Consider the following 55144-nt stretch of genomic DNA (forward strand, 5'->3'; position numbering starts at 1 on the left):
GGCTGCTCGGCGAGGCGGGCGCGGCAGGCCTTCAGAAAGTCCTGCCAGCTCTGTCCCTTCAGCTCGTTGGCGGCCTTGACGGCTTGATATTGCGCGCCGCATTCCTTCAAAACATTCGCCTGCGCTTTCGCTTCACCCGCGGCGACGGCGAGGCCGAGTGCGAGGGCGCCGGCCGCTGCGTAAGAGACGAGACGGATCGACATCAAATTTCTCCTTGGTGAGCGCCGTCGCCGATGAAGAGTCGTCGGCGCAAACGGCTCCCGACGGCCGCACTGCGAGCACGGCCTGTGCCAATTGTCTTGCATCGACGCATGGGCCGCAAGCTCGCCGCGACCGCAATGAGAATGTTATGAAACGCTCTTTCGGCAAAGATGGCGCGCATAGGGCGCGAGGGAAGGGGCGATGGCCGCTGAAAGAGAAAATCCACGCGCGTGGCGCGACGCTGCGGCGCTTCGCCATGCAGATGGCGTTTTGCGTTGTCCCTGGGCCGGTTACGATCCGCTCTATGTCGCCTATCACGACGACGAATGGGGCCGGCCGGAGCGCGATTCGCGCGCTCTGTATGAAAAGCTGATCCTCGATGGCTTCCAGGCGGGCCTCTCCTGGATTTCCATTCTGCGCCGTAGAGAAGGCTTTCGCGCCGCTTTCGAGGGCTTCGATCCGCAGGCGATCGCGCGCTTCAACGCCGCGCGCGTCGAAACTTTGATGCAAAATCAGGCAATCATCCGAAATCGCGCCAAGATCGAAGGCGCCATCGCCTCCGCGCGCGCCTATTTGGAGATAGAGGAGCGCCTGGGCTTTTCCGATTATCTCTGGGATTTCGTCGATGGCGTTCCGATCGTCAACCGCCCGCGCACGACGGCCGACGTGCCGACGCAGACCGAAATATCGCGCCGCCTCGCCAAGGATTTGAAGTCGCGCGGCTTCGCCTTCTGCGGCCCGACCATCGTCTACGCCTTCATGCAGGCGGTCGGCATGGTCGACGACCATCTGGCGGAGTGCCACAGATGCGCGGCGTGAAGGCGGGCAAGGCGGAGGTCGCCCCCCGCGCCTGGCAGCGTATGCTCTCCGGCCGGCGGCTCGATCTGCTCGATCCTTCGCCGCTCGATGTGGAAATCGAGGATATCGCCCACGGCCTCGCCCGCGTCGCCCGCTGGAACGGTCAGACGCGCGGCCCACATATATTTTCGGTCGCCCAGCACAGCCTGCTCGTCGAGGAGATCGCCTGCGCGCTGTCGCCCGGGCTCGGGCGCGAGGGGCGGCTGTTCATGCTGCTCCATGACGCGCCGGAATATGTGATCGGCGACATGATCTCCCCCTTCAAAGCCGTCATCGGCGACACATACAAGAGCGTGGAGAAACGCATTCTGACGGCGATCCTGCTGCGCTTCTCATTGCCGGCGGAGCCGGACGCCGCGCTGATGCGCCTTTCCAAAAGGGCGGATCGCGCCTCGGCTTTTTTCGAGGCGATCGGATTGGCCGGCTTTACACGCGCGGAAGCCGAGCGCATCTTCGGCCGGCCGGCGCTCGGCCCCGATGCTTTCCTGCAAGCGTTGGAGCCGATTTCGGTCGAGACCGCGCAGCAGCGTTTTCTGGCGCGCTTCGCCGCGATCGAGCGAGGCGAGGCGCGCAGTGTCGAGGGTGAGGCGTCGAAGTGACACAGAGAAGGTGAGAGATGGCGCACCTCTATGTCTGTTCGCTCACGAAGGTCGTCGACACGGTGCGCGCCAGCGGCGCGCGCTCGCTCATCACCATTCTCACCGCCGGCGCCTCGCTGGCGCGGCCGAGCGAAATCGTTCCCGAGCGCCATTTGCGCCTCGCCGTCTCCGACATAGAGGCGGATCAGGAGGGCCATGTGCTCGCCAATTGCGCGCATATTCAGAGCCTGCTCGATTTCGCCGGCGCATGGGACCGGCGCGAGCCGCTGGTCATTCATTGCTATGCCGGCGTCAGCCGCTCGCCGGCCGCGGCCTTCATTCTCGCCTGCGCGCTCGCGCCGCAGCGGGCCGAGACGGAACTCGCGCGCGAATTGCGCCGCGCCTCGCCCACCGCCACGCCCAATCGCCGTCTCGTCGCTCTGGCCGATCGCCTTCTCTCGCGCGAGGGGCGCATGACGGCGGCGATCGCCGAGATCGGCCGCGGCGCCGATTGCTACGAGGGGGCGCCCTTCGCGCTCGAGCTCGCCTGACGCACGGGAGATGATGAGCTTCGAACATCTGCGCGCGATGGAGGGACCGCTGCCGGTGGGGATCGGCCTCACCGCCGCGATCGTCGCGGCGCTGGAGGACGAGCCGCTCATTCTCACGGTCGTCGCCACAGGCGAGGACGCCCGCGCCGCTCTGCCCTCCGGCCCTTTCGATCCGGTGCGTCACCGCACTTTCGAAATCGGCCTGCGCGCCTGGGTCGCCGAGCAGACCGGCGTGACGCTCGGCTATGTCGAGCAACTCTATACTTTCGGCGATCGCGGCCGCCACGCCCGCGCCGGCGACCGCGATCCGCATGTGGTCTCGGTCGGCTATCTCGCCTTGACCCGCATCGCCGAGGGTGCAAGCGAAATTCGCGGCTTTCGCAGCTGGTATGAATTCTTCCCCTGGGAGGATTGGCGCGGCGGGCGTCCCGAGCTGATGGAGAAAGCCATTTTGCCGGGCCTCTCGGCCTGGGTGGAGGAGGCGCCGGATGCGCTCTCCTCTTCCGGCCTGCGGCGGCGGGACCGCGTCAATCTCCTGTTCCGGCCGCAGGGCCGTGGTCTCGACGAGGAGAATGCGCTCGAACGTTATGAGCTGCTCTATGAGGCCGGACTCGTCGAGGAGGCCTGGCGCGACGGCCGCGAGGCGGCGCTGAGGCGCGGCGTGAAGCCGCCGCCGCTCGGCGCGCCCATGCAGCACGATCATCGGCGCATTCTCGCCACCGCAATGGGCCGGCTGCGCGCCAAGATGAAATATCGCCCGGTAATCTTCGAGCTGATGCCGTCGGCCTTCACCCTCACCGAGCTGCAACGGACAGTAGAGGCGATCGCCGGCCGCCATTTGCACAAGCAGAATTTCCGCCGTCTCGTGGAAACCTCCGCCGCCGTCGAGCCGACCGGGGAGATGTCGCTGAAGACGGGCGGCCGCCCCGCGGCGCTTTTTCATTTTCGCCGCAATGTCTTGCAAGAACGTCCTGCGCCCGGCCTCAGGGTCGGCATAAGAGGATGATCCGGCGGTTAAGAGACTATTCACCCTGTCATGGTGAATTTTCTCTTGTCGGACGTCTGTAGAGCGTAGGGGTGTTGTTTGGGTTATCTGTCGCCGCCGCCTGCTCCAGCGCCGGTCGTCGTCTACAAGGATGTGGGCGGTCTCGTCTCGGAGTATCAGGCGCAAACGGAAATCTATCGCCGCGAGGGTCGCGAGGTTCGTCTGCACGAATGCCGGTCGGCCTGCACAATGGCGCTCAGCCTTCCGAATGTCTGTGTCTATCCGGATTCGCAGGTCAAATTCCATTTGGCCTATAATGCGATCGACCATCAGACCGACGCGGGCGTCTCCGCCGAGCTCTTCAATTACTATCCCGCGGCGGTGCGCGAGCGGCTCGGCTATCTCACCCGCCAATATCGGGTTCTCTCCGGCAGAGAGCTGATTTCGCTCGGTATTCGCAATTGCAACGGCGGCGGCCAGACGATGATCGCCGCCGCCGGCCGCAGCCGCCGCGGCGCGCAGACCATCGCCTCGGCGACGCCGGCCTCCGATCCGCTCGGCGATCTCGCGCAAAAGGTGCGCGGCGCGGTGTCGCAGGCTTTCGCCGATCCCACATCGCCGCCGCAGGGGCCGATCCGCCTCGCCCTCGCCGAGCGCGATCGGCTCGCCGCGACCGGCTCCGTCGACGCCATGCCGACGGCCTCCATCCGCTCCAATGGCGCCGCGCCGCTCGAGGCGCCCGAGCCGCCCCGCCGCCCGCCATCGGCCGCCTTCACCAGCGGCGACGCACAAAAAACGCCCGAACCGGCTCCGGAGGCGCTCGCCGCGCCGGCGCCGCTCATCCCCGGCGGCTACCCGATTCTGGCTACGGGCGCTTTCGTCCCGCCGCTCGTCGGCGGCGCAGCACATTGACTTTTAACGGAAGCTCGACATTGTGTCGCAAAGGCGGCCGGGCAATTTTTCGCCATTTTGTCGAAATAGCGTCCTCGATCTCACGGTCGAGACCGATTCGCCCGTGTCGAAGGGAGGCCGCGTCCAGCCGCGCCGAGGCGTGGGCGGGACATGGCGAAGGTGGGACGAAGCTGCGATCGATCCGTGGATCGGTCGCCCATGCGTTCGGCGCTCGCGTCTCGCAATTCAATTCGTCGGGCTGTCTCGCCCGCCGACCAGCGGAAAGAAGAGAGTTTTGGACGATCGGCGGGAAGGCGCGCCTCTCCTCTCACGACGGTCTATCGCGCGGCTCATGAGCGCCGCGGCGGCGCTGATCGCGGCGCTGGCTCCGTCCTTCACCGAAGACGCGGTCGCCAATGGCGACACGCGCACGCTCTATCTCTTCCACAGCCACACCAAAGAGCAGATCGCCGCGACCTATCTGGTCAATGGCCGCTATGATTCGGCGGTTCTCGAGCAGCTGAACTGGTTCCTGCGCGACTGGCGCCGCGACGAGCCCACCAAAATGGACCCGCGCCTCTTCGATGTCGTATGGGAGGCCTATCGGCAGGCCGGGGCGACCGAGCCGGTCCATGTCGTTTCCGCCTATCGCTCGCCGGAGACCAACTCCATGCTGCGCCGCCGCTCCCGCGCCGTGGCGAAACATTCGCAGCACATGCTCGGCAAGGCGATGGACACCACCATGCCGGGCATGTCCATGGAGCAGATCCGCGAGATCGGAATGCGGATGCAGCGCGGCGGCGTCGGCTATTATCCGACCGCCGGCACGCCTTTCGTGCATCTCGACGTCGGCGGCGTCCGCTCCTGGCCGCGTATGAGCTATGACCAGCTCGCGCGCCTGTTCCCGGACGGCAAGACCGTGCATCTGCCGACCAACAACCAGCCGCTCGCGCGCTATGAGGAGGCCAAGGCCGAGATCGAGGCGCGCGGCAACGGCGCCTATGTGCCGGCCGTCCAGCGCCAGAGCAAGGGTCTTTTCGCCATGCTGTTCGGCGGCGGCGAGGAGGACGAGGACAGCGGCGTCGCCACGGCTCCGCCGCCGACGGCGCGCAAGCAATGGGCGTCGCTGGCGCCGCGCCGCTCCGCCGGCGCCTCCGAGGAGGAGGAGAGCCTCGAGGCCGCGGCGCCGAGCCGTCGCGAGCCGGAGCGCATCGTCGCGGCCGAGCGCAATTTGCCGCGCGGCGAGACGCAGCTGAGCGCCGGCCCGGCCGATCCGCCCGCCGTCTCGCGCGCCGCCGAGCGGCAAAAGCCGGCGACGACGGCCTCGCTCGCGATATCCGCCGAGGAAGCGCGGATCGAGGCGAAGCTCGACGCGGCCCTCGCCGCACCCCTGCCGCCGCGGCGTCCGATGTTCCTGGCCCTCGCCGGCGCGCCCCTGCCGCCGTCGCGTCCGAGCGAATTCGCCGCTCTGGCGAGTGTCGCAGCCGCGCCGCCGGCCCGCCGCGCCGTGGGCGCCATCGCCAGCCTCGTCGATCTCGGCCCCGCCAGCCTGCGCGGCGGCGTCATCGAGGAGGCGCGTAGCGCCCCGCCGCCGCCGGCCGCGCATCCGGCGCCGTCGTCTGCTCCGACGTCTTCGACTTTCAAGTCTTCGGCTCCTCTCGAGCCTTCGCCTTCCAAGCCGGAGCCGCTGCTCGCCTATGCGCCGTCCGCCGCGCGATCGCTTCCTTATGGAAGCGAATTCGCCGGCTCCGAACTGCGCCTTCCCGCCGCCAGACCGGCCCCGATCGCCAAGCCCGCGGCGGCGAAAGTGGAGCTGGTGCCAGCGCGGCTGGACCGCTCCAATTTCCGTGCGCTGACGACCGCGGTCTCGGCGAGCCGGCTGCCGGGCGGCACGGCGCTCGGAGCCACTTTTGCCGCGCCGCGTTCGGCCGCCCGCGCCGATGCGGGATTGTTCGCGCCCTCGGCATCGAGCGGACAGGCGCAGGCTTTCGCCGGCCAAACGGCGATTCTGCCGACGGACCGCTTCGTTTCGACGCGCTGAGCCGCCGCTCGCTTTCGTGGAGCGGAGGAGGGTCGGCGCAGACCGCTGAATCAGTCCTTTATCTCGGTCTGAATGGTGAAGATGTCATAAGGGGGCGTCGCCTCCCCATTGGCGTAGGGCTCGGCCTCGCCGACCGCGCCATCGGGCGCGACCGAGCGGCGGACGACGCCGGCGACCGGCCCGCCATAGACCTGGATCGCGATCGAAACCTCCTCGGCCAGCGCATTGGCGAGGGCGGCGGAGGGGCCGGTCTTGGAGAGCCGCGCTTCGACCGCGCCTTTCTCCAATGCGTGCGCGTCTTCGGCCCCGCCGGGCAGGCGCCGCGCCACCGCGCCGCGCAAGACGCCGGCGATTTCCCAGACCCCCGGTTGCTCCAGCGACAGGCCGGCGCCGCCGGCGAGCACGGAGGCGACGACGGCGAAGCGCTCCTCGCCATCACTGTAGAGCTGGAATTGCCGCCCGCGCCCCGGCAGAGCCTCGGCGAAAACCGCCGGCAGGCAATCGTCGCTGGCGACGAGGCGGGTCATCAGATCGCGGCCGATGAGAAGAATCTCCCGCTCGCTGTCGGCGAGCTCGACCATCGACTGAATATCCCAGATGAATCGTTTGAGCGCCGGCGGAACCGGCCCTCTCTCGGTCGCGTTTGTGGTCATGCTCGTAAAAATGCAAGCGTCGCGCCATGGCCGCGCGACAGGCTGGCGCCGCAATTGATGGAGTCTGACGTCGCGAGGCCTTCGGAGACGGAGCGGGGCGGTGATCAAAGACTATATTCCGGAGCTGAGCGAGGTGCGCATGGTGCGTCGCGCGCCGGAACGGCCTTTCGCGCTCAATGGCGCCGACGCCCGCTATGTCGAAGCCTGCCTGCGCGATTTCGAGGCGGCTTTCGGCCTCGACGCCTATCCGGGCGTTCCGTTCGAGCAAATTCCGGGGCGCGCGCTGATCGGCGACTTGATCGACTGGTGGCGCGGCATGGACCCGGAGGGCGAGGCGCAGCAGAACGCGCATTCCCGCTTGCCCGGTGCGATCCGCCTGCTCGATACGGTGTCGGCGTTGATGGAGGAGCTGTCCCAGCGTCGCGCCGGGGAGAGCTGAGCGCGCGACGTTCAATTCTGTCGGTTAGCGGACAATTCTGGACGACTGCGCGCGCCGGCGACAGCCGGACGGGGTGGGGTTCAACGGCAAGACTCGGGCGGTCACCCCCTCCCGCTCGCCTTCGGCGATCGACCTCCCCCCTCGAGGGGGAGGTGCGAGCGGCCCTTTCTACTCAGGCTTCTACAGTTTTATTCGGCGGCTTGCGGCGCCGGCTGCAGAGCGTCGCGCAGCAACAGCGCGATATGGCGGGCCTTGCGGCCGCTGCCATGCTCGATCTGGTGGCGGCACGAAAAACCATTGGCGATCAGCGGAGCGTCGGGCGCGGCGTCGCGCATCGCCGGCAGCAGCGACAGTTCCGCCATTTTCATCGAGGTCTCGTAATGCTCGGCCTCAAGCCCGAAGCTGCCGGCCATGCCGCAGCAACTCGTCTCGACGATGTCGAAGGTAAAGCCCGGAATCCAGCCGAGCACTTTCTTCGTCGCCTTCATCACGCCGAAGGCCTTCTGATGGCAATGGCCATGCACGACCGCCTTGGGCAGATCGAGCGGCTTCAACGAAAGGCGCAGGCCCTTGTTCTGATATTCGCGGGCCAGAAACTCCTCGAGCAGATAGAGCTGCTTGCCGAGATCGCCGACCTCCGGCCCGAGCCCGAGACTATAGAGCTCGTCGCGCAGCGACAGAAGGCAGGAGGGCTCGAGGCCGATGATCGGCGTTTTGGCGGCGATCTCGTCGCGGAAGGCGGCGAGCACGCGCTCCGCCTCGCCACGGGCCTTTTTCACCATTCCGGTGGTGAGATAAGTGCGGCCGCAGCAGAGCGGACGGTCCGGCTCGGCATCGGTCGCCGCCGGCTCGGCGATGCGTACGCTATAGCCGGCATGTTCCAGCACCTCGACGGCGGCCTCGGCGACATGCGGGTCGAAGTGATGGCAGAAAGTATCGACGAAGAGGATCACCTCGCCGCGCGCGCCGGCGGTCGCCGCCGCCGGGGCCAAGCGGACGAACGCCGCGGGGGCCGGCTCGGGAAGGGGACGGCGGGCGGTGACACCGATCCATTTCTCCGCGAGCTGGGACAGAAGGCGCGAGCGATTGCGCAGGCGAATGGCGAAGCGCAGCAGAGCGCGATGGCGGCCCGTCCATTCCGGCACGCCGCCGAAGAGGCGCAGGCGCTTGGGCACGCCGACGATCTCGTGACGCTGGGCGAGATATTCGGTCTTGATCAGCGTCATATCGACGGCGCTGGGACATTCCTTCTTGCAGGCCTTGCAGGAGACGCAGAGATCCATCGCCTCGTCGAGGCGCGGATCGGCGAAAGCGCGCTCGTCGCTGCCGTCATTGAGCGCGGCCTTGAAGGCGGCGACGCGCGCCTCGGTGGAATGCTTGACTTCGCCGGTGACGCGATAGCTCGGGCACATGACGCCCTTGGCGGTCTTCTGACAATCGCGGCTGTGCATACACACGGCCACCGCCTTGGCGTAATTGCCGCCGGTGGCCGGAATGCCGGAATAGGCGTCGCCGATTCCATAGGTGTCGTAAGCCGACCAGTCGAGAAATGTCTTCATGCCGCCCGTTTCCTCGGGCGGCATGGAAGCAATATTTGCGCCGTCAGACGGCGGCTTGCGCCTCTTCCGCCGGAGCGGCGGCCAACTGCTCGGCGGGCAGCTCTTGCTGCTGCTCTTGCTCCTGCGCCGCGGGCTTGCGGCCATAGGTGACGATCCAGAGCCCGGCGCGGATCTGCTCGATCGCCTCATAGCCGGCGCGCGTGAAATAGGTCTCCAGCTCCTGCGGCGTCGAGGTCTTGCTGATCTGCGCCGGCCGTTCGAAGGGCGGCACAGCGCAATGTTCCTCGAAGAATTTCCAGCCGAGATCGGAGGTGATGTCCACATTGTCGACGAGCATACGTCCGCCCGGCCGCAGAATGCGGAAGCCTTCCTTGATGTAGCTGTAGCGATCCCATTCCTCGAGATGCATGAAGACGACCGTGCTGTAGACGACGTCGACCGAAGCGTCCGGAACATTGGCGAGGTCGAAACCGCTGGTCGGGATCGTGCGCACATTGTCGAAAGCGGCGAGGCGCTGGCGAATATGGCCGAGCATATTCTCGGCGACGTCGACGCCGATCCATTCCTTGCAGATCGGCGCGAGCGCGGCGCCGACGCGGCCGACGCCGGCGCCGATCTCCAGCACCACATCGTCCGGGCCTATGCCGACATAGGACTGCAGCATCTCGCGCGTGCCCTCGCCCATCTGGCGATAGATCTCTTCGTCCGTATAGCCGCTGACCGCCATTTTGGCGTCGTCCTGCGAGACCGAGACGGAATTCCAGATCGTCTTGTATTGGCTGCGATTGAGCTTGACGTGCTCGACGGGCAGCGGCTCGTTCTTCAACCCGACCAGGGAGCGGAGCGCGCGCGTGAGGCGTTTGCCGAGGGGGAGCTGCTTGGTCTTGTCCTGAATGCTCATGCCATTCCTCTATACGAGTCGCGTCCTCTACGAGAGGCGCGCCATTCCTCTGTGACGCGACGCCCGCTGGCGGCGCCCTTGTCGGGGTCGGGCGGCGGATGAAAGAGCAGGGCCCCGCCGCGCCGCGAGACGTCGTCAGCCTTCGGCGGGACGCCGTCTGGCGAAGACAGAAAATGTCGGAAGCGTGTTGCCCGCGGTTCCAATGATGTCGTCCAGCACGGTGATCTCTTCATAGCCGAGCGCGCGGAGCGCAGCGAGAACATCGTTCCTGTGCATCCAATTCGGGAAATCCATCGATCCTCCGCAAAAGGCCACGCTCCGATCGCCATAGCCGCGCGCATAGAGCCGCATGTCGAGACCTTCGAAACGCTGCGTCGCGCTCGGGGCGAGCCTGTCGTCGTCGACGATCACGGTCCAAAGATAGATCGCGTCGGCGCGCTCCGACATGGCGCGCAGCAGCCGCAGCGGATCGCGCATGTGGTAGAGCACGCCGCTCGCGACGATGAGATCATAGCGCGTCTCGGTCTGCTCGAGCCATTGCACGAAATCGCCGAGATAGAAGCGCGCATTGGGAAAATCGAGGATTTCCCGCGCCACCAGACATTTGAGGAAGGCGAGCCGGTTCGCCTCCACGGCGTCGACATGGGCGCCGGCTTTCGCGAGCATATAGGTGTGCGAGGCCTCCAGCGGGCCGAGCTCGAGCACCGTACGGCCGGAAAGATCGCCGAAACGTTCCATGGCCCAAGTGATGCGCGGATCGTCGAAGGTCGGCAGCTTTCCGGCGGAAAGGCCATATTCGACCGGAAAATGGCAGCTCCAACCCGGAATTGCGTCGACGGCGTTCTGGAACGACGGCGCGCGCGTCTCATCCCCTGAAAACAGATCTGTGACCGGAGCCTCCTCGGAGCGGGGGCGCGGTCTGAACCAATTTCGTCCTATCAATGCGAAAACCTCGCCTTTCGAATCCTGGCCGCGCCGGAGCCCCTAGCACATATTCGGCGCCGGCGCTCGTCCGTGCGCCGTCGCGCCCCGGGGCGCCGTTCTTCCGGCGCTGCGTCTTGCAGCGCGGCTTGCGCCCGCGCCCGGCTCCCCCCATGTTGACGGCGACTTTCCGCCCCCCTCGGAGCCCTCATGCTGCAAGCCGCTCTGGACGCCGCCCGTCAAATCTTCTCGCCGCCGTTCCGCAATGTCCTGTTCAAGAGCCTCGGCCTGACTTTCGTCCTGCTGGTGCTCGCCTGGACCGGGCTGGACAAGGTCGCGCTCTCTTTCCTCACCGTCGACAATTACTGGTTGCGAACGATCGTCACTTTCGCGACCGGCGCGGGGCTCGTCTTCGGGCTCGCCTTTCTCATCGCGCCGATTTCCATTCTCGTGGCGGGATTTTTCCTCGACGATCTCGCCGATGTGGTGGAGGAGGAAATCGATCCGCTCGGGCCGCGCGGGCGTCCGCTCCCGCCCGGCCAGGCGATGATCATGGCGCTGCGCTTCGCGTTGGTCTCGGCGGGCGTAAATCTCGTCGCCCTGCTGCTGCTGCTCGTGCCGGGCGTCAACGCCATCGTCTTCGTGCTGGCCAACGCCTATTTGTTCGGGCGGGAGTATTTCGCCTTCGCCGCGACGCGCTATTGCTCGCTGGAGGAAGCCCGCGAGCTGACGCGCCGCCATGCGACGACTTTGTTTCTGGCGGGATTGTTCATCGCCGGCTTCGTCGCCGTGCCGGGGCTCAACCTGTTCACGCCTCTGTTCGGCGTGGCCTTCATGGTGCGGATGCACAAGACGCTCGCCGCCCGCGCAATGGCGCGGGCGCGCTGAGCGCCTTTGGTCCGGGCGCGTTTTTAAAAAGCCGAGCGGCGTCCGCTTCGGCTCGAAAACGCGCTTTGCCGCTCAAGCCAGCCGCTGCGCCTGATATTGGCCGGTCTTGCGATAGCGATAGAGATAGGACGGAACGATCGCCTCGATCGCCGTCGGGGCGATCCCCAGGCCCTCGAGCGTCAGCCCGGCGGCCTCGGCCTGCGCGGAGACGACATTGTCGTGCCGCAGCAGCTCCACCTGATCGACGGTCGTCGTCAGCAGGCTGGGGAAAAGGCCGAGCGAGAGGCTGTGCAGCGTCTGCGTGACGCGCGCGATCATCGCTCCGGTCGCGAAGGACAGCGGCAGGATTTTGACGTCGCGCTCGGTGATCTTCAGCGCATATTCGACGATGGCGCGGAAGGTCTTCACCTCCGGCCCGCCGAGCTCATAGGTCGCGCCGGCCTGGGCGCGGCCGTCCACGGCCAGCGCCACCGCCTGCGCCACGTCGCCGACATAGACGGGCTGGAAGCGCGTCGCCTCGCCGATGACGGGCTCGACCGGCAGATAGCGCGCCAGAGCGCCGAATCGGTTGAAGAACTGATCTTCCGGGCCGAAGACGACGGAAGGACGCAGAATCACCGCGCCGGGGAAGGCGGCGCGAATCGCCTCCTCGCCCTCCGCCTTGGTACGGGCGTAGACGGAGCTGGAATTCTTGTCCGCGCCTATGGCCGAGACATGGACGAGATGCTTCGCGCCCGCCGCGACGGCGGCCTCGGCGATGGTCTTCGCGCCTTGCGCGTGCAGAGCGGAGAATTTCTGCTTGCCGCCCTCGGCCAGCACGCCGACCAGATTGACGACGGCCTCGGCCCCGCGCACGGCGGCGGCGACGGAGGCGGGATTGCGCAGATTGGACTGCACCGGGAAAATCTGCCCGACTTTGCCGAGAGGCTGCAGGAAAAAGGCGAGGTCCGGCCGCCGGCAGGCGACGCGCACGCGCCAGCCGTCCCGCGCCAGGGCCGCCACCACATGGCGCCCGATGAATCCCGACCCGCCGAACACCGTCACGATCCGCCCGGCATCCTTCACATCTGCGCTCATTCTTCGCCCCACGCCGATTCTCTCGGAGCGCTCGAAAATATCGCTCCGTTTCGGGCGGATGCTCTAGCGCGATTTGGGCGGAAAGGAAATGCGCCGCGCGAGCGTGACCGAAGCATGACGAGCGCCATTGACAAGCAGAGCGTCCGCCTCGTAAGAGAGCCGCGTTGCCCAGGTGGCGGAATTGGTAGACGCGCTGGTTTCAGGTACCAGTGGTGAAAGCCGTGGAGGTTCGAGTCCTCTCCTGGGCACCAAATCGAGACATCGGCATTGGCCGATGTCCGAGTTCGGCGCCTCCCCCGTGAAGAGCGCTGTTTCATTCCCATAATCGAGATCGATAATCGGCGCGCTTGCAAGAGAGGCGTCGCGGGCTCAGAACCGGACGGCGCCGCGCGGCCTGCTTCGCGGGCGGGCCTTTCCGGGGACATATCATGCGACGCGCTCTCTCTGCCTTTCTCGCGCTGCTGGCTCTCGCGCTTCTCTACGCCGGCTACGCCTTTCTCTCGCTGCGCCAGCTCGAGGCCGGCGTGAGAGCGGGCGACGCTGCGGCCATTTCGGACCATGTCGATTTCCCCGCCGTGCGCGCCTCGATCAAGGAGCAGCTGGGAACCGTCGTGATGTCGCGTGCGCTGGGGGAGACCGACAAGAGCCGCAACGCCGGCGCGCGGCTGGGCGCCGGCCTGCTGGCGGCGCTCGGTCCCGCGCTCATCGACACGGCGGTGGACCGATTCGTCTCGCCGTCCACCATCGGCGCCCTGCTGGCGCGGCGCGCCTCCGCGCCCCAGCCCGGTCCGGAGCCCGAAGGCGGCGCCGAAGCCGGCCGGATGAAGGAGCTCGATCTGAGGCGCTTCGCCGATCGTTTCGAGCTCGTGTCGCCGACGCGGTTTCTCATCACCCACAAGGATGGCGTCGCCATCGTCTTCGCTCTCACCGATTGGACGTGGAAGGTCGCCGATATTCGCATTCCGCCGGATAGTCTGAAAAAGATCATGCGTCCGGATGCGGGCGAGCGCCCGTGATCTCTCCATGAAAGGCTCTCCTCGCCTTTCCATCGCGAGCTTGCGCGCCGGTCTCGTTTCGGCGGGTCGCATTCCCGATTGACGCGGGCGGGCGTCGCGTTAAGAGCTTTCTTCATGACGAAGACGCACAAGGGCGCCGCGCTGCTCGGGCAGAAGACGGCGCTGCCCAATTCGCCGGACGAGGCCGAGCTCGACCTCGTGGCCAATCCGCATCCGGGTGAGACCTATCTCGTCCGCTTCGTCGCGCCGGAATTCACCTCGCTCTGCCCAGTGACCGGTCAGCCGGATTTCGCGCATATCGTCATCGATTACGCGCCGATGGAATGGCTCGTCGAATCGAAATCGCTGAAGCTCTATCTCGGCAGCTATCGCAATCACGGCGCCTTCCACGAGGATTGCACCATCCGCATCGCCAAGGATCTGGCGGCGGCGATGACGCCGCGCTGGCTGCGCATCGGCGGCTATTGGTATCCGCGCGGCGGCATTCCGATCGACGTCTTCTGGCAGACGGGCGAGCCGCCTGCGGGACTCTGGCTGCCGGATCAGGGCGTGCCGCCCTATCGCGGGCGGGGCTGATCGCTCTATCGCAGCGCCTTCGCCAGCCGATCGAAGGCTAAAAGCTCCTCGAGCAGCGCCGGCAGATCGCGCAGCGGGATCATATTCGGCCCGTCGGAGACGGCGCTGTCGGGATCGGGATGCGTCTCGATGAAGAGACCGGCGACGCCCACCGCCACAGCCGCCCGCGCCAGCACGGGGACGAAGCGTCGCTCGCCGCCGGAGGCCGCGCCGAGCCCGCCCGGCTGCTGCACGGAATGGGTGGCGTCGAAAATGACCGGAACGCCGGTCGTCTCGGCGAGAATGGGCAGCGCGCGCATGTCGGAGACGAGGGCGTTATAGCCGAAGCTGGTTCCGCGCTCGGTCGCCAGCGCGCCGGCGGCGCCCTCGGCGCGCAGCTTGTCTATGGCGTGGCGCATGTCCCAGGGCGCGAGAAACTGGCCCTTCTTCACATTGACGACGCGCCCTGTGCGCGCCGCCGCCGCGAGGAGATCGGTCTGGCGGCAGAGGAAGGCGGGGATTTGCAGAATATCCGCCACTTCGGCGACAGGCGCGCATTGCGCGGCCTCATGGACGTCGGTGAGGATGGGAAGGCCGAAGCGTTCCTTGATCTCGGCGAAGATCGGCAGAGAGGCGGAAAGGCCGAGGCCGCGCCCCGAGGCGCCCGAGCTGCGATTGGCCTTGTCGAAGGAGGCTTTGAAGACGACGCCGATTTGCAGCCGAGCGGCCAGCTCGGCCAGAGCCTGCGCAATTTCGAGGCCCTGCGCGCGGCTCTCCAGCGCGCAGGGGCCGGCGATGAGGGCGAGCGGCAGATGATTGCCGAAGGTCACGCGGCGCAAAGGCGCGCCGACCGTGACTGTGAAGAAATCCGCCGCCGCTTTGCTCATTCGCGGGAGCTTATCACTCGCGCCCGCGGGATCGAAGCGCGTCGCGTCATTCGGCGCTGGAGAGTGCGGCGAGAGTCGCCCATGTCTGCGCGATCGTGACCTCGTAAGGCGTCGTCGGCCGACCGATCAGCGCCCTGAGCTGGAGGCCATTGTCGAACAGCGCGCCCTTCGCCGCGCCGGCGTCGGAATCGGCCAGCAGAGCGGCGAATCCGTCCGGCAGGCCGGCGCGGACGAGAGCGGCGGCGAAATCGGCCTCGGGCAGGTTCTGATAGTCGATCTTCCGCCCCGCGGCCTCGCCGATCGCGGCGGCGAATTGCCCGAGCGTATAGGCGTCGTCTCCGGCCAGTTCATAGACGCGGCCGGCGTGATCTTCGCCCGTCAGCACGGCGGCCGCGGCCTCGGCGTAATCGGCGCGGGCGGCGGAGGCGATCCGGCCCTCGCCGGCGCAGCCGATGAAGACGCCATGCGCCAGCGCCGGGGCGATGGAGGCGGCGTAATTCTCCGTATACCAGCCGTTGCGCAGCAGCACGAAAGGCGTTCCCGAGGCGCGCAAGATCGCCTCCGTCTCGCGATGCTCCTGCGCCAGCGCCAGCGGCGAGACATCGGCGCGCAGCAGGCTCGTATAGGCGATGAGCCCGACGCCGACTCGCGTCGCCGCCTCTATGACATTGCGATGCTGAGCCGTTCGCTGGCCGATCTCGCTCGAGGAGATCAGCAGCAGCCGATCGACGCCCGCGAAGGCCGGGGCCAGCGTCTCCGGGCGGGAATAATCGGCGATGCGCAGCTCCACGCCGAGGGCGGCGAGATCGCGGGCGGCGTCGCTGTCGGTCCGGCGCACGCCGGCGACGATGCGCGTCGCCGGAACGCTTCGCAGCAGTGCGCCTATGACGAGCCGGCCGAGCTGGCCGGTCGCGCCGGTGACGAAAATGCGCGGCTGAGCAGGGGAAGTCATAACAGCGTTCCTTTCGGGTTCGTTTCTGATACAAGGTCTCTAACCAAGACCGAAGAGCCCGTGAAGGAGGCAGTTTTTTGGGACCAGGCGACGCCGAGGGAACCATCGCCAATGCGCGGGAGGAGCTCGCGCGCAAATTCGACGCATGGCGAGAGGTGGCGCTGGATGCGAGCCGCTGTCCGGTGCGCGATGTGCTGGATCGCGTCGGCGACAAATGGACGACGCTGATTTTGATGGCGCTGGCCGGCGGGCCGCAGCGCTTCGGCGCGCTCAGCCGCGCGGCGCCCGATATTTCCAAGCGCATGTTGACGCAGACGCTGCGCACTCTGGAGCGGGACGGGCTGGTCGCGCGCCGCGTGTATCCCACCAAGCCGCCGAGCGTGGATTATCGGCTGACGCCGCTCGGCGTCGCCATGATGGAGCCGCTCGCCGCGCTCATTCGCTGGGCGGAGCAGAGCCATTCGGCGATCGTCGCGGCGCGGCGGCGTTTCGACGAAGGTCCGGCCGAAGAGAGCGCGGCGTGAGCCGGGCGCGCGTCAGCCCGGCTCTTGGGCCTCGGTCGGGGTCACTTTCAGCACGGTGATGCGATTGCGCATCTTGCGCAGCACCTCGAAGCGGAAGCCGTGGAAGTTGAACACCTGCCCAGCCTCGGGAATGGCCGCGGCCTCATGGATGACGAGGCCGGCGATCGTCGTCGCCTCCTCGTCGGGCAGGCTCCACTCCATCACGCGATTGAGATCGCGTAGCGGCACTGCGCCGTCGACGAGCACCGAGCCGTCCGGCTGCTGCCGCACGCCCTGCATTGCGAGATCATGCTCGTCGCGAATGTCGCCGACGATCTCCTCGAGAATGTCCTCGAGCGTGACGAGGCCCATCACCTCGCCATATTCGTCGACGACCAGCGCGAAATGCGTCTTGCGCTTCAAAAACGCTTCGAGCTGATCCTCGAGCGTCGTCGATTCCGGCACGAACCAGGGCTCGAGCGCTATGTCGTCTATATCGAGCTGGGAGAAGTCCGCTTTCGCCGCATCGAGCGCGCGCAGCAGGTCCTTGGAATGGATGACGCCGATGAAATTATCCGGCCGGTCGCGCCACAAGGGCATACGCGTGAAAGGCGAGGCGAGCACTTCGCGCACGATCTGCTCGGGCGGAAGATCGGCGTCGATGGTGCGCATTTTGGTGCGATGGATCATCACATCGGCGACATGCAGCACCTGAAGATCGAGCACGCCGCCGAACATGTCGCGCCAATTGCGCTCGACGGTTCCCTCTTCGTGCATGATGTCGACGGCGCTCTTGAGCTCGTCATAGGGCGAGAGCAGCGTGCGGCCATGGCCGATCTCGACGCCGACGAGCTTCAGCACGCCGCGCACGAAGGCCTCCACCGCAAAGAGCAGCGGGCCGAAGACGGCGACGAAGACGCTGATGACGCGCGCGACGCGCAGCGACAGCCGATCGGGATGGTTGATCGCCACGGTCTTGGGCAGCACTTCGGCGAAGACCAGCAGCAGCGCCGTCATGATGATGGTGGCGTAGACGGCGCCGCTCTCGCCGGTGAGATAGACGAGCACGCTGGTGGTGAAGGCCGAGCCGCCGATATTGACCAGAGTGGAGCCGAGAAGCAGCGCCGCGATCATGCGGTTGCGCTGGCGCAGCAGACGATTGACCAGCGCCGCGCGGTGGTCGCCCTCCTTCTCCAGCGCGTGCATATGCGCATGGGACGCCGCTGTCAGCGCCGTCTCGGAGGCCGAGAAGAAGGCCGAGAGAAGCACGCACAGCAATACGACTAGTGTCGCGACCCAGATGTCGACATTCTCCAGGCCCGCTTCCGCTCCGCCGTGCATGACGCCCCTATTCGCGCGCGATTTCGTCTTTGAGGAAACTGCGCAGTTGGTCCACGTCTATGCCCTTCTCGACGAAGGAGCGTCCGATGCCGCGCGCGAGAATGAAGGTGAGCGCGCCTTTCTCGACCTTCTTGTCCTGGAACATGGCGTCGAGCATGGCGTCGGCGTCGTCGCGCCAGCCGGAAATATCGCGAATGCGGGTCGGCAGGCCGACGCGGGTCAGATGGCGGCCGACGCGTTCGGCGTCCTGCTGGCTGCAGAGGCCGAGCCGCGCCGAGAAGCGGAAGGCGCAGACGAGGCCGATGGCGACGCCCTCGCCATGGACGAGGCGCTCGCCGTCGTAATGCACGAGCCGCTCCAGCGCATGGCCGAAAGTATGGCCGAGATTGAGCAGCGCGCGGTCGCCCTGCTCGGTCTCGTCGCGGGCGACGATCTTGGCCTTGGAGCGGCAGCTCACCGAGATCGCCTCCACGCGCGCGGCGCGGTCGGCGAAGACGGCGGAAGCGTTGTTCTCCAGCCATTCGAAGAAGAAGGCGTCGTCGATGAGTCCGTATTTGACCACTTCGGCGTAGCCGGCGCGGAACTCGCGCAGCGGCAGCGTCGCCAGGGCGTCGACATCGGCCAGCACCAGCGCGGGCTGATAGAAGGCGCCGACGAGATTCTTGCCTTGCGGCGTGTTGATGCCGGTCTTGCCGCCGACGGAGGAGTCGACCTGCGCCAGCAGCGTGGTCGGAACCTGCACGAAGCGGGAGCCGCGCCGCACGCTCGCCGCCGCGAAGCCGGCGAGGTCGCCGACAACGCCGCCGCCGAGCGCCAGCACCACATCGCGCCGTTCGATGCGCGCCTCGAGAATCTCCTCACAGACGCGCTGGAAGACCGGGAAGGATTTGGACGCCTCGCCCGGCTCGACGACGATGGAGACAGTGCGAATGCCGCTTTTCTCGAGGCTCTGGCGCAGCACGGGCAATTGCAGCCGGGCGACATTGGCGTCGGTGACGACGGCGCAGGCCGCGCCCGGCGCGATGCGGGCGAGATGCTCGCCCGCCTGCTCCAGCAGCCCGGCGCCGATGATGATGTCATAGGCGCGGCCGCCGAGCCCCACTTCGACAGTCTGCGGCTCGACGGGGGCGGGCGGCGTTCGTGACGTCATGAATCGATCGAATCCTCGTGTAGTCGCGCTCTCCGGCGCGCCATGCGCCCATGCCAGCAGCGCCGCGATCGTCTCTTCGACCATCACCTCATGCGCCACATCGCGGGAGAGCACGGCGATGTCGGCCTGACGATAGACGGGATAGCGCTCGTCCATCAGCCGGCGCAATACGGCGGCGGGGTCGCTGGTCTGCAACAGCGGCCGGTCGCCCTTGCGGCGCACGCGGCGCAGCAGAACGTCGTGAGCGGCGTCGAACCACAGCGAGACGCCGCGCTCCTTCACGCGGTTGCGCGTGGTCTCGTCCATGAAGGCGCCGCCGCCGGTCGCCAGCACGCAGGGCTCGCCGGCGAGCAGCCGGGCGATGACGCGGCGCTCGCAGTCGCGGAAATGCGCCTCGCCATATTTGGCGAAAATATCGGGGATCGACATTCCCGCCGCGGCGGCGACGATCTCGGCGTCGGCGTCCTTGAACGGCAGGCCGAGGCGCTGCGCCAGACGCTGGCCGATGGAGGTCTTGCCGGAGCCCATCATGCCAACCAGCACGAGCGAGCGGCCGAGCAGTGCGCCGCGAATGGCGCGCGCGCTGTCAGCGGGCGGAGTCTGTCCGCCCGGCCGCGCCGCATGGCCGCCGATCGCCTGCACTTTGCTCATGAGGAGTAATCTACACCGCGCCGCCAGGAAATTCAGCCCCCATTTGCTCATGGGGGCAGCAGCGGCTCGAGAAAACGGCGGATGAAACCGAGCATTCGCGGCTCGGCGAGCTCGGCGCGCCGCGCGACCATGCGCACGCCAGCCAGCTCCGGCTTTTTCTGCGAGGCGATATAGGAGCTTACGCGCGTTTCCAGCTCTGCGGCGGACAGCGGCGATTGCGCGATTCTCATGCAGGCGACGCGCGGCCCGGCGTAGACGATGGTCCAGTCGGGCGAAAGCCGCGCCTCCTGCGGCGCAATGCCTGTTTCTTCCTCGAGCTCGCGCAGCAGATTGGCCTCGAGATCGACCATGCCGTCGCGCAGATCGCTCGGATCCGGCGTGCCGGCGGGAAAATAGATCGCGCCGGCGGCGGAATGATCCGCCCCCATCTCGCCGAGCAGAAAGGCGCCGTCGGCCGAGCGCAGCGCCGGCATGGAGAAGCAATTGTAGACGCCGGCGTCCGGAAAGCCGAAATCCCGCCAGGCGAGGAAACGCGAGAAGCGCGTCTCGAAGAATTTGACGCCGAGCGCCGTCTCGCCGCGCGAGACGCTGTGCGCGAGCAGCACGGGGCCGTCATAGAGCGCCGGCACGGCGGCGCGGCGCTCGGCCCAATGCGCGTCGATCTCCGCGCCGCGCAGCCGGTCGAAGGCCCAGTCATGCGGCTCGAGGACGCAATGCAGGGCCGAGACGCCGACGATCTCGACTTCGCCGCTCATAGATCCAGATCTCCGCGCTGCACTTCCACCGCATGGCCCGCCACTGTGACGGCGACGAGCGCGCCCGCCTCGATTCGCGAGCCGAGGATGATGCGGGAGGGGCGGCCCATGGCGTAGCCCTGCTCGATGACGAATTCATGCTCGCCGTCCTCGGGCGCCTCGAAGGCGTGGGCGACTCCGGCGAAGGCCGCCGCCGCCGCGCCGGTCGCCGGGTCCTCGCCTATGCCGACGCCATTGGCGAACATTCGGGCCGCGACCGCGCTCGCCGGCTCTACTGTCTCACTCGTGTAGAGATAGGCGCCGATGCGCTCGCCCAGCAGCGCGGCGAAGGCGGCTGGGTCCGGCCGCGCGCGATCCAGCGCCGCGCGCGAGCGGATCGGAACGAAGACGAGCTCCACGCCCGCGGAGAAGGTCGACGGCGCGTGACGGCCGAAACCGATCTCCTCGCTTTCGAGGCCGAGCGCTTTGGCGAGCGGCGCCGGCTCCGGCGACCATGCGCCGCGAACCGGCAGGCGCGGCGCCGTGAAGCGCGCGAGAATGGCGCGCGAGGCGTCCCTCACCACATCGCAGCGGACGAGGCCGATCTCCTCCTCGAGCGCGATGACGATTCCATTGCGCGTCAGCATCTCGGGCGCGCGCTGCGTCGCCAGCAATATCGCCGCGCCGATCGTCGGATGGCCGGCGAAGGGCAATTCGCGCAGCGGCGTGAAGATGCGCAGCCGCGCGGTATTGATGGAATCGCGTGGCTCCAGAACGAAGACCGTCTCGCTCAGATTGAACTCGCAGGCGATGGTCTGCATCGTCGCGCTGTCGAGCCCGTCCGCGCCGAGCACGACGGCGAGCGGATTGCCGGCAAAGCGCGTGTTCGTGAACACGTCGAGCGTGGAGAAGCGCAATCGCATGGTGCTGACGCAGGCTCGCTCAAGGCCAGGGCGGATCGCCCTGAATGGAGAGGATGGTGATCGAATCGCGGAACTCGATCAATTCGACGATGAGGCCATTCTCGAAGCGTATGAAATCGGCGAGATCGACGCGGCCCTCGAGGCCTGTGCCGCGACGCCGCCGGAGTCGATGATGACATCGTCGATCTGCTGCTCAGATTGAGCGAAATCGATATTGATCGCGCGCAATATATTCAGCAGCGCGTCGACGCCGAAATGGCGGCCGGCATAGGGGATGCGGGATTTGTCGCCGACGAATTCGCAGACGACGTCCTGCGCGCAGAAATCCCGGACGACGGCGAAATCGCCGTTTTCGGCGGGCTGCCGCGCAAGCAGCTCGACGCGGCGCCGGATTTCGTCGCGATCGAGCCCGGGCGGAGGGCGAGAGAAAAAATCTTCGCTATTCGTCATGCAACGCCTCGATCCGCGATTATCGGGCCGCGATTATCGGGGCCGAGGATCGTCCCGCTCGATCAGCGCCTCGGCGGCGGAGCGTCCCCAGCTGTGATAGTCGAGATATTCGAACATCTCGACCACCTTCCCGTTCCGCCAGTACAGGAAATGCGCCATGTCCAGCGTCGCCGTGCGGCCGGAGTTGCGATGGCGCCAGGAGTTGCGCCATCGCACCGATGATTTCGGCCCATCGACGAGGATCGCCAGCACCTCGCCGCCGAGCGGCTCGTAATTGACGTCGGTCAGCCGAATATTCTCCTTGAACGCGTCGCGGCCGTGGAGAACGCCCGGAAGAAACAGGCCTTCCTTGGTGCCGTGATAGCGCACGACGACATCGCGTGCGAAGTAGCGCATCATCTCGTCGATCCGGCCCGACATGCGCAGGCGCGTGATCTCGAAGACGTTGCGTCTCAATTCGCGACGATGCTCTTCGTCAGGCTCGTCGATTTTCGGCTGCATCGCGCTTCCCCGTCATGAGGGCGGCCGTCTCTCCGCGCCTCTTTCGACGATGCGTTCGATCCGAGCTGGGCGTCGTGATCGTCTCCTTTAGAAAAAAGGATCAGTTGCGGTCCTTGTCGACCAGCCGGTTCTTGCCGATCCAGGGCATCATGCCGCGCAGGCGTCCGCCGACTTCCTCGATCGGATGAGCGGCGTTGCGGGCGCGGGTGGCCTTGAAGGACGTCTGGCTGACCTTGTTCTCGAGCATCCAGTCGCGGGTGAACTTGCCGGACTGAATATCTTCGAGCACGCGCTTCATCTCGGCCTTGGTGTCCTTGGTGATGATGCGCGGACCGGTGACATATTCGCCATATTCGGCCGTGTTGGAGACCGAATAATTCATATTGGCGATGCCGCCCTCATAGATGAGGTCGACGATCAGCTTCACCTCGTGCAGGCACTCGAAATAGGCCATTTCCGGCGCATAGCCGGCCTCGACCAGCGTCTCGAAGCCATTGCGGATCAGCTCGACGAGGCCGCCGCAGAGCACGACCTGCTCGCCGAAGAGATCGGTCTCGCATTCCTCGCGGAAGGTGGTCTCGATGATGCCGGCGCGGCCGCCGCCGATCGCCGAGGCGTAGGAGAGGCCGAGCTCGAGCGCATTGCCGGAGGCGTTCTGATGCACGGCGATAAGGCAGGGGACGCCGCCGCCCTTCAGATATTCGCCGCGAACCGTGTGGCCGGGGCCCTTGGGCGCGACCATGATGATGTCGAGATCGGCGCGCGGCTCGATGAGATTGAAGTGGATGTTGAGGCCATGGGCGAAGAACAGCGCCGCGCCGGATTTGAGATTCGGCGCGAGCTCGGCGGCGTAGATCTCGCCCTGCAGCTCGTCCGGCGTCAGCATCATGACGACATCGGCCCATTTGGCCGCCTCGGCGACTTCCATCACCTTGACGCCGGCGCCCTCGGCCTTCTTGGCGGAGGCGGAGCCCTTGCGCAGCGCGACCGCGACCTCGCCGACGCCCGAATCCTTGAGGTTCAGGACATGGGCGTGGCCCTGGCTGCCATAGCCCACCACAGCGACCTTCTTGCCCTTGATCAGATTGATGTCGGCATCCCGATCGTAATAGACGCGCATATTCTCGCTTTCCCCCACAGGACGACAGACGCCGTCGTTCGGCTTCAAGAGTTCCTCGACCGCCGGGCGGTCCCGGAGGCCTGTCTTTCCAGCTTGATTTTACATTGTTTTTCCGTCGGCTCGGGAAGACGGTCGAGGCGACGGGCAATTCCGCGGGACCTTTCTACGCGCCCATGGCGTGAAGGTCAAAATCTCGAGGATCGCCCGATCAGATCGGGTCCGGCCCGCGGGAGATCGCCGCGACGCCGGTGCGCGAGACCTCGACGAGCCCGATCGGGCGCATCAGATCGACGAATTCATCGATTTTATTCGGCTTTCCGGTCAGCTCGAAGATGAAGCTCTCGGTCGTGGCGTCGACGACGCGGGCGCGGAAGGCCTCGGCCAGCTGCAGGGCGGCGTTGCGCTCCTCGCCCTTGCCGCGCACCTTGACCATGGCCAGCTCGCGCTCCAGCGAGCGGGCGGAGACGGTGAGATCGGTGACTTTATGAACCGGCACCAGCCGCTCGAGCTGATGCTGAATCTGCTCGATCGTCTCCGGCGTGCCGGAGGTGACGACGGTGATGCGCGAGAGATGCTCGCCATGGGCGACCTCCGCCACCGTCAGGCTCTCGATATTATAGCCACGGCCCGAGAACAGGCCGACGACGCGCGCCAGCACGCCCGGCTCATTGTCGACCAGCACGGCGAGCGTATGCGTCTCCACATTGGAGCGCGACGTCGGCGAGGAATAGGGCGAGGGCGGGGAGAGGGGAGCGTTCATGGGTTTGTTTCCAGCGAGTAGCGAATAGCGAGCAGTCGAAAGCGAAGCAGCTCCATCCGCCGCTCGCTATGCGCGCTCGCGTCACACCAGCATCTTGCCCTTTTCGTCGATGATCGAGCCGAGCTCGATTCCGGCGTCGTCGGAGAGATCGGCGAGCAGCATGTCGTTATGCGCCTTGCCCGAGGGGATCATCGGGAAGCAATTCTCGCCCTTCTCGACGAGGCAGTCGAAGATCACCGGCCCGTCATAGTCGATCATCTCCTGGATCGCGCGATCGAGATCGGCGGGGTCGGAGCAGCGAATGCCCTTGGCGCCGAAGGCCTCGGCGAGCTTCACGAAATCGGGCAGCGCCTCCGAATAGGAGTGCGAGTAGCGCCCGCCGTGCAGCAGTTCCTGCCACTGGCGCACCATGCCCATATATTCATTGTTGAGGATGAACACCTTGACCGGCAGGCGATATTGGATCGCCGTCGACATTTCCTGAATGTTCATCAGAATGGACGCCTCGCCGGCGATGTCGACGACCAGCGATTTGGGATGCGCGAGCTGCGCGCCGATCGCCGCCGGCAGGCCATAGCCCATGGTGCCGAGCCCGCCGGAGGTCATCCAGCGATTGGGCTCGTCGAAATGATAATGCTGCGCGGCCCACATCTGATGCTGGCCGACCTCGGTGGTGATGTAAGGATCGCGATCCTTGGTCAGCGCATAGAGACGCTGCACGGCGTATTGCGGCTTGATGACCTTGTCCGAGTTGCGGAAGGCCAGCGACTTGCGGTCGCGCCATTCGTCGATCTTCTTCCACCAGGCGTCGAGCGGCTGCTTCTCGGCATGCATCGCCTCGGCGCGCCAGATGCGCACCATGCTCTCCAGCACATGGCCGCAATCGCCGACGATGGGCAGATCGACCTTCACATTCTTATTGATCGAGGAGCGATCGATATCGATGTGGATTTTCTTCGAGCCGGGCGAGAAGGCGTCGAGCCTGCCGGTGATGCGATCGTCGAAACGCGAGCCGACGGCGATCATCAGATCGCAATCGTGCATGGCGTTATTGGCCTCGAAAGTGCCGTGCATGCCGAGCATTCCGAGCCAGCTCGGCCCGGAGCCCGGATAGGCGCCGAGGCCCATCAGCGTGGAGGTGATCGGGAAGCCGGTGAGCGACACCAATTCGCGCAGCAGCGTCGAGGCGGCCGGGCCGGAATTGATGACGCCGCCGCCCGTGTAGAAGATCGGCCGTTTGGCGGCGGCCATCATCTTCACCGCGCGGCGAATGGCGTCGGTGTCGGCGTCGAGCTTGGGCTGATAGGTCTTGTGATGCACATTGCGCGGGCCGGTATAGGTCCCGGACGCGAATTGCACATCTTTCGGAATGTCGATGACCACCGGCCCCGGCCGCCCGCTGGAGGCGACATAGAAAGCCTCGTGCAGGATGCGCGGCAGATCGGCGATATTCTTCACCAGATAATTATGCTTGGTGCAGTGGCGCGTGATGCCGACCGTGTCGCATTCCTGAAAAGCGTCGGAGCCGATGAGATGCGTCGGCACTTGGCCGGTGATGCAGACCAGCGGAATGGAGTCCATCAGCGCATCGGTGAGGCCGGTGATGGTGTTGGTGGCGCCGGGGCCGGAGGTGACGAGCAGCACGCCCGGCTTGCCGGAGGAGCGGGCGTAGCCCTCGGCGGCATGCGCCGCGCCCTGCTCGTGGCGCACGAGAATGTGCCGCACCTTCTCCTGGTGGAAGAGAACGTCGTAGATCGGAAGGACGGCGCCGCCGGGATAGCCGAAAAGCACTTCGACGCCCTGATCCTTCAGGGCCTCGACCACCATTTCCGCTCCGGTCATCTGCTTCGCCATTCTCTCCAGCTCCGCTTTTCTCGACCCTCGAGACATAGGACCGCGCGGGCGCGCCCCCATAGGCAATAAAAAAGGCCCCCTGGAGGGCCTCGGATAAGCGCCAGCGGCGGAAGCTCGGGTTCAGACCCGCTCCGTCTCCAGCGCCCTGCCTACGAGAAGAATGCCCTTCACGGCCCGCTCCAGGTGAAATAACGGATCAGACGTTACGGGAGACGACCGCAGGGGTCAAGGCGATTCCGCGGGCAGAGAGGCGATCGGCGCGCGCGCCGGTCCCCTCGAGCTTGGCCGGCGCGGCGAATTCGTGTACGCCTCCGTCGCCTCCCCACCAGAACGAGTCGAAGATGAAGCGCTTTTTCGAATCCTTCCTGTTTATGTCGCGCTGGCTGCTCGCGCCCTTCTTCGTCATGCTGGCGGTCGGGCTCTTGGAGCTGCTCTATAAAGCCGGCGTTCATCTCTTCGAGGCGACGGCGCATCTCGTCACCGCCACCGAATCCAATATGACGCTGCTGGTGCTCGATCTCATCGACATGACGCTCACCGGCGCGCTGGTGGTGACGGTCATGCTGTCGGTCTATGAGAATTTCGTCTCCAAGGTCGATACGGACAGCCAGCCCGGCTGGCCGGACTGGATGGGCTCGATCGATTTCTCCGAGCTGAAGCTGAAGCTGCTCTCGACCATTGTCGCCATCTCGGCGATCAAGCTGCTCGAAGCCTTCATGGACGTGCCGCATATGAATGACCGAGATTTGTATTTCTATCTCGGCATTCATCTGACCTTCGTCGTCTCGACGCTGGCCTTCGCTCTGTCGGAGCGCCTCGCCGGCGGCCATGGGACCAATCACGGCGAGCAAGGGCATTGAGGGCGCGGTAGCGCCCGCTCAGCGTTTCTTCACGAATTCCGTGCGCAGCACCAATCCTTTGATGGTGTCGTGCCGGCAGTCGATTTCTTCCGGATCGTCGGTGAGGCGGATCGAGCGAATCACCGTGCCCTGCTTCAACGTCTGATTGGCGCCCTTCACCTTCAGATCCTTGATGAGGGTGACGGAGTCGCCGTCGGCGAGCGCATTGCCGGCCGAATCCTTCACGATTTTCGCCTGCGCCGCCGCCGCGGCGAGCTGCGACGCCGGGACCCATTCGCCGCTCGCTTCGTCATAGACATAGTCTTCGTCGTCGGCCACGCGAACCTCTTTTCGATTGAACGCCGCGCGCGAGAGCCGCGCATCGGGATGCGCTCTCTTAGGCGACCGCGCCGTCCCGGCGCAAGGTGGAGCGGAGCGATGCGTTTCTCGAGGGGCGCGACGCTTCTAGAATCTGCGGCCGGGCGGCGCGAGCGCGCATTTCATCACGGCGATGACGCCGCCATCGTCATATTTCAGCGTGCCGGCGGCTGTGTCGAGCAGGTTGCGAATATGCTGGTCTCGGCATTTGCCGCTCGCGGCGACGCAGATTCGGTCCTGTCCGAAGCTCACCGCATCCTTGTCGACGCTGACCGCATAAGTGACTTTTTGCGTGTCGCTGGAGCCGCTCGCGCCGGAGACATAGCTATCGCCATCGCGATATTCCTCGGCGACGCCATCCTCCCAAATGAGCTGCACGAAGCGCCGGCCGGTGTCGATGTCGATCGCGACCGTTCGACCGGTGCGCCCGCAATCGAGATGAATTTCCGAGGCGAGGGCGTGCGGCGCGAGCAGCAGCGCTAGGGCCGCGAGGGCGTAGAGTCTGGCTTTCATTCCATGTCCCGCAATGCGCGCGTGGCGCGGCCTCGTCAATTTCTCGGCAGAGAGGAGCGCATCTCGTCGCAGGCGCGCAATTGCGCCTCGGTCGCGGACCAATAGGAGATTTCGCAAAGGGCCTGATAGCGGCTGGCGACGAAGATGGACCACAGAAAATAGCCGAAGCCGGCGACGCCCAGCGCGAGCAGCATGTTGCGACTGAAAGCGTTCATGATCGCCCTTCCGCGCCGATCCGGCGTGACGTCCCCGCCGCGTCATCCTGGCGCTTGCGCAGGACCGGGTCAAGCGCGTTCCCGCCCGCGCCGGAGCTCCGAGCAGGCATGTTTTCCAGCGTCAGGGCGGCGCTCGTCGACGCCGTGGTCAAAATCGCTGAATGAGCTATATTGCCGGCATCTTTCAAAGCAGGCCGCCATGAAACCCTATATCGCTATCGTCCATCAGGAAGAGGGCAGCGCCTATGGCGTGAGCTTTCCAGACGCGCCCGGCTGCTTTTCGGCGGCCGACGAACTCGACGATCTCTTCGCCATGGCCACCGAGGCGCTGGAGCTATGGGCGGAGGGAATGCGCGAGGATGGCGCGCCGATCCCCGAGCCGCGCGAATTGTCGAAATTGAGAGACGATCCAGAATGGGCGGAGAGCTTCGAAGGAGCCGCCTTCATCATCGCGATCGAAGCCCCTTGGGACAGGCTCTCGCGCGCGGCGGAATAGTCAGTCCTTCGGCCAGCCTGCCTGACGATAAATGTCGGCGGCGGTCTTCGGCGGAATATTCTTCTTCGGATGAGCGACGGTGATGCGCCCGACCTTGGTCGGATGCTTGTATTGCCGATGCGAGCCTTTGGAGCGAACGAGCGCCCAGCCTTCGCGTTCCAGACGTCGGATGATCTCGCGGCTGTCGGTGAGCATGATCGTCTTCGAAGAAAAATCGATGGCGATCTATTGATGACATTGGAACGAATAGCGCAAGCAGTCTTGTTATGTCTGTTTACGTCTGTGCATAAGTTCCTATCGGCGCCCCGCCGCAGGCACTGCCGAGCAGCGAGATCAAATGGAGCGGGGCGGCCGCAGGGAGGAGACGGCCGCCCCGGCCGGACGCTCAGAAGAAGCCGAGCTTGTCCGGGCTATAGCTGACCAGCAGATTCTTCGTCTGCTGGTAGTGATCGAGCATCATGCGATGATTCTCGCGGCCGATGCCGGACTGCTTGTAGCCGCCGAAGGCCGCATGGGCCGGATAGGCGTGATAGCAATTGGTCCATACGCGTCCCGCCTGCACGGCGCGGCCGACGCGATAGGCGCGGTTGACGTCGCGCGTCCACACGCCGGCGCCGAGGCCGAAGATCGTGTCATTGGCGATCGCCACCGCTTCTTCGTCGGTGTCGAACACCGTCACCGAGACGACGGGTCCGAAGATCTCCTCCTGGAACACGCGCATCTTATTGTTGCCGGCGAGCACTGTGGGCTTCACATAATAGCCGCCGGAAAGATCGCCGCCGAGTTCGGCGCGGCCCCCGCCGATCAATATGTCCGCGCCTTCCTTCTGGCCGATGTCGATATAGCCGAGGATTTTCTCCATCTGCTCCTTGGAGGCTTGCGCGCCGATCATCGTCTTGGCGTCGAGCGGATCGCCCTGCACGATGGCGCCGACGCGCTTCACCGCCTTCTCGATGAATTTGTCATAGATGCTCCGCTGCACCAGGGCGCGGCTGGGGCAGGTGCATACTTCGCCCTGATTGAGCGCGAACATGGCGAAGCCTTCGAGCGCCTTGTCGAGAAAAGCGTCGTCCTCCGCCGCCACATCGGCGAAGAAAACATTGGGCGATTTGCCGCCGAGCTCCAATGTCGCGGGGATGAGATTGCGTGCGGCATATTCGCCGATCAGCCGTCCCGTGCTGGTCTCGCCGGTGAAGGCGATCTTGGCGATGCGCGGCGAGGAGGCGAGCGGCTTGCCGGCCTCGAGGCCGAAGCCGTTGACGATATTGACGACGCCCGCCGGCAGAAGATCGCCGACGATCTCCGCCCATACGAGTATCGAGGCGGGCGTCTGCTCGGCCGGCTTCAGCACCACGCAATTGCCGGCGGCGAGCGCCGGGGCCAGCTTCCACGCCGCCATCAGCAAGGGAAAATTCCACGGAATGATCTGCCCGACGACGCCGAGCGGCTCGTGGAAATGATAGGCGACCGTGTCGTGGTCGAGCTCCGATATGCCGCCTTCCTGCGCGCGGATCGCGGAGGCGAAATAGCGGAAATGATCGATGGCGAGCGGAACGTCCGCCGCGGTCGTCTCGCGGATCGGCTTGCCATTGTCCCAGCTCTCGGCTTCCGCCAGCGCCGCGAGATTTTGCTCCATGCGATCGGCGACCGCGTTGAGAATGCGCGCGCGTTCGCCGACGCTGGTTCTGCCCCAGGCGTCCTTGGCGGCATGGGCGGCGTCGAGCGCGATTTCTATGTCGGTCTCGTCGGAGCGCGGAACCTCGCAGAGAATCTGTCCGTTGACCGGCGTCACATTCTCGAAATAGCGGCCGGCGCGCGGAGCGACCCAGCGGCCGCCGATGAAGTTCTCATAGCGCGCCTTGAATTTAGGCGTAGCGGAGCGGAGGAATTCGGGCCTCGTCATGACGTTTCCCCTTGACTGTTTCACGCGCCTTTGCGGCGTCGGGGGAAATCATCCGCCCGCGCGGCCGGCTGCGCCAGAGGGGGAAACGCAGGAATGGCCTCGAGGTGTCGCAGATTTGCGACAGTCGGGACGGAATCTAATGTCCCTGCGACAATCCGAGCCGGCCGAGCTTGCGATGCAGCGTGGCGCGGCTGACGCCGAGCAGGCGCGCGGCGGCGGTGACATTGCCATTGGCGCGGGCGAGGGCGCGGCGAATGGCGCCGCGCTCGGCGTCTTCCAGCTCGGCGTTTTGCAGCGCGGCCTCCGCCTCGCCGCCGCCGGCCAGAAGATCGGCGGCGGGAAGCTGCGAGGCTATGCGCGCGTCGGTGACGCCGAGCTCGAGCCGCGCCGCGCGCGTCGCGCCGATGACGAGATCGTGCCGATCGACGGCGAGCAAGGCCGCGCCGCGCTCGGAGGGCGCCGTCAATATGCGCGCGCCGGCGAAGGCCTCGCGGAAATGCGCGGCCTCGATCGCCCGCGCGGCCTCCGCGACAGCGACGGCGACCAGCGCGACCACGCCGCCGGGGAGAGATTCGCGGCTGCTGGAGACGTCGAGGGCGGCGGCGAGGCGCCCCTCATGATCGTAGATCGGCGCCGCGGCGCAGCTCAGCCCCGTGTTGCGCGTGTGGAAATGCTGATCGCGATGAATGGTCAGCGCGCGGCCTTCGGCGAGGCAGGCGCCGATCGCGTTGGTGCCCTCGCGCGCCTCGCTCCAGACGGCGCCCGGACGTAGGCCGCGCGCGTCGAAATCCGGCGCATCCGACTCGGCGCTGCGTCGCTCGAGCGGCACGCCCTCGATATTGCTGAGCAATGTGCAGCAGCCGAGCTCGGCGACAGCCGCGAACAGGCGGTCGAGCGGCTTGCGCGCCGCGCGCAGCAGCGGCGCGAGCCGCTCCCGCGCGTCCTGGAGCGCCGCCGCTTCGATCAAATCCGGCGCGCGGCGCGCATCCGGGTCGAGCCCATGCAGCGTGACGCAGCGCCGCCATGAAGCGGCGACCGCCGAGGCCGCGGGCGCCGCATCGTCATCGATGACCGAGCGGACCCGGTCGATATGGCTCACCTCGCGCCGTTCCATTCCAGGCTCTCCCATGGGAGGACGGGTCAGCATAGCGCGGCGCGCGGATGCTTTCACCTCCCTTGCGTCCGCTCGGTGCCCTGCGCGAATGCAGCTTTCGACCGACAAGCGTGTCCAGCCGAAGTGGATACCGGTTCGGCGTTGGAAACGCGTCAAAACAAAGGACTAGAGTCTAGTAGGCGAGGCGCGAACCGTGACCGCCGCGACGCGGCGCGGTTTGTCGCGCCCATGGTCATTATGCGTAGGGTTTACCGAAATGTTTACTATATTGATGCGTAATTCCCTTCCGTAGCCGGTGAAGTTCACGTCAGTCGAACGAAAAGATTCGACGTGTCGAGTGCGCAAATACTCTAGCTGTAGTTACGTAGAGCGGACAAAAAACCGCCAAATTGTAACTTCAGTTTCTCGAACGTTCGGGGGGCTGAGAGTTGATCCTCGTTCTGGGCGCGGGTGGCGTAGTCGATCGGCTTCACATGAAGCTCAACGACAGTGTGCGTAACGGAAGTGTTTCCGAAAGTGGGGGTGGATGCGTAAGAATCCCGGTGAACGATCCTTGCTCAATTCATTGTCGCGCCGTGAAATATCTCGCCGCCTTCTGATCTCGACTCTGTTCGTCGCAGGCACCCTCACAGTGGGCGGTTTCGCGGGTCTCGCCATGCGTAGCGCGGAAGAGACGGCCGCGCCATCGGCTGCCGCGTTCGAGATCGACTCCCCCGCCGACACGACGGCCTCGATCGAGGCGCCGTCCTTCTCCATTCCCTTCGGCGTGCTGGTCGGCGATCTGCGCTCGCATGTCGCGCCCAAGACGGTGGTCGCCGCGCTGGAGACGCCCCATTCTTCGCCGTCGCCTTTGGCCGCGACGCCGGCTCCGCCCGCCGCGCAGCGGATCGCGGAGGAGGAGGCGGACAGCGCGCCGCTTCCGCCGCCGCGTCCTTCCGAATTCGGCCTGCGCGTGCATATGCCCATCATCCGCAGCGCGCGAAAGACGGCCTCCGCGCCGGCGCCGGAAGAGGATAGCCGCTCCTTTTTCGAGAAGGTCTTCGGCCCCTTGCAGCCGACCGGCAAGGCGCTCGCCTATGCGGCGCCGGAGACGGGGCTGTTCGACGGCCTCCGCAATGTGACGCGCGGCAATCCGACGGCGGCCTATGACAATCAGACGGCCGTCTACGACATCAGCGGACATACGGTTTATCTGCCGGACGGCACGCGTCTCGAGGCGCATTCGGGCCTCGGCGACAAATTCGACGATCCGCGTTTCGCACATGTGCGGATGCGTGGCGTCACGCCGCCGCATACTTACGATCTCACCTTCCGCGAGCGCCCGTTTCATGGCGTGCGCGCGATCAGGCTGACGCCGATCGGTGGCGAGGGCGCCATCTTCGGCCGCGCCGGCCTGCTCGCGCATACCTACATGCTCGGTCCGCGCGGCGATTCCAACGGCTGTGTGTCGTTCAAGAATTACGCCGCCTTCCTGCGCGCCTTCGAGCGCGGCGAGATCAAGCGCCTCGTCGTCGTCGGCAAGCTGTGAGCGTTCCCGCTCGAAGCAGTCGTTCCCGAGAAAGCAGCGGCCCTTTCCTCCTGATGCGGAGGGGCTGCAACCCTCCCCCTCATGCCGAGGAGGTCGCGCAGCGGCCGTCTCGAAGCACGAGGGGGAGCTTCCAGTGGGCCGCATGTGAAATTTCCCACATGCTTTAGAGACGCGGCCCGCTCGCCGCTCCTCGGCATCGATCGTTTTCGCTTTTCACAATCCCTTCGGCTCGTCGAATGCCGGTAGCTTGCGGCAGCCGAGCGCGCCATATTCCTCGACGCGCTTGCGCGCTCCCGGCGTGCCGCGCCGCGGCGGATCGAGCGCGATCCAGGAAAACAGCGTGAAGGCCGCGTCGCAGGGCTTGCCCACGGCGACATAGGCGTTGGCGAGATCGACGAACACGCGCTCATGCACTTTGGCGCGATCGTGGAACAATTCGATCGTCGTCTTATATTCGCCGATCGCGGCGTCATAGCGTTTGGCGGCGAACAGCGCCCTCGCGCGCAGATAATGAAAATCCGCATAGATCGGCTGTTCGGAGATCAGCGCGTCGGCGATCTTCAACGCGGTGTCGGCGTCGCCGATGCGCAGGAACAATTCGCCGGCGCGGCCTTTCTCCATGGCGCTGTCCGGGCAGGCCGCGGCAAAGCCGCCAAAGCTTCGCGCCGCGACGCGCTCCTCTCCTTCGGCGATCAGCGCCTCGGCGAGAGCCGTGATCGCGCGCTTGTCGCAGGGCTCGCGCAGCAGCTTGGCGAGCTGCGTCGAGATTTTCGGAGAGGCGACCAGCCGCGCGCGCAGCGGCTCCATCTCCAGCCGGGCGTAGACGGGCGCAAATTCGTCGGCCGGGGTCGGCGCGCCGACGGCGTTCGCGGCCGTATAGGCCTCGCGGCGCAAAAAATCGCCGAACTCGGGCGCGACGACGACAGCGAGGCCGAGAGCCCCGGCGACCGCCGCGACCACGCCGATCCAGAGTCGGCTCTTTTCCGGCGAAGGCGGCGGGGCGATGCGGTCCCCGCGATCGATCTCCATGGTCAGATCCCAAAATGTGCGCGTCGACAATAATGACGAAAACTAGACGAAGATCGCGGCGAAAGCGCGTCCGGCGTTTCCCTCGTCTCAAACCTCCAGCAAAATCTCCTCCAGCGCGGCGTCCAGCGCCTCGGGCTCCGGCTCCTCTATCGTCGCGCTCTGCGTGAAGATCAGCGCGCAGCGCACATTTTTGTGCGGATAGAGCCGCCGCGCCGCGGCGCGATAGACGGCGAGCTGGCGCAATTGCGCCGGCGTCGCCGGATGGCGCGGCGCGCCGGTCTTGAAATCGGCGACGATGACGTCGGTTTCCGTCTCGGCGAGCCGGTCGATGCGGCCGCAAATGGCGATCTCGCCGCGCGGGCTGTCGAGCCGCGCCACGATCTCCACCTCCGGCGCCGAGCCAGGCCCGAACAAAGGCGCGAGCGAGGCGTGGCCGATGACCGCGAGCACGGCGGAAACGAGCCGCTCGCGCTGCGCGGCGTCGAGCGGGGCGGCGCGCAGCTCCAGAAAGCGCAGCGCCGCCTCGACGCGCCGCTCCGGCGGCGTGTCCGGCAGGCGTTGCAGCAGCGCATGGGTGAGCCGTCCGACCAGCAGCCGCTCGCGGTCACTCCGCGTCGGCGCGGCGGAACTCTCCTCGCCGGCGAAAGGATCGGCGGCCGCCAGCGCCGTCGCCGGCCGCAAGGGCGGGGCCGGCGCGCGCTCCTCCGGCGCAGGCGCGCGCGCATAGGGCGGGACGGAGATCGCCGCGGCTTCGCGTGCCTCGCCCGTCGTCGCCGCGCCATGCGCCGCATCGCCATAGAGCAAAATCTGCTTCGTCTCGTCGAGCGGGTCCGGCGCGCTGTCGCAGGCGGGCTCGAGGGCGTTGCGGATCGCGTCATACCAGCAGCCGGCGCCGCGTCCCGCCGGCCCATGGAAGCCGCCGACATAGAGCCGCTCTTCGGCGCGCGTCAGCGCCACATAGAGCAGCCTGCGATGCTCCTCCCGCGCCGCCTCGCGTAGCGCCTCGCGCGCGCTGGCGACGGCGGGCGGATCGGCGGCCATATTGCTGGACCAGACCAACACCGCGCCATCCTCCTCGCCGAGCCGGAAGATTTTGGGATCATGCCGGCCGGAGGGGCCGCCGCAAGTGTCCGGCAGAAAGACGATCTTCGCCTCCAGCCCTTTGGAGGCGTGCACGGTCATCACGCGCACGGCGTCGCCGGCCGCCTCCATGTCGCGCTTGACGGAGAGCTGCAGGCTCTCGACTCCCGCCAAAAATCCGGCGAGGCCCTGCGCCTGCTCGCGCTCGAAGGAGAGCGCGAGGCGCAAAAATTCGTCGATCGCGTCATTGGCCTCCTGGCCGAGCCGCCCGACCAGCCTCTCGCGCCCGCCGCCGGCGCTGAGAATATGGCTGTAGAAATCGAATGGCGCGCGCGTGCGCGCCTCGCGCACCCAAGCATCTACCCGCGCGGCCGCCTCTCTATGCGCCGGCTCCGGCGAGGCGGCGAGCGCATCGATGAGCGCGCCTTCGCGCTTGGGCGCGAGGGCGATGAGATCATCATCGGTGAAGCCGAAGAGCGGCGATTTCAGCAGCGTCGCGAGGGTGAGATCGTCCTCGCGCAGCAGCGCGACGCGGCCGAGCGCGACGAGGTCCATCACCGCAATATGGCCGGAGAGATCGAGACGATCGGCGCCGGCGACGGGAATCGCCTCCGCCTTCAGCGCGCGAATGACGCCTTCGAAAAAAGCGTCGCGCTTGCGCACGAGGATCATCACATCGCCGGGCCGCACGGGGCGCATCGCGCCTTTGTCCTCGACGCATTCGCCATTTTGCGGCGCGAGCAGCGCCTTCACCTTGCGTGCGATCTTGCGCGCGAGCCGCGCCGGCGGACCGGCCTCGTTCACATAATCGAGCGGCAGGCGCCAATCCTCCGGCGTCTCCGCGCCTTGCGACGATTCCGGCTCCCAGATTTCGACGAGGCCGGGCACGTCGCTCTTCCAGGCTTCGTGCACGGGCGCGGGTTCCTCTCGGTCCGCCGCGAGGCCGCGCCTGTTCTCCTCGACCGAGAAGACGATATCCACCGCGCCGAGCACTTGCGGCGAGGAGCGGAAGGAGCGCGTCAGCCGCACCGTCTCGAAGCCGAGCTCGGCGTCACGGAAACGGCGCGCGAAATCGCGGCGCATAGCGTCGAATTTCTCCGGCGCCGCGCCTTGAAAGGAGAAGATCGACTGCTTCTCGTCGCCCACGGCGAAGAAGGTGCGGATGCGCCGCGTGGCGCCGGCGCCGGCGCAGAATTCATCGGCGAGCGCGGCCAATATGTCCCATTGCGCCGCGCTCGTATCCTGCGCCTCGTCGACGAGAATATGATCGATGCGCGAGTCGAGCTTGTAGAGCACCCAGGACGGGCTCGAGCTTTGAAACAGCCGGCGCGTGCGCTCGATGAGATCGTCGAAATCGAAGAGGCCGCGATTGCTCTTCATCCGCTCATAGGCGGAGAGAATGGCGTCGCCGATCCGCGCCAGCGCCATGGAGCGATCGAAAGCGGCGGCAGCCTTGCGCTTTTCCACCAGCGCGACGAGCCGATCGCGCTCATCCTCGAGCCGCGCCAGCAATGCGGGCTGCTGCTTTTGCAGTGCGGCCGAGATCATCTTCTGCTTGCCGAGCCCGCGCGGCTCGCCGTCCTTCTTGAAGAAGACCGACAAGTATTCCTCGACACATGCCGAGCGCTGGTCATTAGCGCCGCCGGCCAGCCCAGCAGCGATCATCAATTGCGCGCCGAGCTTCCCATCATTCGCGCCGCCGCCGCGCAGCGCCTGCGCGATTCCCGGCCAGTCACGAGGCGAAAGCCCGCCTTCGATAATCTCCCGCTCCACCGCCTCGAGCGTCTCGCCCTCGCGCAGCCCTAAGCGCTCGCGCAGCAGCTCCGCATAATCGCCGGACGACAGATTGCGATGCGCGGCCCTATGGCCGAGCAATTCCGCGATCAACTCGTCGAAGCCCCCGCCCGAGCAGAGCCGCGACACCGTCTCAAGCGCCGCGCGCAATTCGCCTTCGTCCAGCACGGCGCGGGCGAGCGTCTGCCGTCGCGCGCGCTCCAACAGCTCGGCGCGCTCCAAATCGTCGAGCACGCGGAAGGACGCCGCGACATTGGCCTCGAAGGGAAAGAGATGCAGAATCCTTTCGCAAAAGGCGTGGATGGTCTGAATTTTCAGCCCGCCGGGCGTCTCCACCGTGCGCGCGAACAGGCGCCGCGCGAAGACCAGCTCCGCGCGCGACGGCTGCGGCGCGCCGGTGGCGAGAATGGCGGCGGTCAGCGCCTCATCGTCGAGCAGCGCCCAGCCGGCGAGAATATCGAAAATGCGCGCCGCCATATTGGCGGCCGCGGCCTTTGTGTAAGTGAGGCAGAGAATGCGCGAAGGCGGAGCGCCGGCCAGCAGCAGCCGCACCACGCGCTGTGAGAGAACATGCGTTTTGCCCGAGCCCGCATGGGCCGCCACCCACGCCGATTGCGCGGGATCGGAAGCGGCGCGCTGCCGCTCCCGCGTGTCCTTGGCGATGGGGCGTCTGTCGCTCATCCAGTTTCCATTCGGAGCGAAGGAAAGCGTTTACGGCGATGTCTTCTCGATATTCTCGGCCACCACATCGTCGATCATGCTGTCGAGATCGGTCGCCTTCGTCTCCTTGGTGAAGAGGAGCGCGACGATTGTCGAGGCGCCGAGCACAGCGAGATAGAGGCCGACCGATTCCGCTCCGTAATTTTGCGCGATCCATGTCGCCACGAAGGGCGTCAGCGCCGCGCCGAGTATGGAGGCGAGATTATAGGAGACGCCCGAGCCCGTATAGCGCGTGTTGGTTGGGAAAAGCTCCGGCAATATGGCCGACATCGGCCCGAAGGTGAGGCCCATCAGCGACATGCCTGTGCTGAGGAAAACCAATATGAGCCCGCGATTGGCGCCCTCGCCGGTTCCGATCAGCTCCTTGGAGAGGAAGAAGCGGAAGGAGAGGCCGAACAGCACGATTGCCGCCGTCACGATCAGCAGCAGCTTGCGGCGCCCGATCCTGTCGGCGAGATGCCCAGAGACGGGGATGAAGCCGGCGAAGAACAGCACGGATATGAGCTGCAGCACGAGAAAATCGCGATAGCCTATGCCGAGATTGCCGAGCGCGACCTTGCCTATGCCATAGGATAAAATCCACGTCGTCATCAGATAGAAGAGACCATAGGTCGCGACCATGATGAAAGTGCCGAGCAGGAGCTCTTTCGCATTGTTGCGAAACACATGGGCGAGCGGCGATTTCAATTTCTCGCCGCGCTCCAAGGCGCGGGCGAAGACCGGCGTCTCATGCAGCTTCAAGCGCACATAGAGGCCGAGTGTGACCAGCAGAATGGAGAGCAGAAAGGGCAGCCGCCAGCCCCAGGCGAGGAAATGCTCATCCGGCGTCGCGCGCGTGGAATCGAAAGCGAAGAGAATGGTGAGCGTCAGAAAGAATCCATTGGCGAGAATGAATCCGAAAGGCGCGCCGAGCTGCGGCCACATCGCCGCCCAGGCGCGCTTGCCCTTATCGGCGGTCTCGGTGGCGAGCAGGGCCGCGCCCGACCATTCGCCGCCGAGGCCGACGCCCTGGCTGAAGCGGAAAATGGTGAGCAGGACCGGCGCGAACAGGCCGATCTGATGATAGGTGGGCAGAAGGCCGATGGCGAAAGTGGCGAGGCCCATCAGCAGCAGCGAGCCGACCAGCGTCGCTTTTCGCCCGACGCGATCGCCGAAATGGCCGAAGAGCACGGAGCCGATCGGCCGCGCGACAAAGGCGACGCCGAATGTCGCCATGGAGGCGAGCAGCGCCGCGCTGCCCGCGCCGGCCGGGAAGAACAAGAGCGGAAACACCGACACGGCGGCGGTGGCGTAGATGTAGAAGTCGAAGAATTCGATCGTCGTGCCGACGAGGCTCGCGAAGATGATGCGATTTCTGTAGCTTTTATCCGACCCTTCGAGAGCCATTTCAAATTCCTCGCCCATGTCCGAATGCGGCGCGTCGATCCGGCGTTTGCGAGGATCGAAGGCCGTTTCGGGAAACCATACAAGAAATGTAGTTTGACCGCTATCGACGGCGGTCGCCGCCCCTAGCTCCGATCTTTTGCTTAGCGAGACGTGAATGCTCGGCCGCACGGCGTCGTCCCGAAGCGGGAAGAATGGCACGAGAGGTGGACAAAGCCCGTCCGAATCGGGGGCGGCGGAAACGGGCGGCCGATTCCTTGCCGAAGCGTCAATCAGCGTGGTGAACGCTTCGTAAACGCCGCGTCTGGGCGCTCACGCCGCTCTCGCCATGGTCGAGGCGACCGTCGCTCGCCTCTACACGCCGCCATCATCGCGCCGCTCACTCACCGTGGCGGCGCGGCCTGCTGCGAGGGCCTCTCAGGGCAGCGTGCGGAAGAAAAGGCCCCTGACCCTGCCGTCGGGCGCGAGGTCGATGCGCCATTCGGTCTCGCTTTTTTCGAATTGCGCGCGATAGACGTCCCAGCCGTCCACGCCGACGCCGACGAAGCGAATGTCCTTCAACTCACCTTTGGCCGAGAGCTCCTCCGCGATCGCCTCGGCTCGCTCTCGCGCCAATGTGGCGAGCGGCTCCGTCATGCGCGTGGACTCGACCTCTCCGCACCGCGCTTCGTCGATCGTTCGGCGGATCGCCTCTTCGCTGTCCGGCTGCGGCCGATTTTCGCGGATTCTGCGCGCCAGCTCCTCCTCTGCGCGTCGGGCCTCCGTTTCGTCGATCCGCCGCGCGACCAATTCGACGCCGTTCTGATGGATCGTCAGCGCATTCGCTGTTTGGTCGCGGTCTACGGAAAAGACGAGCTGAGCCGGGACGACCTTCAGAAAGAACTCGGTCTCGCTCTCTGGAAAAATTTCATAGGCAGCCTGCCCGGTCACTTGACTGAAAAGCCGGTCATCGTTGCGCGTGATCGTGATCCCGCCCCTGATGGCGTCGAATTGGTAGGCGCCGACGTAGCGATCGTAGAGTTCTGGATCTATGGGCGTCATCTTGCGTGGACGCGCCTGCTCGTAGCGGCGCTGCGCGATCAGGTCGAGCGATGTCTGCGTCATGGTCGTCTCCTTTGCGAGCGTTATGAGTTCGTCGAGCGAGAGCGTCCCGCCCGTGGAAAGTTTCGTTCGGGCGGCGCCGACGAGCGCCAGCTTCTCGCCGATGCGCTGGCGTTGTTCGGTGAGCGCCGACTGTTGCATTCCCAGAGTGCGGTCGAGATCGATTGCGCGGCCCTCGAGCAGCGCGGCGATGCGGGAGAGGCTGAGGCCGAAGCGCTTTAGAGCGAGCACCTCGTGAAGGCGGGCGATCTCTTTTTCCCCGTACAGCCTCCAGCCCTTCGCCGAACGGGTCGGCGTCAGCAGGCCGCGCTGCTCATAGGTTCTGAGGCCGCGAACCGTGACGCCGATGCGTTCTGCGCACTCCGCCGCGGTCAGCAACATATCCTTGCGTCTCGACTCTCTCACCGGACGAGCCCTCCTGTTCCTCAGGGTCTAATCTATGACCCAAGGGACGGCGCAAGCGTCATTTCGCGACCTCGGAAGCGACGCGGTGCGAGGCCCCGTGTCTGGCGTCGCCGCCGCGCGCAAGGCGCGGGATGTCGCGTCGATAGGCTCAGCGAAAAGTGAATGCGGCGCCGCTTCCGCCGTCTCGAAAGTGGAATTGCAGCACGAGAGGTGGACAAACCCTGTCCGAATCGGGGGCGTCGAAAATCGGCCGTCGATTCCTTGCCGAAGCGTCAATCATCATGGTGAACGCTTCGTAAATGCGGTGGCTTCGCGGCTCGTCGCGTCAGCGCCTTCACAGGCTTAGCGAGTGGTGAATCGTCGGCCTCCTCGCTCCGTCCCGAAAGTGGAATTGCGGCACGAGAGGCGCACAAACCCTGTCCGAATCGGGGGCGCCGAAAATGGGCCGTCGATTCCTTGCCGAAGCGTCAATCATCATGGTGAAGGCTTCGTAAATGCGGTGTCTTCGCGTCTCGGCGCATCACCGCCTTCATAGGCTTAGCGAGTGGTGAATTGTCGGCCTCTTCGCGCCGTCCCGAAAGTGGAATTGCGGTACGAGACGCGCACAAACCCTGTCCGAATCGGGAGCGTCGAAAATAGGCTGTCGATTCCTTGCCGAAGCGTCAATCTTCATGGCGAAGGCTTCGTAAACGCGGTGTCTTCGCGGCTCGGCGCGTCGTCGCCTTCACAGGCTTAGCGAGTGGTGAATCGTCGGCCTCTTCGCGCGGTCCCGAAAGTGGAATTGCGGCACGAGACGGGCACAAACCCCGTCCGAATCGGGAGCGTCGAAAATCGGCGGCCGATTCCTTGCCGAAGCCTCGAGGAACATGATGAACGCTTCGTGACTTCGCGGTGAAGCGTCACTCCTCGCCGCCGCCGCCCTCGCGCGACCATTCCTTCACCCGTGCGAGATGGTCGTAGTCGCTGTAGCGCGAGGCGAACTCCACCCATGGCCGCGAGGGATAGGGCGTGTCGGCGAGACGAAACTGATTCAGCAGCACGAAGAGATTGGCGCGATGCTCGGCGACGACGTCGCCGAAACTCTTGTCCTTGAATTTCAGCCATTGCGTCTCGCCGCCGGTCTTGCTGCCGAGCCGCACATAGGCGGCGCCGGCGACGTGCGGCGCGCCGATGGATTCGAAGGCGCCGGCCTCGATCATCGCCGCCTCCAATGTCAGCTGCGGCGAGAAGCCCGCGCCGACTTGTGATGCGGTCGGCGGATTGCCGGTCTTGTAATCGAAGACGAAAGCTTCGCCGCTCGCGTCCACCTCTATGCGATCGGCGACGCAGGAGAGGGTGAAGACGCTGCCGTCGGCGAGCGTCAGCTTCCATCCGGCGCCTTTCTCGATGAAAATCTCGCGCGCCTGCTCGCGGCGTTCACGCTCGAAAGCGAGCGCATGATCGAGGCCGGCCTCTATGCGCGGCCAATCGAAGGCGATGAAGGACGGATCGTCCAAGAACTCGCCGAGCTCCTCGCGCGCGATATCGACGAGCAGCGCGCGCGCGTCTTCCGGAAGCGGGCCTTTGGGATGCGCCTCCTGGAATTTCGCCAGCGCGGCGTGAACGGCGACGCCGATCTCGCGGGCGCCCTTGAGCGCGCCGAGCGGCGGCAAGGGCGGCAGACGCAGAATATATTCGGCGAAGATGGAATAGGGATCGCGGCGCAATTTTTCGACGCGCGTGACGCTGAGCCGCGTCGGCCGCAGCTCCACGGGCGGGCGCGGCAGCGGGCGAGATATGGCGCGAATCTCCTGCGGGCGATCCAGCGCGGCGGCGAGCGCGCATTTTTCATCGCCGCGCGCCTTGCAGGCGGCAAAGGCCTCGCCGGAAAGCGCCGCCAATCGCGCGATCAGGCGCGAGACGACGGTCGGCGCGCCGTCGCGCTTTTTCGCGCGGCTGACGACGACTTCCGCCGCGCCGAAGGCCATGGAGAAGTCATGCGCCGTCTGGCCGATGCGGCGCTCCGGCGGCGAGAGGCCCAATTGCCGGCGCATGGCGCGATTGAGAAAGGCGCCGGATTCGGCCTGTGGCGGCCAGATCGTCTCGTCGAGCCCGGCGAGCAGCGCGAGATCGGCGTCGAGCAGGCGCGCTTCCAGCAGGCCGAGAATTTTGAGACGCGGATGCGCGCGGCGCGGGCTGGGCGCGCTCATCTCGAAGGCGAGGCGATCGAAGAAGGAGGCGTAGCCGGCGGCGTCGAAGACGAGCGCGCTGCCTGCGGCCTCGAGCGCGTCGAAGAGCTGCAGCAATTGCTCGACGCCCTCGCCCGCGGGCTCCTTGTTGGCGATTTTCTCCAACGCCAGCGCATGGGCGCGTGCCCGCTCGCCGAGGCGCGCCTCCGGCGTGAGCGCGCCGAGAGGCGAAAGCGCTTCGTCGAGGCGGGCGAGCAGATCTTCGATCGCGCGCCAATCCTCCTCGCAAATACGTTTCAGCGCCGGATGGGCGTGCGTCTCTTCGGCGAGCCGGCGCGCCGGCGCGGCCATGGCGGCGAAGGAGCCGCCGCTCTCGACATTGCGCAGCACGGCGATCTCGACCAGCGGGGCGAGGCGCTCGATCTCCGCACGCTCGAGGCCAAGGCGCGTCAGCGGATGGGCGAGAAGCGCGGCTGCGTCGATGGCCGAGGCGCCGTCCTCCGCCGTGGCGGCGACGAGCCGGGCCAGCGCGCCGATCGGCGTCGCGCCGAGCGGGCGGCCGGCCGAATCGTCGACCTCGACTCCCCAGCGCGCCAGCTCGGCGCAGACGCGGCGGGCGATGTCGCGATCGGGCGTGATGAGCGCCGCCGTGCGGCCCGGCGTCTCCAGCGCTTCGCGCATGGAAAGGGCGAGGGCCAGCGCCTCCTCACGCTCGTCCGCCGCCTCGATGAAGGAGACGCCGGCGAGCGCATTCGCGAAGCCCTCGGCCGCGGCGGCGCGGAAGTCGCGCCAATAATCGGTGCAATCGGCAGGGAGCAGCGCCTCGGCCAGCAGCCGCGTCCGCGCTTGCAGCACGGGCGGAGCGGAGCCGAGGGGGCGGACTTCCTCGCGCGTGACGCCCAGGGTGGATAGGAGGCGCTTCAGCAAAGTCTGCGGATGGGTGAAGCTCGGCTCCTCACGCTCATTCTCGCCATCGTCGCCGACGCGGCGCCAGGCGGCCTCGTTTAGCTCGAGATCGAGGCCGGGCAGGATCACCGCGCCGCGCTCCATTCGCGCGATCGCCGCCAAAAGGCGCGCCGTCGCCGGATGCGCGCCGGTGGAGCCGAGCGCGATCACCGGGCCGCGCGCGCCGCCGCGCTCGAGATGCGCGATCTGCGCCTCGATCAGCGCCGTCTGACGCGCGGCGCGGTCGATGAGGCCGCAGCCGGAGAGAATATTCGGCCAATCCTCGAGCGCGATTTTCAGAAAATTGGCGGTGATCGCGAAGAAGCGGTCATAGGCCTCCTCCGCGAGGCCGGCGAGCGCGCCGGCGCCGAGCTTCTCGATCGCGAATTCGTCGATGAGCCGCGCCAGCTCGCCGGAGAGCGCATAGGCGCTGGTGGGGGAGGGGGCGATCAGCAGCATTTCGCGCGGGTCGTGCTCGACAGCGCCGGTCGGGTCGATGGAGACGATGGCGTGGCGCAGCGCGCGCGCCCATTGCAGCACCAGCTCGGCCAGAATCAGCCGGCGGTCGAGCTCTTCGATCGCCGGCGCCAGCGCCAGCTCCAGCGTCGCCTCGCTGGAATCGAGATCGGCGTGGAACAGCGCCGAGGCCTCCTGCTCGTCGAGATCGCCGAGCGGCAATATGCGCGGCAGCAACGCCGCCGGCGCCTCGATCGCGGTGGAGAATTGCGCCGCCAGCGCCCGCGCGGCGCGCTGAGTCGGCACATAGATCGTGGTGGCGGCCAGAGCCAGCGGGCCGCTCTCGCGCGAGAGGCCGGGGATGATCGCGCCATCCAGCAGCGCTCGCGTGAAGGCGCCGAGAAAGGAGGCGCCGGAGGCTATGGAAAATACGTAGCGAGACGCCATTTTTTTCTCGGCGGGTGGAAAGAAAGCATAAGCTGAGCAATTCACATCTGAATTCTGTGCATTGCGCGTGATTGCGGAATTGAAACCCGCTGGCAGAGGAGAATACTCCGGGGCGGCGACCGTGGCGATGGTTTGGCGGTGCGCCGGCTTTTTCGAGAGCGAATAGGTTTCGAGGGAACTCGCCGATGGACCGATCGTCGAGCGATTCGCACGCCGAGCTCCGAGAGACTTCTGCGACGACGCGGCCTTCCCGCCGCGCCGCGGGGGGCGGGGACGATTTGCGCCACGCCGAGGCGGCGCGGCTGGAGGCCGTCCTCGCATGTCTGTCGGACGCTGTCTTGTCGATCGACGACAAGGGCGTGGTGGTCGGCGTCAATGGCGCCGCGGGCGCGCTGTTTCGCTGCTCCGCCGAGACGCTGCTCGGCCGGGAGGCGGCGCATTTGTTGCCTGGAAGCGGTCTCGCGGCGGGGGAGCGGCGATCGGACGGTCTCGCTCTGCGCCCCGATGGCTCGACCTTCCCCATTTCCCTCGCCGTCAATGAGACGCGCGGCGCCGTCCGCCAGCGCATCGCCGTCATTCGCGATCTCACCGAGGAGCGCGCCGCCGAGGCGCTGCTCTGCGAGCTGCGTTCGGAGCTCGCCTATGCCGGGCGGCTCGCCGCAATGGGCGAGCTGGCCGCCGCGCTGGCGCATGAGATCAACCAACCCTTTTCCGCCATCGCCACCTATGTCCGCACCGCGCGTTGGCTGCTGCAGCGCAAGCCCAAGCAGAGCGGCGAGGTCGAAGATATTCTCGACAAGGCCGGGGCGCAGGCGATGCGCGCCGGCGATATCGTGCGCCGCTTGCGCGAGTTCGTCACGCGCGGCGAATCGGTGAAGACGGTGCAGAGCCTCAGCGCTCTGGTCGAGGAGGCGAAATCGCTGGGCGTCGCCAGCGCGCGCCAGGTCGGCGCGCAGATCAGCGTCGCCGCCAAGGCCGAGAATGACGAGGTTCTCGCCGATCGCGTGCAGATCCAGCAGGTCATCGTCAATCTCATGCGCAACGCCGTCGAGGCGATGGATGGCGCGCCGCGGCGCGAGCTGTCGCTCTCCACCTCCGCCGCCGACGGCTATGCGCGGCTCGACGTGGCCGACACGGGCCATGGTCTGAAGGACGGCGCCGGCGCGCTGTTTCAGCCCTTCCGCAGCAGCAAGGCGAGCGGAATGGGCATAGGGCTTTCGATTTCCCGCTCGATTGTCGAGGCGCATGGCGGACGCATTTGGGCCGAGCCCAATCCGCGCGGCGGCGCGATTTTCAGCTTCACACTTCCTCTCGCGGAAAGGGCCAGCCTATGAGACCAGCGCCGCTCGTGCACCTCGTGGACGATGATCCGGCGATCCGCGACGCGCTGACGCTGATGTTCCGCTCGCGCGGCTTTCGCCCGCGCGCCTATCGCGCGGCGGAGGAATGTCTCGCCGAAGCGGGGCCGAAGACATCGGGCTGCATCGTCGCCGATATGCGGCTGCCGGACATGACCGGCGTCGAGCTGACGCGGCGGCTGCGCGCCTCCGGGGCGACGCCTCCCGTCGTCATCATCACGGCTTGCGCCGGCGCCTCTCTCGCGGTGGAGGCGATGGCGGCCGGCGCCAGCGATCTGTTGGAAAAGCCCTTCGACGACGAGGCGCTGCTCGCCTCCGTGCGGCGCGCGCTGGCGGCGCGGCGCGGCGAGGGCGACATCGACGCCGAGACTCGCGCCGCGCTCGCGCGCTTCGGCGAGCTGAGCGAGGATGAGCGGCGCGTGCTGGCCGGCGTCGCCAAAGGCCGGCCGAGCCGCGACATAGCGGAAGGGCTCGGCCTCGAATTGCGCGCGGTGGAGCTGCACCGCGCCAATATCATGGCCAAGGCCAATATCGGCACGCTGGTCGAGCTGGCGCGGCTCTCGGTGATCGCCGCCAGCGTCAAGGCGAGCGAAGGACGCGAGCCTAATCCGCCGATGCGGCGCCGCCGTTCAAATCTTCGGGGCGCGGCTGCAGCATGATGTTGTAGCCGGCGTCGACGACGTGAATCTCGCCGGTCACGCCGCCCGACAGCTCCGACAGGAAATAGAGCGCCGAGCCGCCGATCTCGTCCAGCGTGATCATGCGGCGCAGCGGCGCATGGGCCTTTTGAAATGCGCCCATCGCGCGCGCGCCGGTGATGCCGGCGCCCGCCATGGTGCGGACAGGTCCGGGCGAGATGGCGTTCACGCGGATGCCGCGCGCGCCATAATCGGCCGCGAGATAGCGCACGGAGGAATCGAGCGCCGCCTTGGCGACGCCCATGACGTTATAATTTGGCATCACATGCGTGCCGCCGCCGAAGGAGACGGTGAGCATGGTCCCGCCATTCTTCATCATCGCCGCGGCGCGTTTCGCCGCCTCGGTGAAGGAGAAGCAGGAGATGACCATGGTGCGGATGAAATTCTCGCGCGATGTGTCCGCGTAGAGGCCTTTCAGCTCGCTTTTGTCGGAATAGGCGAGCGAATGGACCAGAAAATCCAGCTCGCCCCACTCCTCCTGCAGCCGCGCGAAGACGGAATCGAGGGACGCGATATCGTCCACATCGCAGGGGATCACCAGATTGGAGCCGAGCTCCTCGGCGATCGGGCGGACGCGCTTGCCGAGCGCCTCGCCCTGATAGGTGAAGGCGAGCGAGGCCCCATGCCGCGCCAGCGCTCGCGCTATGCCATAGGCGATGGAATGATCATTCGCGACTCCCATGACAAGGCCGCGTTTGCCCTGCATGAGGCCCGTTGAAACCGTCATCTTTGATTGGTCCTATTCTCGTCAGGCGTCGGGGTGCTTGAACACCAGCGACGCATTGGTGCCGCCGAAACCGAAGGAGTTGGAGAGCACGGCGCGCAGAGCGACATTGTCGCGCCGCTCGCGCAGGATCGGCATATCGGCGAATTCGGGATCGAGCTCCTCGATATTGGCGCTCTCGCAGATGAAGCCGTTCTGCATCATCAGCAGCGAATAGATCGCCTCCTGCACGCCTGTCGCGCCGAGCGAATGGCCGGTCAGCGATTTCGTCGCCGAGATCGGCGGGCATTTGTCGCCGCGGCCGAAGACCTCGCGGATCGCCTCGATTTCTTTCTGATCGCCGACCGGAGTCGAGGTGGCGTGTGGATTGATGTAGTCGATGGGCGTCTTCACGCCGGCGAGCGCCTGGCGCATGCAACGCATCGCGCCTTCGCCGGAAGGGGCGACCATGTCATGGCCGTCCGAGGTCGCGCCATAGCCGGCGATCTCGGCGTAGATTTTCGCGCCGCGCGCCTTGGCCCGCTCATATTCCTCCAGCACCAGCACGCCCGCGCCGCCGGCGATGACGAAGCCGTCGCGATTCTTGTCATAGGCGCGCGAGGCCGTGGCCGGGCGGTCGTTGAAGGAGGAGGACATGGCGCCCATGGCGTCGAACAGAACGGAGAGCTCCCATTCGAGCTCCTCGCAGCCGCCGGCGAACATAATGTCCTGCTTGCCCCATTGGATCATCTCATAGGCGTTGCCGACGCAATGATTCGACGTCGCGCAGGCCGAGGAGATGGAATAGTTCACGCCCTTGATCTTGAACCAGGTGGCGAGCGTCGCCGAGGCGGTGGAGGACATGGCCTTGGGCACGGCGAAGGGGCCGACCTTCTTGGGTCCCTTGGTGCGGGCGATATCGGCGGATTCGACCACCACTTTGGTCGAAGGGCCGCCCGAGCCCATGACGATGCCGGTGCGCTCATTGGAGATTTCGTCCGGCGCGAGGCCGGAGTCGAGAATCGCCTGATCCATGGCGACATGATTCCAGGCCGTGCCCATGGCGTGGAAGCGCATGGCTCTCCGGTCGAGGAGGGTGGACGGGTCGAGAGTCGGCGCGCCATGCACCTGGCAGCGGAAGCCGAGCTCGGCATATTTGTCCGCCTTGACGATGCCCGACTTCGCCTCATGCAGAGAGGCGACGACTTCCTGCGTATTGTTGCCGATGGACGAAACGACGCCCATGCCGGTCACGACCACTCTTCTCATGTCCAAACTCCCTCGCGCCGGCGGGCTCGGTCGTCCCGTCTGGTTATGGCGGCGTCTCGCGCGCCCTCGATCGGCGTTCCGTCAGGCCGTCACGCGGCTTCGGGCTTGGCGAGACCGACCTTCAGGTCTTTCGCTTCGTAAATACGTTCGCCGTCCACCTCCACCCAGCCATCGGCGATGCCGAGGACGAGCTTGGATTTGAACACGCGCTTGAAATCGACGCCGTAGCGGACGAGCTTATTGTGCGGCCGCACCTGGCCGCTGAATTTCACCTCGCCGACGCCGAGCGCCATGCCGCGGCCGGGCAGATCCAGCCAGCCCAGAAAAAAGCCGGTGAGCTGCCACAGCGAATCGACGCCCAGGCACCCTGGCATCACCGGATTGCCCTTGAAATGACAGTCGAAGAACCAGAGGCTCGGATTAATGTCCAACTCGGCGCGCACATAGCCTTTGCCATGCGCGCCGCCCTCTTCGAAAATTTCTGTGATTCGGTCGAACATGAGCATGGGCGGCAGCGGAAGCTGCGCATTGCCGGGACCGAACAGCTCCTCCCGCGCGCAGGCGAGCAGATCCTCATATCCGAATGACGAGCGCCGTTCGCTCATGATGTTCCTTTTTGCGTCTTCGACGTGACGATTCCCGGTCGCGCCGCCGGCCGGAAGCCGCATTCGTTAACATAGGCGCCGGCCGGGTCAAAGGGGGCGAGCGGCTCGTTATGCGCCGGCGAGGAAAAAGTTGTCTCTATGCCCGAGCTTCCCTATTGTAAGCGAAGAGACACATTGCCGGGCGGGAATGAGAGGCGAATGACGGTCGAGCGAGCCATGGTCGATGCGACGGAGCGGGTCGACGCCATGCGGCGGCTGCGCAGCCGGCTGATGGCCGCCGGAATGCGGCCGACGCGCCAGCGCGTCGCGCTGGGCGGCCTGCTGTTCGGCAAGGGCGACCGCCATGTGACCGCCGAAAAGCTGTTCGAGGAGGCGCTGGCCGCCGATCTGCCGGTCTCGCTCGCCACCGTCTACAACACATTGCATCAATTCACCGATGTCGGCCTCTTGCGCGAGATCGCGGTCGATGGCGCGCGCATCTATTTCGACACCAATGTGTCGGAGCATCATCATTTTCTGCTCGACGGCGAAGGGCTGGTCGACATTCCCGGCGCCCATGTCGACGTCGCCAGCCTGCCGGCCCCGCCGGCGGGCATGAGGATCGCCCGAGTCGATGTGGTGGTCCGCCTGTGCAAGGACGAGGACTGAGGATCCGAGGGCGCTTCACCCTCCCCTCGAGGGTCGGACGGTGAATCCGTCCGGGGTGGAGTGAGCCCGAAGACTTGGAGCGTGGCCCGAAGACTTGGGGCGCGGCACCCTCCTCCCGAGCGCCTTCGGCGCTCGATCACTCGATCTTCTCCCCCGGATAGACGCCCCACAGGCCCTCCTGCTTCACATAGGCGTCGAAGCCCTCGCCCGAGACTCGGCACCAGGAGCCGTCGCAGCGGCGCAGGCTGGCGACGACGCCGGGCGAGAGTTTCGCCACCGGCGTCGTTCTATCGCTGGCGTAGGCGAGGATCGGCTCCTTCTTCCAGGGCGCGACGAGGGCGGTGCGGCGGCCCGAGAGCAGCGAATGCAGCACCCAGCCCTCGGTTCCCTCCGAATCGCGAATTTTCCGCCAAATCTCGAATTCCGCGGTGATTTCAACCGGAAGGCCGGCGCGCTCGAACACCCAGAGCGTCGGGTGCTCCTTGCTCGGGCCCTCGTGCAGATTGACGCGGTCCGATTTGAGGCTGACATAACGCGGCAGCGGCAGGCCGGACGCCGAGCCGGTCTGCTGCTGCGCGCCGGCCTTCGCCGCCGCGCCGACGAGCAGTGCGACGATAATGAAACGGACCGCGGCGGCCGCGCATCTTCGGCTCGGAAGGGGCTTTTCGTCCATTTCTACTCTTCTCCCCGAAGACGCCTCTCGCAGCTGCGAACGACGCCTCGTCTTGTCTTTGTCCCGCCATCTGCTAGGAAGTTCGATAGGAAAGGGGCGTGGGCGGCGAAAACGCTCTTTTCATCCATCGTCGTTAAGACATGGTTGAAGAGACGCAAAGCCGCCCCGAGGCGCGATCGGCGGAACGGCTCCCTCGGGCGCCGGACAGATCGGTCGAGCCAGGCGGGAGGACGAAGGGGAAGATGGCGAAAAAGAAGCCGCTCGTCGTGGTGACACGTCGGCTCCCCGAGGTGATCGAAACCCGCATGTGCGAGCTGTTCGACACGCGCCTCAATGTGAGCGACCGGCCGGCGACCCATGAGGAGCTCGTCGAGGCCGTCCGCACCGCGGATGTGCTGGTGCCGACGATCACCGACCGCATCGATTCCGGCCTCATCGGCCAGGCCGGCGACCAGTTGAAGCTCATCGCCAATTTCGGCAATGGCGTCGACCATATCGACGTCGCCTCGGCGCTGCGCCGCTCGATCACCGTCACCAATACGCCGGGCGTCCTCACCGAAGACACGGCCGATCTCACAATGGGCCTCATCCTGGCCGTGGCGCGCCGCATCGTCGAGGGCGCCCGCACGATACCGGACGGCTCCTGGGGCGGCTGGTCGCCCACTTGGATGCTCGGCCATCGCATCACCGGCAAGCGCCTCGGCATCGTCGGGATGGGCCGCATCGGTCAGGCGCTGGCGCGACGGGCCAGCGCATTCGGCCTTTCCATCCACTATCACAACCGCCGCCGCCTGCCGGCCGAGATCGAGGATCAGCTCGAGGCGACCTATTGGGAATCGCTCGACCAGATGCTGGCCCGCATCGACATTCTGTCGATCCACTGCCCGCATACGCCGGCGACCTATCATCTGCTCTCCGCCCGCAGGCTCAAGCAGCTGCGCCCGCACGCCATCATCGTGAACACCGCCCGCGGCGAGATCGTGGACGAGAATGCGCTGATCCGAATGCTGGAGGCGGACGAGATTTCCGGCGCGGGCCTCGACGTCTTCGAGCATGAGCCGGCCGTCTCGCCCAAGCTCGTCAAGCTCGCCAAGGCGGGCAAGGTGACGCTGCTGCCGCATATGGGCTCGGCCACCAATGAGGGCCGCGTCGACATGGGTGAGAAGGTCATCATCAACATCAAGACCTTCATGGACGGGCACCGCCCGCCCGATCGCGTTCTGCCCAGCATGTTGTGAGGGCGCGTTTCCGCATCTCGCTCGCGCGCGTCGGAGATTTCCGGCGCTTTTCCGTTCGGAAAAAAACCACAAGACGCGCGCCATTCTCCTGAAGCGATTCGCGAAGGATCGTTCTCGAAAAGGATCGAAGGATGAGACGAATTCTGACCGCGCTTCTGGTCGGCCTCGCCGCCTGCGGCCCCGCGCTGGCCAAGGGCAAGCCGGCGCAAAAGGAGAAGGAGCAGCAGGAGGCGACGGCGCAGGAGTCGCCGCCGAACTACAAGCCCTTCCCGCATAATTATATTTTCAATCTCAAGGACATAAACGGCAAGGCTCCGCCCGCCGACATTTGGATTCGCATCGACACGACGATGCGCGGCTCGGGCTTTTCCGGCTGCAAGTCATGGTCCGGCGTTTTCGTGGTCGGCGGCAATCGGCTCGGCCCCAAGGCCATGCCCGCCGTCGCCGACGCCAAATGCGATCCCGCATTGCAGGCGATCGAGCGCGATTTCTGGCAGGTGATGCTCTCCGGCCCCTATTGGGACACGCAGGGCTCGGACCTCATCCTCAAGGGCGCCAAGGGCGGCGTGCTGCGCTTCACCCGTTCGCTCTGATCCGTTCGGGGCTCGAGCCCGGCGAGGATCGCGCAATGCTCGAGGTTCTCGCGGTCTCCGGCTATCGCTCGCTGCGGGAGCTGATCCTCCCGCTCGCGCAGATCAATGTCGTGACGGGCGCTAACGGCAGCGGAAAATCCAGCCTCTATCGCGCTCTGCGCCTTCTCGCCGACACCGCCCGCGGACGGCTGGTGAGCTCGCTCGCGCGGGAGGGCGGCATTCAGTCCACCCTCTGGGCCGGGCCGGAGCAGATCGGCCGGGCCGTGCGCGCCGGCCGCTATCCGGTGCAAGGCGTGGTGCGCAAGGGGCCGGTGCAATTGCGGCTCGGCTTCGGCGCCCGCGATCTCTCCTACGCCGTCGATCTCGGCTTTCCGTCGCCCGGTCTCGGCGTCGCCTTTCTGCTCGATCCGGCGATCAAGCGCGAATGCGTCTGGACCGGGCCTTTGTTCCGCCCTTCCGCTTTGCTCGCCGATCGCCATGGCCCGGGGCTGCGCGCCATGGACGACAGTGGAACCTGGCGCGTGATTCCGACGCCGATCGCGGATTTCGAGAGCATGATGACGGAATTCTCCGATCCGCGCGCCGCGCCGGAGATGATTTCCGTGCGCCGAAAGCTGCAGTCCTGGCGCTTCTATGATTGTCTGCGCACGGATGTGGAGGCGCCCTGCCGAAGACCGCAGGTCGGCACGCATACGCCCATCCTCGCCGACGACGGCGCGGACATCGCCGCCGCGTTGCAGACCATTCTCGAGATCGGCGACGCCGAAGGGCTCGCGCGGGCCGTGGACGACGCTTTTCCCGGCGCCGCCATAGAGATTGAAACGCGCGACGGCTGGTTCGAGCTCGCCATGCGCCAGCACGGGCTGCTGCGGCCGTTGAAAGCGGCGGAACTCTCCGACGGGACCTTGCGCTATCTGATGCTGATCGCCGCGCTGCTGACGCCGCGTCCGCCGGAGCTGCTGGCGTTGGACGAGCCCGAGGCGAGCCTGCATCCCGATCTCATTCCCGCTCTGGCGCGGCTCATCGCCGCCGCGGCGCAGAAGTCGCAGATCGTCGTGGTGACGCATTGCCGCGAGCTGGCCGATCTGCTCGTCAGCGAGCCGGAGTCGCGCGCGATCGAGCTGACCAAGGATTTCGGCGAAACGCGCCTCGCCGGCGAGACCTTCCGGCCGCGCTGGGAATGGCCGAAGCGTTGACGCGCGTCAGCTCACCTTCTCTTCTTCCTGCGCCTTGGCGGAGAGGCGTTTGACGCGTTGCCAGAAGGCCCAGGCGCCGAAGATGACGAAGGGCATGGCGGCGGCCGCAGCCTCCTCGCCGGTGAAGCCGAAGGGCAGGTAGCCGGCGTCCTTCAGACCCTTGAAGAAATAGAGCGAGAGGCCGGCGACATAATAGCTGAGCGCGGCGATGGAGAGGCCGCCGACCAGCTTTTGCAGGCGCATCTGCAACCGCGCGCGGCGATTCATATCGTCGAGCAGATCGCGGTTCTGCTGCTCCATCTCGAAAGTGATGCCGGTGCGCATCAGATCAGTGGCGCGCTCCACCTGCCGGGCGAGACGGGCCTGCCGCGTCTCGAAGGCGTTGCAGGTCTCGATCGCCGGATCGAGCCGCGCGCTGAAGAAGGCCGAGATGGTGGTATATTGGCTCTCCTTCGCCTCCTGGATGAGATTGAGGCGATTCTTGACGATGGCGTGATAGGCGCGGCTCGCGCCGAAGCGGAAGGCCGTGCGCGTCGACAGCGCCTCGCTCTGCGCCAGAAGGTCGCTGAGGCGTTTCAGCAGATCGCGGCTGGTGCGCATGTCCTGCGTCCGGCTCAGCGCCTGGGTGATGTCGGAGATTTCGCGCTCCATGGCGCGCAGCTCCGGCCCGGCCTCGCGCGCTTCGGGCAGGCCGAGCAGCGCCATCGTGCGATAGGTCTCGATTTCCAGCACGCGCTGGATCAGCCGTCCGATCTCCAGCGCGCCGACGGCGTTGGCCTTCACCAATAGGCGGGTGAAGCCGAAGGCGTCGGGCGCGAAATCGGTCATCACATGCGCCGCGCCCTTGGCCGCGCGGATCACGCAGAGGCTCTGCGAATTGAACAAATTGACGAAGGGCTCGTGCGAATGGCCGCTCTCGATCGCCGATAGATGCGCGGCGACGATCAGCCGGCCGGGAGGACGAAAGGCGATCTCGCCGGTTCCGATCGGATCGGGATGGGTGAAGGGATCGCCGGCGTCTTTCTCGGTCGACCAGGTGTAGGTGGTGAATTCCGTATGCTGCTCCCAGCGCAGTCGCCAATCGCCGATCGAGAGGCGCTGGAATTTGGCGTCATCCGGGCGCGGAACCAGCATATGGGCGCGGCAGAGATCGGCGAGAGCGGCGCGGTCGGCCCTGGCCTCCTCCTCATTGGTGGCGAAGGCGAAATGATAGACGCGCTGCGGCAGGGTGATCGGCAGGAACGGCCGCGCGTGCAATTCTGCGAGAACCGCGGCGCGGGCTTCGTGCTCGACGAAGCGTCCGACGATGGGCGCGCCGCTCTCCTGGTCTGACGCCATGCTCTTTGCTCTCTCGTCTCGTTTTGCTCTTCCCGGCGAGCTAGGTCCTCGCCGAATCGCTCTCGAGGATAGCGAGCGAGCCTGCCTCGGGAATGTGACAAAACGAGCGAAAAGGCGAGGCGTCGCCGCCTCGCCGTCAGCTGCGTCTGTCAGCGGTGATGAAAGCCGCCGCCATGGAAGCCGCCGCCACCGAAGCCGCCATGATGAAAGCCGCCTCCGAAGCCGCCATGATGGAATCCGCCGCCGAATCCGCCGACGCGGTGGAATCCGCCCCCGCCGAACCCGCCGATATAATGGGGACGATAGCCCCAGCCGCCGCCATAGCGGGGGCGATAGCCCCAGCCGCCGCCATAGACGACCGGGCCGCCGCC

At 66.3% G+C, this 55144-nt stretch carries 53 protein-coding genes, 1 tRNA gene and 1 pseudogene (1 of these 55 cut by a window edge); 22 read left to right on the plus strand and 33 right to left on the minus strand.

The window, feature by feature from the left end; all coding sequences use genetic code 11:
- A pseudogene (locus tag C5689_RS10890) lies at positions 1 to 203 on the minus strand (hypothetical protein); the annotation flags it as partial.
- A gap of 199 nt (positions 204 to 402) precedes the next feature.
- Here C5689_RS10890 and C5689_RS10895 point away from each other — a divergent pair.
- From C5689_RS10895 to C5689_RS10920, 6 genes are all read left to right on the plus strand, one after another.
- Positions 403 to 1020 carry a DNA-3-methyladenine glycosylase I gene (locus C5689_RS10895; protein WP_108917304.1) on the plus strand — a complete coding sequence of 206 codons (618 nt, stop codon included), beginning with the start codon at positions 403 to 405 and terminating at the stop codon, positions 1018 to 1020.
- A complete protein-coding gene (locus C5689_RS10900) occupies positions 1008 to 1658 on the plus strand; it encodes an HD domain-containing protein (RefSeq protein ID WP_108917305.1) in 651 nt (216 codons plus the stop codon). The genes C5689_RS10895 and C5689_RS10900 overlap by 13 nt, the downstream gene beginning before the upstream one ends.
- A gap of 17 nt (positions 1659 to 1675) precedes the next feature.
- Positions 1676 to 2188 (plus strand): tyrosine phosphatase family protein, encoded by a 513-nt coding sequence (locus C5689_RS10905; RefSeq protein ID WP_108917306.1) that lies wholly within the window; start codon positions 1676 to 1678, stop codon positions 2186 to 2188.
- A gap of 10 nt (positions 2189 to 2198) precedes the next feature.
- Positions 2199 to 3194 carry an NUDIX hydrolase gene (locus C5689_RS10910; RefSeq protein WP_425293401.1) on the plus strand — a complete coding sequence of 332 codons (996 nt, stop codon included), beginning with the start codon at positions 2199 to 2201 and terminating at the stop codon, positions 3192 to 3194.
- A gap of 78 nt (positions 3195 to 3272) precedes the next feature.
- The gene (locus C5689_RS10915) at positions 3273 to 4085 is read left to right on the plus strand and encodes a hypothetical protein (protein WP_108917307.1); all 813 of its coding nucleotides are present in this window, start codon (positions 3273 to 3275) and stop codon (positions 4083 to 4085) included.
- Positions 4086 to 4359: 274 nt separating this feature from the next.
- Positions 4360 to 6105 carry a peptidoglycan L,D-endopeptidase MepK gene (locus C5689_RS10920; RefSeq protein WP_108917308.1) on the plus strand — a complete coding sequence of 582 codons (1746 nt, stop codon included), beginning with the start codon at positions 4360 to 4362 and terminating at the stop codon, positions 6103 to 6105.
- Between the two features lie 50 nt (positions 6106 to 6155).
- Here C5689_RS10920 and C5689_RS10925 read toward each other — a convergent pair whose 3' ends face one another.
- A complete protein-coding gene (locus C5689_RS10925) occupies positions 6156 to 6758 on the minus strand; it encodes a cysteine dioxygenase family protein (RefSeq protein ID WP_108917309.1) in 603 nt (200 codons plus the stop codon).
- Between the two features lie 100 nt (positions 6759 to 6858).
- Between C5689_RS10925 and C5689_RS10930 the strand changes: the two genes are divergently transcribed.
- A complete protein-coding gene (locus tag C5689_RS10930; RefSeq protein ID WP_036292659.1) occupies positions 6859 to 7197 on the plus strand; it encodes a hypothetical protein in 339 nt (112 codons plus the stop codon).
- Between the two features lie 188 nt (positions 7198 to 7385).
- On the opposite strand, the gene C5689_RS10935 is transcribed toward C5689_RS10930, so the two are convergent.
- From C5689_RS10935 to C5689_RS10945, 3 genes are all read right to left on the minus strand, one after another.
- On the minus strand, positions 7386 to 8756 hold the full coding sequence (locus C5689_RS10935) for a (Fe-S)-binding protein (RefSeq protein WP_108917369.1): 1371 nt from the start codon (positions 8754 to 8756) through the stop codon (positions 7386 to 7388).
- Positions 8757 to 8799: 43 nt separating this feature from the next.
- Entirely contained in the window at positions 8800 to 9657 is an 858-nt protein-coding gene (locus C5689_RS10940; protein ID WP_108917310.1) for a class I SAM-dependent methyltransferase, read from the minus strand.
- 135 nt (positions 9658 to 9792) lie between these two features.
- Positions 9793 to 10599 carry a class I SAM-dependent methyltransferase gene (locus C5689_RS10945; protein ID WP_108917311.1) on the minus strand — a complete coding sequence of 269 codons (807 nt, stop codon included), beginning with the start codon at positions 10597 to 10599 and terminating at the stop codon, positions 9793 to 9795.
- Positions 10600 to 10788: 189 nt separating this feature from the next.
- On the opposite strand from C5689_RS10945, the gene C5689_RS10950 reads away from it, so the two are divergent.
- Positions 10789 to 11466, plus strand: coding sequence for a sulfate transporter family protein (locus C5689_RS10950; protein ID WP_108917312.1), 678 nt, complete (start codon positions 10789 to 10791; stop codon positions 11464 to 11466).
- 72 nt (positions 11467 to 11538) lie between these two features.
- Here the strand turns inward: C5689_RS10950 and C5689_RS10955 are convergent, their stop codons facing one another.
- Positions 11539 to 12543: a complex I NDUFA9 subunit family protein gene (locus tag C5689_RS10955; RefSeq protein ID WP_108917313.1), complete on the minus strand. Its 1005-nt coding sequence runs from the start codon at positions 12541 to 12543 to the stop codon at positions 11539 to 11541.
- Between the two features lie 166 nt (positions 12544 to 12709).
- Between C5689_RS10955 and C5689_RS10960 the strand changes: the two genes are divergently transcribed.
- The 3 genes from C5689_RS10960 to queF all read left to right on the plus strand — a co-directional run bounded on the left by C5689_RS10960 (position 12710) and on the right by queF (position 14135).
- Positions 12710 to 12794 (plus strand) — tRNA-Leu (locus C5689_RS10960).
- 177 nt (positions 12795 to 12971) lie between these two features.
- Entirely contained in the window at positions 12972 to 13559 is a 588-nt protein-coding gene (locus tag C5689_RS10965) for a DUF2939 domain-containing protein (protein ID WP_108917314.1), read from the plus strand.
- 114 nt (positions 13560 to 13673) lie between these two features.
- Positions 13674 to 14135, plus strand: a complete 462-nt coding sequence (queF, locus tag C5689_RS10970; RefSeq protein ID WP_108917315.1) for a preQ(1) synthase — start codon at positions 13674 to 13676, stop codon at positions 14133 to 14135.
- A gap of 5 nt (positions 14136 to 14140) precedes the next feature.
- Here queF and kdsA read toward each other — a convergent pair whose 3' ends face one another.
- Complete coding sequence (kdsA, locus tag C5689_RS10975) at positions 14141 to 15001, minus strand: 3-deoxy-8-phosphooctulonate synthase (protein WP_108917316.1); 861 nt, start codon at positions 14999 to 15001, stop codon at positions 14141 to 14143.
- A 46-nt stretch (positions 15002 to 15047) separates the two neighbouring features.
- Complete coding sequence (locus C5689_RS10980) at positions 15048 to 15953, minus strand: SDR family oxidoreductase (protein ID WP_108917317.1); 906 nt, start codon at positions 15951 to 15953, stop codon at positions 15048 to 15050.
- 77 nt (positions 15954 to 16030) lie between these two features.
- On the opposite strand from C5689_RS10980, the gene C5689_RS10985 reads away from it, so the two are divergent.
- Positions 16031 to 16477, plus strand: a complete 447-nt coding sequence (locus C5689_RS10985; protein WP_108917318.1) for a winged helix-turn-helix transcriptional regulator — start codon at positions 16031 to 16033, stop codon at positions 16475 to 16477.
- Positions 16478 to 16489: 12 nt separating this feature from the next.
- On the opposite strand, the gene C5689_RS10990 is transcribed toward C5689_RS10985, so the two are convergent.
- Genes C5689_RS10990 through C5689_RS11005 form a run of 4 tightly spaced genes read right to left on the minus strand, consistent with a single transcriptional unit; the run spans position 16490 to position 21255 of the window.
- A complete protein-coding gene (locus C5689_RS10990; RefSeq protein ID WP_108917319.1) occupies positions 16490 to 17797 on the minus strand; it encodes an HlyC/CorC family transporter in 1308 nt (435 codons plus the stop codon).
- A gap of 7 nt (positions 17798 to 17804) precedes the next feature.
- A complete protein-coding gene (gene aroB, locus C5689_RS10995) occupies positions 17805 to 19598 on the minus strand; it encodes a 3-dehydroquinate synthase (protein ID WP_108917320.1) in 1794 nt (597 codons plus the stop codon).
- A 47-nt stretch (positions 19599 to 19645) separates the two neighbouring features.
- Positions 19646 to 20353, minus strand: a complete 708-nt coding sequence (locus C5689_RS11000; RefSeq protein ID WP_108917321.1) for an NUDIX hydrolase — start codon at positions 20351 to 20353, stop codon at positions 19646 to 19648.
- The gene (locus tag C5689_RS11005) at positions 20350 to 21255 is read right to left on the minus strand and encodes a PhzF family phenazine biosynthesis protein (protein WP_108917322.1); all 906 of its coding nucleotides are present in this window, start codon (positions 21253 to 21255) and stop codon (positions 20350 to 20352) included. The genes C5689_RS11000 and C5689_RS11005 overlap by 4 nt, the downstream gene beginning before the upstream one ends.
- On the opposite strand from C5689_RS11005, the gene C5689_RS18230 reads away from it, so the two are divergent.
- Positions 21254 to 21457 carry a hypothetical protein gene (locus C5689_RS18230; RefSeq protein ID WP_146188375.1) on the plus strand — a complete coding sequence of 68 codons (204 nt, stop codon included), beginning with the start codon at positions 21254 to 21256 and terminating at the stop codon, positions 21455 to 21457. The two genes, C5689_RS11005 and C5689_RS18230, sit on opposite strands and share 2 nt — an antisense overlap.
- A 281-nt stretch (positions 21458 to 21738) precedes the next feature.
- Here C5689_RS18230 and C5689_RS11015 read toward each other — a convergent pair whose 3' ends face one another.
- The 4 genes from C5689_RS11015 to C5689_RS11030 form a co-directional block, all read right to left on the minus strand.
- Entirely contained in the window at positions 21739 to 22161 is a 423-nt protein-coding gene (locus tag C5689_RS11015) for a nuclear transport factor 2 family protein (protein ID WP_244594670.1), read from the minus strand.
- 145 nt (positions 22162 to 22306) lie between these two features.
- A complete protein-coding gene (ilvC, locus tag C5689_RS11020; protein WP_108917325.1) occupies positions 22307 to 23326 on the minus strand; it encodes a ketol-acid reductoisomerase in 1020 nt (339 codons plus the stop codon).
- Between the two features lie 208 nt (positions 23327 to 23534).
- Positions 23535 to 24086, minus strand: a complete 552-nt coding sequence (ilvN, locus tag C5689_RS11025) for an acetolactate synthase small subunit (RefSeq protein ID WP_024881200.1) — start codon at positions 24084 to 24086, stop codon at positions 23535 to 23537.
- Positions 24087 to 24167: 81 nt separating this feature from the next.
- The gene (locus tag C5689_RS11030; RefSeq protein ID WP_108917326.1) at positions 24168 to 25940 is read right to left on the minus strand and encodes an acetolactate synthase 3 large subunit; all 1773 of its coding nucleotides are present in this window, start codon (positions 25938 to 25940) and stop codon (positions 24168 to 24170) included.
- 341 nt (positions 25941 to 26281) lie between these two features.
- Here C5689_RS11030 and C5689_RS11035 point away from each other — a divergent pair, with 341 nt between their 5' ends.
- A complete protein-coding gene (locus tag C5689_RS11035) occupies positions 26282 to 26800 on the plus strand; it encodes a YqhA family protein (RefSeq protein ID WP_108917327.1) in 519 nt (172 codons plus the stop codon).
- Positions 26801 to 26818: 18 nt separating this feature from the next.
- On the opposite strand, the gene C5689_RS11040 is transcribed toward C5689_RS11035, so the two are convergent.
- The 3 genes from C5689_RS11040 to C5689_RS11050 all read right to left on the minus strand — a co-directional run bounded on the left by C5689_RS11040 (position 26819) and on the right by C5689_RS11050 (position 27885).
- On the minus strand, positions 26819 to 27118 hold the full coding sequence (locus C5689_RS11040) for an alkylphosphonate utilization protein (RefSeq protein WP_108917328.1): 300 nt from the start codon (positions 27116 to 27118) through the stop codon (positions 26819 to 26821).
- Between the two features lie 126 nt (positions 27119 to 27244).
- A complete protein-coding gene (locus C5689_RS11045) occupies positions 27245 to 27670 on the minus strand; it encodes a hypothetical protein (RefSeq protein ID WP_108917329.1) in 426 nt (141 codons plus the stop codon).
- Positions 27671 to 27705: 35 nt separating this feature from the next.
- The gene (locus C5689_RS11050; protein WP_108917330.1) at positions 27706 to 27885 is read right to left on the minus strand and encodes a hypothetical protein; all 180 of its coding nucleotides are present in this window, start codon (positions 27883 to 27885) and stop codon (positions 27706 to 27708) included.
- Positions 27886 to 28084: 199 nt separating this feature from the next.
- Here C5689_RS11050 and C5689_RS11055 point away from each other — a divergent pair, with 199 nt between their 5' ends.
- The gene (locus C5689_RS11055) at positions 28085 to 28381 is read left to right on the plus strand and encodes a type II toxin-antitoxin system HicB family antitoxin (RefSeq protein WP_108917331.1); all 297 of its coding nucleotides are present in this window, start codon (positions 28085 to 28087) and stop codon (positions 28379 to 28381) included.
- Here the strand turns inward: C5689_RS11055 and C5689_RS11060 are convergent, their stop codons facing one another.
- The 3 genes from C5689_RS11060 to C5689_RS11070 form a co-directional block, all read right to left on the minus strand.
- On the minus strand, positions 28382 to 28576 hold the full coding sequence (locus C5689_RS11060) for a type II toxin-antitoxin system HicA family toxin (RefSeq protein ID WP_108917332.1): 195 nt from the start codon (positions 28574 to 28576) through the stop codon (positions 28382 to 28384).
- Between the two features lie 190 nt (positions 28577 to 28766).
- Positions 28767 to 30284, minus strand: a complete 1518-nt coding sequence (gene adh / locus C5689_RS11065; protein ID WP_108917333.1) for an aldehyde dehydrogenase — start codon at positions 30282 to 30284, stop codon at positions 28767 to 28769.
- Between the two features lie 136 nt (positions 30285 to 30420).
- Complete coding sequence (locus tag C5689_RS11070) at positions 30421 to 31398, minus strand: helix-turn-helix domain-containing protein (protein ID WP_108917334.1); 978 nt, start codon at positions 31396 to 31398, stop codon at positions 30421 to 30423.
- Between the two features lie 631 nt (positions 31399 to 32029).
- Between C5689_RS11070 and C5689_RS11075 the strand changes: the two genes are divergently transcribed.
- The gene (locus C5689_RS11075) at positions 32030 to 32926 is read left to right on the plus strand and encodes a DUF2778 domain-containing protein (RefSeq protein ID WP_342210426.1); all 897 of its coding nucleotides are present in this window, start codon (positions 32030 to 32032) and stop codon (positions 32924 to 32926) included.
- A gap of 213 nt (positions 32927 to 33139) precedes the next feature.
- Here the strand turns inward: C5689_RS11075 and C5689_RS11080 are convergent, their stop codons facing one another.
- The 5 genes from C5689_RS11080 to addB all read right to left on the minus strand — a co-directional run bounded on the left by C5689_RS11080 (position 33140) and on the right by addB (position 44454).
- Positions 33140 to 33955, minus strand: coding sequence for a tetratricopeptide repeat protein (locus tag C5689_RS11080; protein ID WP_146188376.1), 816 nt, complete (start codon positions 33953 to 33955; stop codon positions 33140 to 33142).
- Positions 33956 to 34042: 87 nt separating this feature from the next.
- The gene (addA, locus tag C5689_RS11085) at positions 34043 to 37510 is read right to left on the minus strand and encodes a double-strand break repair helicase AddA (protein ID WP_108917337.1); all 3468 of its coding nucleotides are present in this window, start codon (positions 37508 to 37510) and stop codon (positions 34043 to 34045) included.
- 30 nt (positions 37511 to 37540) lie between these two features.
- The gene (locus tag C5689_RS11090) at positions 37541 to 38935 is read right to left on the minus strand and encodes an MFS transporter (protein ID WP_108917370.1); all 1395 of its coding nucleotides are present in this window, start codon (positions 38933 to 38935) and stop codon (positions 37541 to 37543) included.
- A gap of 414 nt (positions 38936 to 39349) precedes the next feature.
- Positions 39350 to 40438, minus strand: a complete 1089-nt coding sequence (locus C5689_RS11095) for a MerR family transcriptional regulator (RefSeq protein ID WP_146188377.1) — start codon at positions 40436 to 40438, stop codon at positions 39350 to 39352.
- A gap of 899 nt (positions 40439 to 41337) precedes the next feature.
- Entirely contained in the window at positions 41338 to 44454 is a 3117-nt protein-coding gene (gene addB / locus C5689_RS11100; protein WP_108917339.1) for a double-strand break repair protein AddB, read from the minus strand.
- Positions 44455 to 44639: 185 nt separating this feature from the next.
- On the opposite strand from addB, the gene C5689_RS11105 reads away from it, so the two are divergent.
- Together C5689_RS11105 and C5689_RS11110 are read left to right on the plus strand one after the other, a co-directional pair.
- Positions 44640 to 45788, plus strand: coding sequence for a sensor histidine kinase (locus tag C5689_RS11105; RefSeq protein ID WP_108917340.1), 1149 nt, complete (start codon positions 44640 to 44642; stop codon positions 45786 to 45788).
- Positions 45785 to 46471, plus strand: coding sequence for a response regulator transcription factor (locus C5689_RS11110; RefSeq protein ID WP_108917341.1), 687 nt, complete (start codon positions 45785 to 45787; stop codon positions 46469 to 46471). Before C5689_RS11105 ends, C5689_RS11110 begins: the two co-directional genes overlap by 4 nt.
- On the opposite strand, the gene fabI is transcribed toward C5689_RS11110, so the two are convergent.
- The 3 genes from fabI to fabA all read right to left on the minus strand — a co-directional run bounded on the left by fabI (position 46416) and on the right by fabA (position 49087).
- Complete coding sequence (fabI, locus tag C5689_RS11115) at positions 46416 to 47237, minus strand: enoyl-ACP reductase FabI (RefSeq protein ID WP_108917342.1); 822 nt, start codon at positions 47235 to 47237, stop codon at positions 46416 to 46418. The genes C5689_RS11110 and fabI overlap by 56 nt on opposite strands.
- Positions 47238 to 47258: 21 nt before the next feature.
- On the minus strand, positions 47259 to 48482 hold the full coding sequence (gene fabB, locus C5689_RS11120) for a beta-ketoacyl-ACP synthase I (RefSeq protein ID WP_108917343.1): 1224 nt from the start codon (positions 48480 to 48482) through the stop codon (positions 47259 to 47261).
- 89 nt (positions 48483 to 48571) lie between these two features.
- Positions 48572 to 49087, minus strand: a complete 516-nt coding sequence (fabA, locus tag C5689_RS11125) for a 3-hydroxyacyl-[acyl-carrier-protein] dehydratase FabA (RefSeq protein WP_018267877.1) — start codon at positions 49085 to 49087, stop codon at positions 48572 to 48574.
- A 216-nt stretch (positions 49088 to 49303) separates the two neighbouring features.
- On the opposite strand from fabA, the gene irrA reads away from it, so the two are divergent.
- Complete coding sequence (irrA, locus tag C5689_RS11130) at positions 49304 to 49735, plus strand: iron response transcriptional regulator IrrA (RefSeq protein ID WP_280176408.1); 432 nt, start codon at positions 49304 to 49306, stop codon at positions 49733 to 49735.
- A 136-nt stretch (positions 49736 to 49871) separates the two neighbouring features.
- Here irrA and C5689_RS11135 read toward each other — a convergent pair whose 3' ends face one another.
- On the minus strand, positions 49872 to 50408 hold the full coding sequence (locus tag C5689_RS11135) for an SH3 domain-containing protein (protein WP_108917345.1): 537 nt from the start codon (positions 50406 to 50408) through the stop codon (positions 49872 to 49874).
- Between the two features lie 242 nt (positions 50409 to 50650).
- Between C5689_RS11135 and C5689_RS11140 the strand changes: the two genes are divergently transcribed.
- The 3 genes from C5689_RS11140 to C5689_RS11150 all read left to right on the plus strand — a co-directional run bounded on the left by C5689_RS11140 (position 50651) and on the right by C5689_RS11150 (position 53435).
- On the plus strand, positions 50651 to 51646 hold the full coding sequence (locus C5689_RS11140; RefSeq protein WP_108917346.1) for a 2-hydroxyacid dehydrogenase: 996 nt from the start codon (positions 50651 to 50653) through the stop codon (positions 51644 to 51646).
- Between the two features lie 131 nt (positions 51647 to 51777).
- The gene (locus C5689_RS11145; protein ID WP_108917347.1) at positions 51778 to 52239 is read left to right on the plus strand and encodes an META domain-containing protein; all 462 of its coding nucleotides are present in this window, start codon (positions 51778 to 51780) and stop codon (positions 52237 to 52239) included.
- A gap of 35 nt (positions 52240 to 52274) precedes the next feature.
- Positions 52275 to 53435, plus strand: coding sequence for an AAA family ATPase (locus C5689_RS11150; protein WP_108917348.1), 1161 nt, complete (start codon positions 52275 to 52277; stop codon positions 53433 to 53435).
- A 6-nt stretch (positions 53436 to 53441) separates the two neighbouring features.
- Here C5689_RS11150 and C5689_RS11155 read toward each other — a convergent pair whose 3' ends face one another.
- Positions 53442 to 54773, minus strand: a complete 1332-nt coding sequence (locus C5689_RS11155) for a DUF3422 family protein (RefSeq protein ID WP_108917349.1) — start codon at positions 54771 to 54773, stop codon at positions 53442 to 53444.
- A gap of 149 nt (positions 54774 to 54922) precedes the next feature.
- A protein-coding gene (locus C5689_RS11160) for a hypothetical protein (RefSeq protein WP_146188378.1) crosses the window boundary here: on the minus strand, positions 54923 to 55144 show its 3' end. The gene runs 375 nt beyond the window's last position; the window shows 222 of its 597 coding nt (coding positions 376–597); the start codon falls outside the window, past its right edge; its stop codon occupies positions 54923 to 54925.

It is taken from the genome of Methylosinus sporium (assembly GCF_003113265.1).
Lineage (GTDB): Bacteria > Pseudomonadota > Alphaproteobacteria > Rhizobiales > Beijerinckiaceae > Methylosinus > Methylosinus sporium.

Excerpts from the sequence above, each read along its gene's own strand:
- C5689_RS10895 (WP_108917304.1), top strand. The coding sequence starts at position 403 with ATGGCCGCTGAAAGAGAAAATCCACGCGCGTGGCGCGACGCTGCGGCG.
- C5689_RS10900 (WP_108917305.1), top strand. The coding sequence starts at position 1,008 with ATGCGCGGCGTGAAGGCGGGCAAGGCGGAGGTCGCCCCCCGCGCCTGG.
- C5689_RS10905 (WP_108917306.1), top strand. The coding sequence starts at position 1,676 with ATGGCGCACCTCTATGTCTGTTCGCTCACGAAGGTCGTCGACACGGTG.
- C5689_RS10910 (WP_425293401.1), top strand. The coding sequence starts at position 2,199 with ATGATGAGCTTCGAACATCTGCGCGCGATGGAGGGACCGCTGCCGGTG.
- C5689_RS10925 (WP_108917309.1), bottom strand. The coding sequence starts at position 6,758 with ATGACCACAAACGCGACCGAGAGAGGGCCGGTTCCGCCGGCGCTCAAA.
- C5689_RS10935 (WP_108917369.1), bottom strand. The coding sequence starts at position 8,756 with ATGAAGACATTTCTCGACTGGTCGGCTTACGACACCTATGGAATCGGC.
- C5689_RS10940 (WP_108917310.1), bottom strand. The coding sequence starts at position 9,657 with ATGAGCATTCAGGACAAGACCAAGCAGCTCCCCCTCGGCAAACGCCTC.
- C5689_RS10950 (WP_108917312.1), top strand. The coding sequence starts at position 10,789 with ATGCTGCAAGCCGCTCTGGACGCCGCCCGTCAAATCTTCTCGCCGCCG.
- C5689_RS10955 (WP_108917313.1), bottom strand. The coding sequence starts at position 12,543 with ATGAGCGCAGATGTGAAGGATGCCGGGCGGATCGTGACGGTGTTCGGC.
- C5689_RS10965 (WP_108917314.1), top strand. The coding sequence starts at position 12,972 with ATGCGACGCGCTCTCTCTGCCTTTCTCGCGCTGCTGGCTCTCGCGCTT.
- queF (WP_108917315.1), top strand. The coding sequence starts at position 13,674 with ATGACGAAGACGCACAAGGGCGCCGCGCTGCTCGGGCAGAAGACGGCG.
- kdsA (WP_108917316.1), bottom strand. The coding sequence starts at position 15,001 with ATGAGCAAAGCGGCGGCGGATTTCTTCACAGTCACGGTCGGCGCGCCT.
- C5689_RS10980 (WP_108917317.1), bottom strand. The coding sequence starts at position 15,953 with ATGACTTCCCCTGCTCAGCCGCGCATTTTCGTCACCGGCGCGACCGGC.
- C5689_RS10990 (WP_108917319.1), bottom strand. The coding sequence starts at position 17,797 with ATGCACGGCGGAGCGGAAGCGGGCCTGGAGAATGTCGACATCTGGGTC.
- aroB (WP_108917320.1), bottom strand. The coding sequence starts at position 19,598 with ATGAGCAAAGTGCAGGCGATCGGCGGCCATGCGGCGCGGCCGGGCGGA.
- C5689_RS11000 (WP_108917321.1), bottom strand. The coding sequence starts at position 20,353 with ATGAGCGGCGAAGTCGAGATCGTCGGCGTCTCGGCCCTGCATTGCGTC.
- C5689_RS18230 (WP_146188375.1), top strand. The coding sequence starts at position 21,254 with ATGGTGCTGACGCAGGCTCGCTCAAGGCCAGGGCGGATCGCCCTGAAT.
- C5689_RS11005 (WP_108917322.1), bottom strand. The coding sequence starts at position 21,255 with ATGCGATTGCGCTTCTCCACGCTCGACGTGTTCACGAACACGCGCTTT.
- ilvC (WP_108917325.1), bottom strand. The coding sequence starts at position 23,326 with ATGCGCGTCTATTACGATCGGGATGCCGACATCAATCTGATCAAGGGC.
- ilvN (WP_024881200.1), bottom strand. The coding sequence starts at position 24,086 with ATGAACGCTCCCCTCTCCCCGCCCTCGCCCTATTCCTCGCCGACGTCG.
- C5689_RS11030 (WP_108917326.1), bottom strand. The coding sequence starts at position 25,940 with ATGGCGAAGCAGATGACCGGAGCGGAAATGGTGGTCGAGGCCCTGAAG.
- C5689_RS11035 (WP_108917327.1), top strand. The coding sequence starts at position 26,282 with ATGAAGCGCTTTTTCGAATCCTTCCTGTTTATGTCGCGCTGGCTGCTC.
- C5689_RS11045 (WP_108917329.1), bottom strand. The coding sequence starts at position 27,670 with ATGAAAGCCAGACTCTACGCCCTCGCGGCCCTAGCGCTGCTGCTCGCG.
- C5689_RS11050 (WP_108917330.1), bottom strand. The coding sequence starts at position 27,885 with ATGAACGCTTTCAGTCGCAACATGCTGCTCGCGCTGGGCGTCGCCGGC.
- C5689_RS11055 (WP_108917331.1), top strand. The coding sequence starts at position 28,085 with ATGAAACCCTATATCGCTATCGTCCATCAGGAAGAGGGCAGCGCCTAT.
- C5689_RS11060 (WP_108917332.1), bottom strand. The coding sequence starts at position 28,576 with ATGCTCACCGACAGCCGCGAGATCATCCGACGTCTGGAACGCGAAGGC.
- adh (WP_108917333.1), bottom strand. The coding sequence starts at position 30,284 with ATGACGAGGCCCGAATTCCTCCGCTCCGCTACGCCTAAATTCAAGGCG.
- C5689_RS11070 (WP_108917334.1), bottom strand. The coding sequence starts at position 31,398 with ATGGAACGGCGCGAGGTGAGCCATATCGACCGGGTCCGCTCGGTCATC.
- C5689_RS11080 (WP_146188376.1), bottom strand. The coding sequence starts at position 33,955 with ATGGAGATCGATCGCGGGGACCGCATCGCCCCGCCGCCTTCGCCGGAA.
- addA (WP_108917337.1), bottom strand. The coding sequence starts at position 37,510 with ATGAGCGACAGACGCCCCATCGCCAAGGACACGCGGGAGCGGCAGCGC.
- C5689_RS11090 (WP_108917370.1), bottom strand. The coding sequence starts at position 38,935 with ATGGCTCTCGAAGGGTCGGATAAAAGCTACAGAAATCGCATCATCTTC.
- addB (WP_108917339.1), bottom strand. The coding sequence starts at position 44,454 with ATGGCGTCTCGCTACGTATTTTCCATAGCCTCCGGCGCCTCCTTTCTC.
- C5689_RS11105 (WP_108917340.1), top strand. The coding sequence starts at position 44,640 with ATGGACCGATCGTCGAGCGATTCGCACGCCGAGCTCCGAGAGACTTCT.
- C5689_RS11110 (WP_108917341.1), top strand. The coding sequence starts at position 45,785 with ATGAGACCAGCGCCGCTCGTGCACCTCGTGGACGATGATCCGGCGATC.
- fabI (WP_108917342.1), bottom strand. The coding sequence starts at position 47,237 with ATGACGGTTTCAACGGGCCTCATGCAGGGCAAACGCGGCCTTGTCATG.
- fabB (WP_108917343.1), bottom strand. The coding sequence starts at position 48,482 with ATGAGAAGAGTGGTCGTGACCGGCATGGGCGTCGTTTCGTCCATCGGC.
- fabA (WP_018267877.1), bottom strand. The coding sequence starts at position 49,087 with ATGAGCGAACGGCGCTCGTCATTCGGATATGAGGATCTGCTCGCCTGC.
- irrA (WP_280176408.1), top strand. The coding sequence starts at position 49,304 with ATGGTCGATGCGACGGAGCGGGTCGACGCCATGCGGCGGCTGCGCAGC.
- C5689_RS11135 (WP_108917345.1), bottom strand. The coding sequence starts at position 50,408 with ATGGACGAAAAGCCCCTTCCGAGCCGAAGATGCGCGGCCGCCGCGGTC.
- C5689_RS11140 (WP_108917346.1), top strand. The coding sequence starts at position 50,651 with ATGGCGAAAAAGAAGCCGCTCGTCGTGGTGACACGTCGGCTCCCCGAG.
- C5689_RS11145 (WP_108917347.1), top strand. The coding sequence starts at position 51,778 with ATGAGACGAATTCTGACCGCGCTTCTGGTCGGCCTCGCCGCCTGCGGC.
- C5689_RS11150 (WP_108917348.1), top strand. The coding sequence starts at position 52,275 with ATGCTCGAGGTTCTCGCGGTCTCCGGCTATCGCTCGCTGCGGGAGCTG.
- C5689_RS11155 (WP_108917349.1), bottom strand. The coding sequence starts at position 54,773 with ATGGCGTCAGACCAGGAGAGCGGCGCGCCCATCGTCGGACGCTTCGTC.